The 56989-nt window shown below is 44.9% G+C and carries 59 protein-coding genes, 4 tRNA genes, 1 rRNA gene, 1 other RNA gene and 1 riboswitch (1 of these 66 cut by a window edge); of the genes, 20 read left to right on the forward strand and 45 right to left on the reverse strand.

Features of this window, described 5'->3' with window-relative positions; translation table 11 throughout:
- The 3 genes from D1B31_RS02730 to D1B31_RS02740 all read right to left on the reverse strand — a co-directional run.
- Positions 1-330 (reverse strand): 16S ribosomal RNA (locus D1B31_RS02730); the annotation flags it as partial.
- 586 nt (positions 331-916) lie between these two features.
- Positions 917-1117 carry a hypothetical protein gene (locus D1B31_RS02735; RefSeq protein ID WP_118919231.1) on the reverse strand — a complete coding sequence of 67 codons (201 nt, stop codon included), beginning with the start codon at positions 1115-1117 and terminating at the stop codon, positions 917-919.
- A 48-nt stretch (positions 1118-1165) separates the two neighbouring features.
- On the reverse strand, positions 1166-2065 hold the full coding sequence (locus tag D1B31_RS02740) for a DMT family transporter (protein WP_118919232.1): 900 nt from the start codon (positions 2063-2065) through the stop codon (positions 1166-1168).
- A gap of 122 nt (positions 2066-2187) precedes the next feature.
- Here D1B31_RS02740 and D1B31_RS02745 point away from each other — a divergent pair, with 122 nt between their 5' ends.
- Positions 2188-2880 (forward strand): MgtC/SapB family protein, encoded by a 693-nt coding sequence (locus tag D1B31_RS02745; RefSeq protein WP_118919233.1) that lies wholly within the window; start codon positions 2188-2190, stop codon positions 2878-2880.
- A 29-nt stretch (positions 2881-2909) separates the two neighbouring features.
- Here the strand turns inward: D1B31_RS02745 and D1B31_RS02750 are convergent, their stop codons facing one another.
- On the reverse strand, positions 2910-3122 hold the full coding sequence (locus D1B31_RS02750) for a hypothetical protein (protein ID WP_118919234.1): 213 nt from the start codon (positions 3120-3122) through the stop codon (positions 2910-2912).
- 316 nt (positions 3123-3438) lie between these two features.
- Here D1B31_RS02750 and D1B31_RS02755 point away from each other — a divergent pair.
- A tRNA-Ala gene (locus D1B31_RS02755) sits at positions 3439-3511 on the forward strand.
- A gap of 119 nt (positions 3512-3630) precedes the next feature.
- Positions 3631-3960: a LapA family protein gene (locus D1B31_RS02760; protein ID WP_118919235.1), complete on the forward strand. Its 330-nt coding sequence runs from the start codon at positions 3631-3633 to the stop codon at positions 3958-3960.
- Positions 3961-4048: 88 nt separating this feature from the next.
- Here the strand turns inward: D1B31_RS02760 and D1B31_RS02765 are convergent, their stop codons facing one another.
- The 10 genes from D1B31_RS02765 to D1B31_RS02810 all read right to left on the reverse strand — a co-directional run bounded on the left by D1B31_RS02765 (position 4049) and on the right by D1B31_RS02810 (position 11545).
- Positions 4049-4393 (reverse strand): helix-turn-helix domain-containing protein, encoded by a 345-nt coding sequence (locus tag D1B31_RS02765; RefSeq protein WP_118919236.1) that lies wholly within the window; start codon positions 4391-4393, stop codon positions 4049-4051.
- Between the two features lie 36 nt (positions 4394-4429).
- A complete protein-coding gene (locus tag D1B31_RS02770; RefSeq protein ID WP_118919237.1) occupies positions 4430-5362 on the reverse strand; it encodes a type II secretion system F family protein in 933 nt (310 codons plus the stop codon).
- A 5-nt stretch (positions 5363-5367) separates the two neighbouring features.
- The gene (locus tag D1B31_RS02775) at positions 5368-6339 is read right to left on the reverse strand and encodes a type II secretion system F family protein (RefSeq protein WP_118919238.1); all 972 of its coding nucleotides are present in this window, start codon (positions 6337-6339) and stop codon (positions 5368-5370) included.
- Positions 6336-7685 (reverse strand): TadA family conjugal transfer-associated ATPase, encoded by a 1350-nt coding sequence (locus D1B31_RS02780; RefSeq protein WP_118919239.1) that lies wholly within the window; start codon positions 7683-7685, stop codon positions 6336-6338. Before D1B31_RS02780 ends, D1B31_RS02775 begins: the two co-directional genes overlap by 4 nt.
- A complete protein-coding gene (locus D1B31_RS02785) occupies positions 7685-8875 on the reverse strand; it encodes a CpaE/TadZ family protein (protein ID WP_118919240.1) in 1191 nt (396 codons plus the stop codon). Before D1B31_RS02785 ends, D1B31_RS02780 begins: the two co-directional genes overlap by 1 nt.
- On the reverse strand, positions 8872-9477 hold the full coding sequence (gene cpaB, locus D1B31_RS02790) for a Flp pilus assembly protein CpaB (protein ID WP_158587416.1): 606 nt from the start codon (positions 9475-9477) through the stop codon (positions 8872-8874). Before cpaB ends, D1B31_RS02785 begins: the two co-directional genes overlap by 4 nt.
- A gap of 21 nt (positions 9478-9498) precedes the next feature.
- Positions 9499-10416, reverse strand: coding sequence for a pilus assembly protein TadG-related protein (locus D1B31_RS02795; RefSeq protein ID WP_118919242.1), 918 nt, complete (start codon positions 10414-10416; stop codon positions 9499-9501).
- Position 10417: 1 nt separating this feature from the next.
- Positions 10418-10792 (reverse strand): TadE/TadG family type IV pilus assembly protein, encoded by a 375-nt coding sequence (locus D1B31_RS02800; protein WP_118919243.1) that lies wholly within the window; start codon positions 10790-10792, stop codon positions 10418-10420.
- Complete coding sequence (locus D1B31_RS02805; protein ID WP_118919244.1) at positions 10789-11301, reverse strand: A24 family peptidase; 513 nt, start codon at positions 11299-11301, stop codon at positions 10789-10791. Before D1B31_RS02805 ends, D1B31_RS02800 begins: the two co-directional genes overlap by 4 nt.
- Positions 11302-11380: 79 nt before the next feature.
- Positions 11381-11545, reverse strand: coding sequence for a Flp family type IVb pilin (locus D1B31_RS02810; RefSeq protein WP_118919245.1), 165 nt, complete (start codon positions 11543-11545; stop codon positions 11381-11383).
- 240 nt (positions 11546-11785) lie between these two features.
- Between D1B31_RS02810 and D1B31_RS02815 the strand changes: the two genes are divergently transcribed.
- Both D1B31_RS02815 and D1B31_RS02820 read left to right on the forward strand, forming a co-directional pair.
- Positions 11786-12139, forward strand: coding sequence for a DUF192 domain-containing protein (locus D1B31_RS02815; RefSeq protein ID WP_158587417.1), 354 nt, complete (start codon positions 11786-11788; stop codon positions 12137-12139).
- A 251-nt stretch (positions 12140-12390) separates the two neighbouring features.
- The gene (locus D1B31_RS02820; RefSeq protein ID WP_118919247.1) at positions 12391-12948 is read left to right on the forward strand and encodes an isochorismatase family protein; all 558 of its coding nucleotides are present in this window, start codon (positions 12391-12393) and stop codon (positions 12946-12948) included.
- 47 nt (positions 12949-12995) lie between these two features.
- On the opposite strand, the gene D1B31_RS02825 is transcribed toward D1B31_RS02820, so the two are convergent.
- The gene (locus D1B31_RS02825) at positions 12996-13598 is read right to left on the reverse strand and encodes a DedA family protein (RefSeq protein ID WP_118919248.1); all 603 of its coding nucleotides are present in this window, start codon (positions 13596-13598) and stop codon (positions 12996-12998) included.
- Between the two features lie 43 nt (positions 13599-13641).
- The gene (locus D1B31_RS02830) at positions 13642-15045 is read right to left on the reverse strand and encodes a DEAD/DEAH box helicase (RefSeq protein WP_240035142.1); all 1404 of its coding nucleotides are present in this window, start codon (positions 15043-15045) and stop codon (positions 13642-13644) included.
- A gap of 131 nt (positions 15046-15176) precedes the next feature.
- Here D1B31_RS02830 and D1B31_RS02835 point away from each other — a divergent pair, with 131 nt between their 5' ends.
- From D1B31_RS02835 to D1B31_RS02845, 3 genes are all read left to right on the forward strand, one after another.
- On the forward strand, positions 15177-16919 hold the full coding sequence (locus tag D1B31_RS02835) for a hypothetical protein (RefSeq protein ID WP_158587418.1): 1743 nt from the start codon (positions 15177-15179) through the stop codon (positions 16917-16919).
- Between the two features lie 148 nt (positions 16920-17067).
- Positions 17068-17973 (forward strand): selenium metabolism-associated LysR family transcriptional regulator, encoded by a 906-nt coding sequence (locus tag D1B31_RS02840; RefSeq protein WP_118919251.1) that lies wholly within the window; start codon positions 17068-17070, stop codon positions 17971-17973.
- 35 nt (positions 17974-18008) lie between these two features.
- The gene (locus tag D1B31_RS02845) at positions 18009-18830 is read left to right on the forward strand and encodes a GNAT family N-acetyltransferase (protein ID WP_118919252.1); all 822 of its coding nucleotides are present in this window, start codon (positions 18009-18011) and stop codon (positions 18828-18830) included.
- 249 nt (positions 18831-19079) lie between these two features.
- Here D1B31_RS02845 and D1B31_RS02850 read toward each other — a convergent pair whose 3' ends face one another.
- The 6 genes from D1B31_RS02850 to D1B31_RS02875 form a co-directional block, all read right to left on the reverse strand.
- Positions 19080-19538 (reverse strand): SAM-dependent methyltransferase, encoded by a 459-nt coding sequence (locus D1B31_RS02850; RefSeq protein WP_118919253.1) that lies wholly within the window; start codon positions 19536-19538, stop codon positions 19080-19082.
- A gap of 67 nt (positions 19539-19605) precedes the next feature.
- Positions 19606-19875, reverse strand: coding sequence for a hypothetical protein (locus D1B31_RS23860; protein ID WP_142922556.1), 270 nt, complete (start codon positions 19873-19875; stop codon positions 19606-19608).
- The gene (locus D1B31_RS02855) at positions 19836-20444 is read right to left on the reverse strand and encodes an ABC transporter permease subunit (RefSeq protein ID WP_158587419.1); all 609 of its coding nucleotides are present in this window, start codon (positions 20442-20444) and stop codon (positions 19836-19838) included. The genes D1B31_RS23860 and D1B31_RS02855 overlap by 40 nt, the downstream gene beginning before the upstream one ends.
- Positions 20445-20777: 333 nt before the next feature.
- Positions 20778-22121: an RNA-guided endonuclease InsQ/TnpB family protein gene (locus D1B31_RS02865; RefSeq protein ID WP_118919255.1), complete on the reverse strand. Its 1344-nt coding sequence runs from the start codon at positions 22119-22121 to the stop codon at positions 20778-20780.
- Positions 22122-22183: 62 nt separating this feature from the next.
- The gene (locus tag D1B31_RS02870; RefSeq protein ID WP_118919256.1) at positions 22184-22420 is read right to left on the reverse strand and encodes an ATP-binding cassette domain-containing protein; all 237 of its coding nucleotides are present in this window, start codon (positions 22418-22420) and stop codon (positions 22184-22186) included.
- A gap of 22 nt (positions 22421-22442) precedes the next feature.
- Positions 22443-23060 carry a hypothetical protein gene (locus D1B31_RS02875; protein ID WP_118919257.1) on the reverse strand — a complete coding sequence of 206 codons (618 nt, stop codon included), beginning with the start codon at positions 23058-23060 and terminating at the stop codon, positions 22443-22445.
- 178 nt (positions 23061-23238) lie between these two features.
- On the opposite strand from D1B31_RS02875, the gene D1B31_RS02880 reads away from it, so the two are divergent.
- From D1B31_RS02880 to D1B31_RS02890, 3 genes are all read left to right on the forward strand, one after another.
- Positions 23239-23322: transfer RNA gene (locus tag D1B31_RS02880), tRNA-Leu, on the forward strand.
- A gap of 19 nt (positions 23323-23341) precedes the next feature.
- Positions 23342-23415, forward strand: a tRNA-Gly gene (locus D1B31_RS02885).
- Positions 23416-23422: 7 nt separating this feature from the next.
- Positions 23423-23510, forward strand: a tRNA-Ser gene (locus tag D1B31_RS02890).
- A 96-nt stretch (positions 23511-23606) separates the two neighbouring features.
- On the opposite strand, the gene D1B31_RS02895 is transcribed toward D1B31_RS02890, so the two are convergent.
- Positions 23607-24047, reverse strand: a complete 441-nt coding sequence (locus tag D1B31_RS02895; protein WP_118919258.1) for a Dps family protein — start codon at positions 24045-24047, stop codon at positions 23607-23609.
- Positions 24048-24394: 347 nt separating this feature from the next.
- Between D1B31_RS02895 and D1B31_RS02900 the strand changes: the two genes are divergently transcribed.
- The 3 genes from D1B31_RS02900 (at position 24395) to katA (ending at position 27614) form a co-directional block, all read left to right on the forward strand.
- Positions 24395-24928 carry a YceI family protein gene (locus tag D1B31_RS02900; protein ID WP_118919259.1) on the forward strand — a complete coding sequence of 178 codons (534 nt, stop codon included), beginning with the start codon at positions 24395-24397 and terminating at the stop codon, positions 24926-24928.
- Positions 24929-25130: 202 nt separating this feature from the next.
- Positions 25131-25925: a C39 family peptidase gene (locus tag D1B31_RS02905; RefSeq protein WP_118919559.1), complete on the forward strand. Its 795-nt coding sequence runs from the start codon at positions 25131-25133 to the stop codon at positions 25923-25925.
- A 234-nt stretch (positions 25926-26159) separates the two neighbouring features.
- Positions 26160-27614, forward strand: a complete 1455-nt coding sequence (gene katA / locus D1B31_RS02910) for a catalase (RefSeq protein ID WP_204562982.1) — start codon at positions 26160-26162, stop codon at positions 27612-27614.
- Positions 27615-27704: 90 nt separating this feature from the next.
- Here katA and D1B31_RS02915 read toward each other — a convergent pair whose 3' ends face one another.
- The 4 genes from D1B31_RS02915 to D1B31_RS02930 form a co-directional block, all read right to left on the reverse strand.
- Entirely contained in the window at positions 27705-28943 is a 1239-nt protein-coding gene (locus tag D1B31_RS02915; protein ID WP_192894721.1) for a S1C family serine protease, read from the reverse strand.
- Positions 28944-29265: 322 nt separating this feature from the next.
- A complete protein-coding gene (locus tag D1B31_RS02920; RefSeq protein WP_118919261.1) occupies positions 29266-30690 on the reverse strand; it encodes a sensor histidine kinase in 1425 nt (474 codons plus the stop codon).
- Positions 30680-31387: a response regulator transcription factor gene (locus D1B31_RS02925; protein ID WP_118919262.1), complete on the reverse strand. Its 708-nt coding sequence runs from the start codon at positions 31385-31387 to the stop codon at positions 30680-30682. Before D1B31_RS02925 ends, D1B31_RS02920 begins: the two co-directional genes overlap by 11 nt.
- 187 nt (positions 31388-31574) lie before the next feature.
- Positions 31575-32732, reverse strand: a complete 1158-nt coding sequence (locus D1B31_RS02930; RefSeq protein WP_118919263.1) for a hypothetical protein — start codon at positions 32730-32732, stop codon at positions 31575-31577.
- 379 nt (positions 32733-33111) lie between these two features.
- Between D1B31_RS02930 and D1B31_RS02935 the strand changes: the two genes are divergently transcribed.
- Together D1B31_RS02935 and ssrS are read left to right on the forward strand one after the other, a co-directional pair.
- Positions 33112-33861 carry an SGNH/GDSL hydrolase family protein gene (locus D1B31_RS02935; protein ID WP_118919264.1) on the forward strand — a complete coding sequence of 250 codons (750 nt, stop codon included), beginning with the start codon at positions 33112-33114 and terminating at the stop codon, positions 33859-33861.
- Positions 33862-33893: 32 nt separating this feature from the next.
- Positions 33894-34089, forward strand: a non-coding RNA gene (gene ssrS, locus D1B31_RS02940) — 6S RNA.
- A 354-nt stretch (positions 34090-34443) separates the two neighbouring features.
- On the opposite strand, the gene D1B31_RS02950 is transcribed toward ssrS, so the two are convergent.
- The 3 genes from D1B31_RS02950 to D1B31_RS02960 all read right to left on the reverse strand — a co-directional run bounded on the left by D1B31_RS02950 (position 34444) and on the right by D1B31_RS02960 (position 38242).
- On the reverse strand, positions 34444-36105 hold the full coding sequence (locus D1B31_RS02950) for an ABC1 kinase family protein (protein WP_204562980.1): 1662 nt from the start codon (positions 36103-36105) through the stop codon (positions 34444-34446).
- 29 nt (positions 36106-36134) lie between these two features.
- Positions 36135-36671 (reverse strand): phasin family protein, encoded by a 537-nt coding sequence (locus tag D1B31_RS02955; RefSeq protein WP_118919267.1) that lies wholly within the window; start codon positions 36669-36671, stop codon positions 36135-36137.
- A gap of 788 nt (positions 36672-37459) precedes the next feature.
- Positions 37460-38242, reverse strand: coding sequence for a tyrosine-protein phosphatase (locus tag D1B31_RS02960; protein ID WP_118919268.1), 783 nt, complete (start codon positions 38240-38242; stop codon positions 37460-37462).
- A 164-nt stretch (positions 38243-38406) separates the two neighbouring features.
- Here D1B31_RS02960 and D1B31_RS02965 point away from each other — a divergent pair, with 164 nt between their 5' ends.
- Positions 38407-39021, forward strand: a complete 615-nt coding sequence (locus tag D1B31_RS02965) for a LysE family translocator (RefSeq protein WP_118919269.1) — start codon at positions 38407-38409, stop codon at positions 39019-39021.
- A gap of 44 nt (positions 39022-39065) precedes the next feature.
- Here D1B31_RS02965 and D1B31_RS02970 read toward each other — a convergent pair whose 3' ends face one another.
- The 8 genes from D1B31_RS02970 to D1B31_RS03005 form a co-directional block, all read right to left on the reverse strand.
- Entirely contained in the window at positions 39066-39899 is an 834-nt protein-coding gene (locus tag D1B31_RS02970; RefSeq protein WP_118919270.1) for a formate/nitrite transporter family protein, read from the reverse strand.
- 475 nt (positions 39900-40374) lie between these two features.
- Complete coding sequence (locus tag D1B31_RS02975; protein WP_118919271.1) at positions 40375-41067, reverse strand: ECF transporter S component; 693 nt, start codon at positions 41065-41067, stop codon at positions 40375-40377.
- A gap of 24 nt (positions 41068-41091) precedes the next feature.
- Complete coding sequence (locus D1B31_RS02980) at positions 41092-42717, reverse strand: ABC transporter ATP-binding protein (RefSeq protein WP_118919272.1); 1626 nt, start codon at positions 42715-42717, stop codon at positions 41092-41094.
- Complete coding sequence (locus D1B31_RS02985) at positions 42699-43586, reverse strand: energy-coupling factor transporter transmembrane component T (protein ID WP_240035143.1); 888 nt, start codon at positions 43584-43586, stop codon at positions 42699-42701. Before D1B31_RS02985 ends, D1B31_RS02980 begins: the two co-directional genes overlap by 19 nt.
- Positions 43576-44436: a DUF4430 domain-containing protein gene (locus tag D1B31_RS02990; RefSeq protein ID WP_118919273.1), complete on the reverse strand. Its 861-nt coding sequence runs from the start codon at positions 44434-44436 to the stop codon at positions 43576-43578. The genes D1B31_RS02985 and D1B31_RS02990 overlap by 11 nt, the downstream gene beginning before the upstream one ends.
- Positions 44437-44463: 27 nt before the next feature.
- Positions 44464-46266 (reverse strand): DUF4430 domain-containing protein, encoded by a 1803-nt coding sequence (locus D1B31_RS02995; RefSeq protein ID WP_118919274.1) that lies wholly within the window; start codon positions 46264-46266, stop codon positions 44464-44466.
- A gap of 89 nt (positions 46267-46355) precedes the next feature.
- A riboswitch (cobalamin riboswitch) is annotated at positions 46356-46543 on the reverse strand.
- Between the two features lie 80 nt (positions 46544-46623).
- The gene (locus D1B31_RS03000; protein WP_118919275.1) at positions 46624-47697 is read right to left on the reverse strand and encodes an AbrB family transcriptional regulator; all 1074 of its coding nucleotides are present in this window, start codon (positions 47695-47697) and stop codon (positions 46624-46626) included.
- A gap of 27 nt (positions 47698-47724) precedes the next feature.
- Positions 47725-48930 carry an MFS transporter gene (locus tag D1B31_RS03005; RefSeq protein ID WP_118919276.1) on the reverse strand — a complete coding sequence of 402 codons (1206 nt, stop codon included), beginning with the start codon at positions 48928-48930 and terminating at the stop codon, positions 47725-47727.
- A gap of 87 nt (positions 48931-49017) precedes the next feature.
- Between D1B31_RS03005 and D1B31_RS03010 the strand changes: the two genes are divergently transcribed.
- The 3 genes from D1B31_RS03010 (at position 49018) to D1B31_RS03020 (ending at position 50149) form a co-directional block, all read left to right on the forward strand.
- Positions 49018-49248, forward strand: coding sequence for an excisionase family DNA-binding protein (locus D1B31_RS03010; protein WP_118919277.1), 231 nt, complete (start codon positions 49018-49020; stop codon positions 49246-49248).
- Between the two features lie 96 nt (positions 49249-49344).
- Entirely contained in the window at positions 49345-49779 is a 435-nt protein-coding gene (locus D1B31_RS03015; RefSeq protein ID WP_118919278.1) for a CotD family spore coat protein, read from the forward strand.
- Between the two features lie 130 nt (positions 49780-49909).
- Positions 49910-50149 carry a hypothetical protein gene (locus tag D1B31_RS03020; protein WP_142922557.1) on the forward strand — a complete coding sequence of 80 codons (240 nt, stop codon included), beginning with the start codon at positions 49910-49912 and terminating at the stop codon, positions 50147-50149.
- A 122-nt stretch (positions 50150-50271) separates the two neighbouring features.
- Here D1B31_RS03020 and D1B31_RS03025 read toward each other — a convergent pair whose 3' ends face one another.
- From D1B31_RS03025 to D1B31_RS03055, 7 genes are all read right to left on the reverse strand, one after another.
- Positions 50272-51390 carry an SH3 domain-containing protein gene (locus tag D1B31_RS03025; RefSeq protein ID WP_118919280.1) on the reverse strand — a complete coding sequence of 373 codons (1119 nt, stop codon included), beginning with the start codon at positions 51388-51390 and terminating at the stop codon, positions 50272-50274.
- A 228-nt stretch (positions 51391-51618) separates the two neighbouring features.
- Entirely contained in the window at positions 51619-52116 is a 498-nt protein-coding gene (locus tag D1B31_RS03030; protein WP_118919281.1) for a spore coat protein, read from the reverse strand.
- Positions 52117-52262: 146 nt separating this feature from the next.
- A complete protein-coding gene (locus D1B31_RS03035; protein WP_118919282.1) occupies positions 52263-53426 on the reverse strand; it encodes a trans-sulfuration enzyme family protein in 1164 nt (387 codons plus the stop codon).
- Positions 53427-53555: 129 nt separating this feature from the next.
- Positions 53556-53756: a cold-shock protein gene (locus tag D1B31_RS03040; RefSeq protein WP_043932249.1), complete on the reverse strand. Its 201-nt coding sequence runs from the start codon at positions 53754-53756 to the stop codon at positions 53556-53558.
- 255 nt (positions 53757-54011) lie between these two features.
- Entirely contained in the window at positions 54012-54947 is a 936-nt protein-coding gene (gene rbsB / locus D1B31_RS03045; RefSeq protein WP_118919283.1) for a ribose ABC transporter substrate-binding protein RbsB, read from the reverse strand.
- A gap of 29 nt (positions 54948-54976) precedes the next feature.
- Complete coding sequence (locus D1B31_RS03050) at positions 54977-55921, reverse strand: ABC transporter permease (protein WP_118919284.1); 945 nt, start codon at positions 55919-55921, stop codon at positions 54977-54979.
- Between the two features lies 1 nt (position 55922).
- Positions 55923-56989 carry the 3' portion of a sugar ABC transporter ATP-binding protein gene (locus tag D1B31_RS03055; RefSeq protein ID WP_118919285.1) on the reverse strand. It continues 430 nt past the right edge of the window, so the window shows 1067 of its 1497 coding nt (coding positions 431-1497); its start codon lies beyond the right edge, outside the window; the stop codon is at positions 55923-55925.

The raw sequence follows: 56989 nt of genomic DNA on the forward strand, positions 1-56989 counted from the left end.
GTCCCAGTGTGGCCGATCACCCTCTCAGGTCGGCTACGCATCGTCGCCTTGGTGGGCCATTACCCCACCAACTAGCTAATGCGCCGCGGGCCCATCTGTAAGTGACAGCCGAAACCGTCTTTCAGCTTTTCCCTATGCAGGGAAAAGGATTATCCGGTATTAGCCCCGGTTTCCCGGAGTTATCCCAGTCTTACAGGCAGGTTGCCCACGTGTTACTCACCCGTCCGCCGCTAAAGTTTCAAAAGCAAGCTTTTGAAACTTTCGCTCGACTTGCATGTATTAGGCACGCCGCCAGCGTTCGTCCTGAGCCAGGATCAAACTCTCCAAGAAAGAGTATGAGTTTAGCTCATAAAGTTACGTTGGCTAGTGATCCGAAGATCACTATATTATTGTTTGTTGACGCTTGTTTGTTTAGTTTTCAAAGAGCAAGTATCCTACATCGGCATAAATCATTATTGTTAAAGTTTGAGGATTTTGCATCTCAAAACAAAACAATATTTAAGAAAATTTACTGCCGTAGAAATTTAACATGTCGCCGTAGCGACTTAGTTACTATATCACATTCGTTCCGGCGTTGTCAACCGCATTTTTTAAAGTAACAGTGACTTCATTTCCAACCGCTCCGAAGCGACGATTTATACTATATCACGCATTTAAAATGTTTGCAATATAATTTTTAAAACTTTTTTATTTCCCAAAAAGGAAGTTGAATCTCTTATTTACTTCTTCTATAACATGTACTGATTTTTTATAGTTGCTCTTTAAGTTGGTTCAGCAACGTCGGAAGGTCATTCCATTGAAATGCGATTACGGAATATATGCTCAAATCCGCAAGATCTGCAATCACAAGCCTGGTTCCCGCTTTTTTCCGGAGAGCTTCTGGCCAGAGATAAATGGCATAAAGCTCACCCACTCCTCATTGCTGATCCTGCCTTTCTGGGCCGAAGGAGGCACAGCCGATAATCCGGCCTTCCTCCGTTTCCTCAATATACACAGGGGAATCTCCAATTGGATTGGAGAGGGTTTCCTTCCATAAAGAAAGCCTTTCGTCTATTTTCAACCCATCCAGAACTTCCTGGTCGACCATTCCTTTGTATGCTGCCTGCCAGTTTTTCACATGTCTTTCATTTCCGCTTTCCGGATCAACAATGCTCCTCCCCCGCTTTTAATGCTGGGCTGCTATTTGTTTAAGCTTCAGCCTTCGCTCATTAATAATAAATAGAGATAATCCCGCAATAACAACTCCGCCGCCAACAATCTGAGACCAGATGACCGATTCACCAAGCAAAATGTATGCGAGAATCGCCGCACCGATTGGTTCAAATAGTATGGCCATGGAGATCATTGACGTACTGATCCATTTGACAACCCAATTAAAAAGGCTGTGGCCAAGAAGGGTAGGAAGCAGCGCCAGCAAGATGAAGTGGATCCAATCGCTTTGCTGTACCGGTATGAATGAATCGCCTATGGCAACGATATATATAAATAATGTAACGGTGCTGATAAGGTATACTAAAAATGTATAAGTAATCAGCGACACTCTCTGCCTTACTGTCTGGCCGAATAACAAGTACCCAGTTATGAAAGCGCAAGCTACAAGGGCAAGAAAGTCACCGAAGAGAGCGGAACCGCTAATCCGGAAATCCCCCCAACTGATAATAAAGCTTCCAATGATAGCAATGATCCCACTCGCTATTGCCCCAAACGTCATTTTTTCCTTAAAGAACAAATATGTTCCTATGAAGGCAAACAGCGGCTGGAGTGTAACAAGTACTGTTGAGCTGGCAACAGATGTGTAGTTTAACGATTCGAACCAGAGGATAAAATGAAATGCTAGTAATACACCGGCTACAATAGTAAAAATCCAGTCCTTTTTTGAAATTCCTCTTAATTCTGGGGTGTATTTTGCCAAAAAAAGCGGCAGCATGAAAAGAACAGAAAAAAACAATCGATAAAAAGCGATGACGCCAGATGGTGATGCTGAGAATTTCACAAATATAGCTGAAGCGGACACGGTAATAACACCGATTGCTAAAGCCATATATGGATTAAGAATAGGTTTCATAAAAGCTCCTTTGGTGTAAATGATTAATTATGTAGTGCCATGTATTTTACATGGATTACTCGTATTTTTCTATTATATTATAATTTTTTGCTAAATAAAGAGGAAATAGGTGGGGAGCGGACATGTCGGCTTTTGAAACAGAAATCTTTTTAAAATTGGGAATTTCTGCGGTCCTTGGGTTGGTTATTGGGCTTGAAAGGGAACTGAAGCGAAAGCCAGTCGGGCTGAAGACTAGTCTCGTTATCTGCATCGTCAGCTGCCTTCTCACAATTGTATCCATGAAGTCAGCATATAATGCGGTTCCGGGCGCGGTCAATATCACAATGGATCCGCTGAGGCTTGCTGCGCAAATTGTTTCAGGCATCGGTTTTCTAGGCGCTGGGGTTATTTTGCGAAGAGAGAATGACAGCATTTCAGGTCTTACAACAGCGGCAATCATTTGGGGAGCCGCCGGAATTGGAATTGCGGTTGGCGCTGGATTCTATTTAGAGTCTTTCGCCGGCGTTGCACTGCTCATTTTCAGCGTGGAGTTCCTGCCATTTATTATAAAAATGATTGGGCCAAAACAATTAAGGGAAAAAGAAATTCTTCTTCAGCTTCATGTAGCGGAACGGGAGAAGATTGATTCTTTAATTGATTTTATTTCTGAGCAAAAATATATTTTAAGAAAGGTTCGGATTAAAGATCTAAGAGATGGTGACCATCACGTCCATTTACAAATCGGAGTAGATTCAAGATTGAAGACAACAGAGGTTTATAATTTGATTTCTGACCTTCCAGGAGTCCAGCGTGTGGAAATTGAGAGCATCAGTTAAATGGCAGGGCGGCTTTGGCCGCCCTTTTTTTATTTTCGCCTCTGTTTTCTATCTACATAGTCGTCGTACCACTGCTTGTACGTATAGTCCCGGTTTTTCATTGAATAAAACACGCCGACCGCCAAGGCAAAGCCTGCAAAAATGAAGCCGACCGTAAAGCCGAAGCTGTGGTAGCCAAGAACGATGCTGATAATTGTGGTCAGCATTAATGCAATTAATATATAAAACAGGATATTTCTCAAAAGGAAGCCCCCTTCATAACCGGTTTTGTTCGGTAACCCGCAAACAGGATTTTTAACAGCCTGTCCGCCGAGAAAATTATATCACAAAGTGAATCTTCAATCAGTGGGGTTTTTCTACTGAATTGTTAGTTGAACCAATCGGACCTAAGGGGCAGTGCCTCCTAGGAAGCTTACTGACCCTTAAGGTGTCGAATTTTTAATTTTCCCCTTGCAATATTTTGCAAGGGTGATATAATGTTTTTTGTAGTCGTTTTTGAGGAAACATTTATAGTCAGTTTTCGAGAAAACTTTATAAGGGAACACCCAAATTCCACACGGGGGCTTAGCTCAGCTGGGAGAGCGCTTGCATGGCATGCAAGAGGTCGTCGGTTCGATCCCGATAGTCTCCATACTAAAGAACTTTTGCTAATTGGCAGAAGTTCTTTTTTCTGTTTTTTTGCCTTGTTTTTTCTTTCCTCCCATTGGGTATCTTTAGAATAAGGGACACGATACAAAGGGAGGCTACGTGATGAAAACGCAATGGAGTTTGCTGCTGGGCATCGTTTTTGCGTTACTGGTTGCTATTTTTGCTGTTATGAATGTTGAACCGGTTGAAGTCGATTATTACTTTGGCTCTGCGCATTGGCCGCTTATCCTAGTTGTCCTCGGCTCGGTATTGGCTGGGGTAATCATTATGGGGGCAGTCGGTACCACCAGGATTGTCGCCCTAAAAAGGGAATTACGAAAGGCACGGAAAGAACGGGATGAGTTTCAAGTAAAAGCCGACCTTGCCGCAAAGGATGCCGTTCAGCCTGATGAAAGAAGAAATTCTTATGACAGCCTGGAGGCGCAGAATTAAGCATCAAAGTCAAAACCCTTGCTCTGCAAGGGTTTTTTGTGTGCTATTTAAGTTGGTCTTAGTATATACTGTGATATCAAAAAAGTGGTTACTTAGACGGGCCGTTGCTCCCCGGTTCATTCAAGATTTCCAGCAGTTCCTTGACCCTTTTTATCTTTTCCGGCTCCATATCTTTCTCTGATAGTTCAACATGCAACTTCAAGATGCCTGTTCCTCCGTTTACAGCCTTTGCATCCTTTTCCTTATTAATGAATACATCCACGCTCACCTGGAGTGCCGCAGCAAGCTTTTCCAAAACGTCAATACTGGGGTTCCGCTGTATTCCCCTTTCCAAAAAACTTAAATAAGATTTAGAAATACCGGTCAGTTCGCTTAATTTATTCAGCGACATCCCTTTTTCTGTACGCAACTTTCTTATCCGTCTTCCTTCCATATGTTGACCTCCCCTGGTCTGACGGGACAAAAGCTATTAACCTCCCAGTCCATTTTGCAAAAGATAGATGATTAGCGGACCCAATAAAATAATAAATATTGCCGGAAAAATAAACAGAACCATCGGGAAAAGCATTTTTATCGGTGCTTTCATCGCTTTTTCACGGGCGAGCTGGCGTTGGTGCTCCCTTATCCTATCCGTTAAGGCACGGAGGACCTTCGACATTCCGATTCCAAGTTGGTCTGCCTGGATTAACGAAGTCATTATGCTCTGAAAGGCATCGAGGCTGACCCGGGCCCGGAGGTTAATAAAAGCATCTCTTCTTGATTTTCCGAGCCTCATTTCCTCTATCGCCCGCAAAAACTCTTCTGACAAAGGTCCCTCTTTATTTTTACAGACACGCATGATTGCGGCGTCGAGCCCCATCCCCGCTTCCACCGATAGATTCACCATATCGAAAAAATCGGCGAGAGACTTCTGGATTTTTGCAAGGCGCTGAGTTTTTCTTGCTCCCAGATAAAAAATTGGATAATAAAAGCCAAGCCCACCAAGAGCGCTCGACAGTAAAAATAAACTCATCGTTTTTCCGGTAGTCCTCCCAAACAGGAGAAAACCGAGGAAGAAAAGAAGAAGTCCTGCTAGCAGCTGGAGCAGCCTGAAGTCGACCGCTGTCCACTTCACCACCCCTGCATCCAAGAGCTTTTTCTCGAGATCGCTTTTCGCTTCTGCGGAAAGTTTCTTCGACAAAAACACCTTCATTTTCTCCGCGAGGGTTGAAATTTTTTCTTCTGCAAAAAATTGCCCCCTGTTTTTCATTTCCACAGGTTTGGGAGCCTGGCGCTCAGTGCCGAGAAAGTTTTCGACCCTGCTGTGAATCGTAAGTTCACTCCTGTAAAGAAATTGCAGAAAAGCCCGGTATACAAGTGTGAGTGACAAAAACGCCATGAAATATAGAGCTGCGATCAGCATTTTGCCTACACCTCAATCCGGACAATTTTTCGAATAAAGAACCAGCCCATCAAAATGCCCATTCCGCCTGCTGACAGCATCACCCATCCAAGCGGATGCTCGAGGAGAAGGTTGAAATATTCTGGATTAACGAGCTTAAGGTAAAGAGCCAAAGCAACGGGCAGCCCGGTAATAATCCAGGTTGAAAGCTTCCCCTGGGCAGTCAGCGTTCTGATCTCTTCTTTAATTTGGATCCTTCCTGTTACCGTTTCTTGAATCGTTTCGAGGAGGACAGCGAGATTCCCCCCACTTGCCCGTTGGATCAACATCGATTTGACAGCCATTTCGAGTTCCTTGTCGGGAAGCCTTTGGAGCATTTTCATGAACGCTTCCTCCACCGGCACCCCTAAATTTATATCCTTCAAGGTCTTGTCAAACTCAGTGCCAATCGGGTCGGGAAACTCCTCGGAGATCAGCTTCATCGCCTGCATAAAACTGAAACCGGCCCTCATCGAGTTGGCCATTGTTCCAAGCGCTTCTGACAGCTGATAGGCGCTGCGGGTTAAGCGCTTGTTGATTTTTTTGTTAAGCTGAAGGACAGGAAGCCAGAAACCGACGATGCCGATTGGGATAAAAAACAAAAAATGAATGTTCAGCATATAGGCAATTAATACAGGACAAACGAGCGACAGCATCCGGAAAATAAAGAACTCCCCAGGTGAAAGAGCAGACCTGCCCTGGACCAGCTTTTTCTCCCACTTTGAGATAGCCGGTGAAATGCCATTCAAGCGTGAGCCCGCCTCTTGAATAAGCGATACATGCTTGCTTTTGGCGGGCTTCTTCTTTTCTATTTCTTTCTCTTCCTTTTCCAAAACAAAATAACTGTCCAGCCGCTTTTTCATCTTCATTCTCCGGCCGATTATTGAAAAAACTAGATAAGCGACAACGCTTAAACCAATTACAGACAAAGCAAGTTGCACTGGAAGGTTCACATTCATACCCGCCACTCCTCCAAATACCAGGAAGTAGGAATTGTAAATCCTGACAATTCAAGCCTGTCGGCGCAGGCGGGACGGATTCCGGTCGACATGAATCTTCCCTTTATCCTCCCTTCTTCAGTCATACCCGTTTCTTTAAAAATAAAAATATCCTGGGTAACGATCGTATCTCCTTCAAGTCCAAGCACCTCGGAGATATGGGTTATTTTCCTTGTTCCGTCCTTCATCCTTGTCTGGTGTATGATAATATCGAGCGCGCTTGAAATCTGTTCCCTGATCGCACGGACAGGAAGATCAAAACCAGCCATCAATACCATTGTCTCAAGTCTGGCAAGTAAATCCCTTGGTGAGTTCGCATGCCCCGTTCCAAGGCTTCCTTCATGTCCAGTGTTCATTGCCTGCAACATATCGAGCGCCTCGGCGCTTCGCACTTCCCCGACAATAATCCTGTCTGGGCGCATCCTGAGCGAATTCCTGACAAGGTCACGGATTGAGACAGCTCCCTGTCCCTCAATATTCGGCGGCCTTGATTCAAGTGCGACAACATGCTCTTGCGACAGCTTCAGCTCGGCAGCGTCCTCAATTGTGACAATCCGCTCGCTTTCCGGTATGAATGACGACAGCACGTTCAAGGTTGAGGTTTTCCCTGACCCCGTCCCGCCGCTGATGAAAATATTTAGCTGTGAAACAACGCACGCTTCAATGAATTCCGCCATTTCCGTACTTAACGTTTGGAATTGGATAAGGTTCTTAATTGTAAATGGCGTATCCGAGAACTTCCTGATTGTCAAAACGGGGCCATAAAGCGCCAGCGGCGGAATGATCGCATTTACCCTTGATCCGTCCGGGAGACGGGCATCCACCATCGGCGAACTTTCGTCAATCCGGCGCCCGAGCGGGTGGACAATCTTTTCAATAATCCTCAACACATGGTCGTCATCCTTGAAATGGACAGAGGTCTTTTTGATTTTCCCTTTTGTTTCCATATAAATGTCCTTTGGCCCGTTTACCATCACTTCAGTAATATCCGGGTCTTCGAGGAGCGGAGTGATCGGCCCGTACCCGACCAATTCATTTTTTGCCCCTTGGAAGATGGCCTGCTTATCTTCAAACGACAGATGAGAGGCTTCTTTTTGCAAAAATTCGTCTGATTTTTTTTCGATAATGTCATCATAATTGATATCCTGCTCGTTTCCTGCTTTTTTCATTTCTTCCACAAGGAAGTTATGCAGTTTGCTCTCCAGCCCGTCTTCAGGGACGCTTTTGTTATGATGAAAAACCGAGGAAGCGGCAGGCTTTTTCGTTACAATCAGCCCTTCCTTGCCAAGCCTTTTTAACAAGGACATTAAACAAGCCTCCCCTCATTTACGACTTTTTTTGCAAAAAGTGACCTTTTCTGTTTTTTAACGGGGTTCCCGAAAAAGTCCTGGGCCAAGGAATACATTACCTTCGATATTTTCGCCCTTGGGTAGGAATAGACATACGGGTTTCCTTCATTTACAGAGGTTACGACTACCTTTTCAACGTCTGGAATTCGGGTATGAATCTTCATTCCTAGAACTTCTTCAGCGTTTTCCTTGTTCAATCCCCTTTTTTTCGAATCCCGGTTCAGGACTATTTTCGTTTTTTTAACGAGACCCAGCGAATGAAGTGTGTCAATGAAGATTTTGCAGTTTTTCAATGTCGGCAAATCAAGGAAAGTGACAAGGAAGATATCGTCCGATTTTTCGAGTGCGGTCAGAATATTCCCTTCGACATAAGGAGCTGTATCAATTAAAACCACATCGTAGTCAGGCCTTAAATAGTCCGTCAGCTTCTGGATATGCTCTTCGAGGATGACTTCCGAAAACTCCGGCCTGATTGGTGCGGCCATGATGTCAATGTACTCATTGACGGCATACATATAGCCGCTCAGCTTTTCAGGCTGGCCGTAATATTCCTCTTTCACCCATTCGTAAATCGTCTTATTCGGCTTGCAGTCAAAGAACATCGAAACGTCCCCAAACTGTAAGTCGAGGTCAACGACCGCCACTTTTTTAAACTGCTTTGCAAACGCTGCTGCGAGATTGACAGTAAAAGTGGTTTTCCCAACCCCGCCTTTTGTACTGCAAACAGTGATGATTTTTGCATCTTTTTCAGGGGAATCTTTTTTTACCGGAGCTTTTTCAGACTCCACCTTCACTTGCAAAAGGATTTTCTCTGCCTCTTTTACCGTTTCCCGAATCGTCTCCGGGGGAACAGGGAACGGCAAAACATCAAAGGCTCCCGCCCTGATCGCCTTCCTGATATCGACTTGATCTTCAATATCTATTAATATAGGAATCCCTTGATTCGAACCGGAAAACGCTATTAGTTCTTCATACAAATCCTCAATGATGTCGTCATTGGAGACAGTCAGGAAAACAAGCCCCTTTTCAATGTTATCCGCCAAATCCTCTTTCGACTTCAGCCATCTCACTTTGGATTTCAGAGTAAGGGCATGTTTTTCCAATTCCTCGTATACCTCTTCATGCTTCGCTACAACAAACCATGTCATTTCAAAAACACCCCTTCGTGGAGTTCATCTTCATGGACGTGTGTATGCTTCTTCTCGAGCTTATCGTCTCCATCTTTGCGGAGCATTAAATAGAGCTCATATTTTGTAGAAAATCCAAGTGCCAGACCTTCTCTTGGATTTACCTCAAGCGTCACCATTTGATATTTTTTTCTCGTTTCTTCATCATCGGCGGCATGCCCGATTGCCAGCACCTTTGCGTTTTGGACAATCAGTGTGCCTGCATCATGCTGGCCTGCTTTCGCATCTTCTGGAACAATCAGTTTTACAACAACATCAACATGTGAACCAGCTTTAATAAATCCCGCGATCCCCTGGACATCGGTTACCTGGATGGTCATAGCCCTTTTTCCATCACTTATTGGGAGCAGTTCATTGCCCTCTGCACCCTTTTCAGCAGCGGCCGCCGTCTTGGTAGATGCTGTTTTGGTTTCTTCTTGCTCCTCTGCTTTTGTGGTTACTGGTTTAGTGGATGAAGGTGCCGAAGTTTGAACATTGGCCCTTGAATTAATAAGAATATATAGAAATGAAGTGGCAACCAGCCCGAAAATTAAGGACCAGATCCATAGTTTTTTAGATTTCATGACTTCCTCCATAAACGTGTCTTATTCAACTAGAGAAGCCTTATATATGCCATAATCCTCTTCTCCGCCGAATTCACCAACTGTATAAGTCTTGATAAATTTCCCTTCAACAATTTTATCGCCTTTATCATTTTCAACACGCGTAATATAAAATGCAGCAAACCCTACAATTTCAACTTGGGTTTTTCCCGATAATACAACCTCTTTAACCAGTGGGACAATAATTACCCTTTGGCATGAATCATCTGCAGTTTCATAGCTTTGGCACTTTTCAATACCATTATCATTACTTATTCTACTTTCAAAGCCTTGCGTAACTTGACCCCATTTTTCACCTGGATTTGTCCAAGCAAATTTTTGTGAAACTTCGAGTTCCGCTCCCCCTATAATTTGTTCTTTTAGATTCCTTGTATCTCCAACAAGATCTAAGTACCCAAAATTCCCCTTAACAGACTCTGAGGACTTAAGGGGATAATTCACCCCTTCTTTATACTGGTCTTCTTTAATACCGAGTGGAACCACTCCCTTTTTCTTTTTAAGCCCTCCTTTCAGCTGTGCTTTCGAAGAAGCATTAACTTTTGCGTTATTGATTCCAAGTACTTTTGCAAAAAAAAGAGTCTTATCTCTTGTCTTTGTTGCCTTGATATGGTTAGGCCCAGTATCAAAATCATCATTAATAAGAGTAACTCCGTTTTTTAAAGCTATATCAATAGCAGTCGCCTTTGCATTGGTCTCTCCCTTAAGAAGGTCCTGCGCTCCTGCTAAAACAGCTGCATCAAGCGCTTTCTGTAAATTACTTTTTTCAAAATAAAGCCTTCCTCCATCAATGGCAAGGGCAGTAAAGCCAAGAAGCATAACTAAAGAAACAGCCACCATAACCAGGACGTTTCCATCTTCCTTTTTTAATTTTTTGCCTATATTCCCCAAAACATTTTTCATTCTATTCCACCCTCATTACAGTAGAATTTTCTATTGAATAATCTTTTAGACCATTAATAAAGGAAACAAGCGGTGTGATAAATTTAAAGTTGTGGGTGATTATGACCGTTACCGGTTTTCCACTTTCTATTTTTGTTTCTTTGATCTTAACAATTGCATCTATATTTTTATTTTTCAGTGAGTTTTTGGTGGTGGCTAAAACCGTCGGAGGATCTTCTTGAATGCTAATTGCTCTAGCCGCTTCTCTCCCCGCATGATCAAGAGCGAGATAAGCATGAAGAAGTCTACCGAAATCGACGATTCCAAAAAGCATAATAACCAGGATAGGTAGAATAAGGGCCGTTTCCACCATTGACTGCCCTTTCTCAGATTTCATATCCTTCCCTCCATGAACATCATCGCCACCGTTCCAATTGCAATCGCAACTCCATACGGAAAGGACGGTGCAAGGTCTCTATTACTGACTTGGACTGATTCTTTCCTTTTATTTAAAGACAGCAGAAGAACTGAATTGGTTATCCTCGCAAAAAAACCCTTTACATCTTTTCTTCGGATTATAATAAATAAAGCAATTAAGCCGCCGACTATTGCAGCATACAAAAAAGCATAAAAAACAAAAAAAGCTCCCTTCATTGTTCCAATTGCAGCCATTAGTTTAACATCTCCCGCTCCAATCCCCCCCATAACAAAGGGAATAAAAAGGACCCCCAGTCCAACCAAGAAACCTTTTCCACTAAACAAGAAGCCGTCGAAGCCATTGATCAGTAAATAATAGAGGAAGCCTAGCAGAATTGCGGGGAATGTCACTATATTCAGGATTTTCCTAGATTTAATATCTGTTATCGTACAAATAATTAGTACGATAAGAAGAAGTATATTTTCCACGAAAAGCCCCCTTTCTTTAAAAAACCCCGCTTCTCATGCTTGAAAAGCAGGGCCTACTTTATAATAATTGAGCAATTGCTTATGGATTTAATTCTGCCTTAATATCATCAAATACAGCAGCTATCGAATCCTTTAAAATACCTAAAGCCAAGATAAGACCAACCGAAACTAACCCAATAATCAACCCATACTCCGTAAGTGCCTGGCCTTCTTCTTCTTTGACAATTCTGCTAAGTAAATTCACTTCTCCGCCTCCTGTTTTCTAAGTATTTTTGGGTTCTTTATTTAGAACTTAAACGAATTATATTACGAACAAGGTATATTTGAAAAGTCTGATAATTGTTTGTTTTAACGGATATTTATGGGCTTATCTTACTTTTTCTCTGTTTTTCTTTCATTTACTAACTTTTTAGTTCTTTCTAAAGAACTGTATATTTATTATAATGAACACGTTGCCTGTTTATCTAAGAAGGAGGTCGGGTTTATGCGTAATAAACTAGTTAACATTCCCTTTCCAATAAAAAAAGCGGATTCTTTTTTTGCCCGATTTAAGGGCCTTATGTTTAAAAAGGCGCCGATCAGGAACGAGGGTTTATGGATTATTCCTTGCAATGCTGTTCATATGTTTTTTATGTCGTTCGCTATTGATGTTGTTCTTATTAATGAACGAATGGAAGTTGTCTGCCTTTATCCCGATCTTCAACCATGGACGGCAACAAAGCCGGAGAAGAAAGCTTATTCCACCTTGGAGCTGCCCTCAGGTACGATCGCCAGTTTAGGGATTGAAATCGGAGACATGATTACATTCAATACAACAATAGGAAAACTAGCTAAGTAAGAAAGTTTTAGTAGTGAAGAATTTTCAGGCAGGGCCAAAAGACTGCTCCAATCGAACTAAATCATTGCGGTGTGATTGTTTTCTAGTAAAATAAGAGGTAGGACAAACCGCCAGCCAACACGGTAGGGCAACTTGTTATCTCTGAATCATATGTTACATTTATGAAAACGAATGCTCCTATATAACTAAGTCTTAAGAAGGGAAAGATAAGCTGAAATGTGAATTTAATCTTGCCAAAGGGAGGGAAGCGGATGGGGAATACGGCTTTATTGGTGATTGATGCCCAAGTAGGGATTATTGAGGGGCCAAAATATGGACCAGTTTATGAAAAGGAACGACTTCTTGAATCAATGAAAAAGGTGATTGACGAGGCGAGAGAGAAGGAGGTTCCGATTATCTTTATATTGGACACTGATGTGGCCGAACCGGATTCGATGGAGTATCAGGTCCACCCGCACATCGCTCCTTTAAAGGACGATACGATCCTGACGAAGCGGGCCACCGATGCATTTCATCATACTAACCTGCATGAATACCTGCACACCCTGGAGGTCAACCATCTTGTCATAATGGGCTGCAAGACCGAATACTGTGTCGATACGACATGCCGAAAGGCCACGACACTTGACTATGACGTCACCCTTGTCGCCGATGGTCATTCGACGACAGACAACAGTGTCTTGAGCGCAAAAGATATTATTGCCCATCATAACTGCAATCTCCATCGGCTTGAAAATATTGACTATTTCATTCTAGTTCGCAACTCTGATGAAAATATTTTCAAACATAAACATCTTGATTATAAATAATTGAAAAGGCCTTTGCTGCTGTTTTAGCGCAAAGGCCTTTGTTTAATTTATATACGCTTTTTCACAAACTTTGCTCCAAAGTACAGCGCAGCTCCTGCCAGCAATACATAAACGACATTTGAGAAAACATCCATATAGCGGGCAATATCATTCCACGAAGAGCCTAGCAGGGCTCCCGCGTTGACAAGGATCGTATTCCAGATGAGCGTTCCTGCCGTTGTCAACAGGATGAAGAGCGGGAATTTCATCCTCGACATGCCTGCCGGAATTGAAATGAGGCTTCTTACTAAAGGGACTAGCCTGCAGAAGAACACAGTCCAAACGCCATATTTATCAAACCAGGCATCCGCCTTGTGCAGGTCCTTTTTTGACAATCGTAGAAACCGGCCCCAGCGATCAACAATCCTCTCAAGCCTTTCAACATCCAAAAGCCTGCCGACTCCATACAAAGCAGCCGCGCCCGCTACCGAGCCGAGCGTGGAAACGGCAATCGCTCCTGAAATCGTCAGTTTAGAAGTTGTCGTCATGAAGCCCGCGAATGTTAGGATAACTTCCGATGGAATCGGCGGAAAAATATTTTCCAGGGCAATCAACAGGAAGATTCCAATGTACCCATAGTCATTCATAAATGATAAAATCCAGTTTTCCATTTTTCACTCCAATATAAGAATGCGTATTGGTTTCAGAACGCTTTTATTTTCTCCTGCCACGCCCTGAAGGTTGATTTTGTTTTGGACGGGATGCTGAAGATTTTCGACCACCAGTATTTGCAAGTGATTTCCGGCCTGGCGAAGCTGACTCTTTTCTTTTAGTCTTTGCTTCAGCTTGTTTTCGGCTATTTATTAGAGGTTTTTTATCTCTATTTGAATCAGACCGGCGCGGCCCCGCTGCTGATTTTTTGCGAGGTCTGCCTTCATTACCCGCTTGAGGTGAACGCCTTGAGTTTTGCCGGCCTCCATCGGTTTTGCCAGCCGATCTCCGCCCTGATGGTTCAGTATCTTTAAATCCTTCGGCGTTCTCCTTTTTTATCCGGATGTTCAGTTCCTTTTCAATCGCCATTAGCTGCTGCCTGTCAGCAGCTGTAAACAGAGTGATGGCAAGTCCTTTCGTCCCCGCCCGACCTGTTCTACCGATTCGATGTACATAGCTTTCCGCGTCCTCAGGCATATCATAGTTGAAAACATGGGTGACGCCTTCAACATCCAGCCCGCGCGCTGCGACATCAGTGGCGATCAGCAGCTGGAACTCAACATTTCTGAACCGTTTCATCACCTGTTCCCGTTTTGCCTGAGAAAGATCACCATGCAGTTCTTCACAGGAAAATCCGTTTGCTTTCAATACTTCAAACAGCCGTCCCACCCGCCGTTTCGTCCGGCAAAAAACGACCGCCATGAACGGTCTATGAGTATTAACTAGTTCCATCAATGCGCCTTGCTTGCCACGGTCTGTTGTTTGCACAGCAAGCTGGTTCACCGTTTCAGCCGGACCTTGCGTTTTCTCAACCTGCATATAGTCAGGATTTCGCATATGTTTTTTTGCAAGCGCGCGAACATCCTCAGGTATCGTGGCTGAAAACAGCATTGTCTGCCTGCTGGAAGGCGTTTCCCGGATGATTGCTTCCACCTCATTTAGGAAACCGATGTGCAGCATTTGGTCCGCTTCATCGAGAACAAGAGTAGCTATATTCCCGAGCTGGACTGTTTCCCTCCGAATATGGTCAAGCAGCCTGCCCGGCGTTCCAACAACAACCTGCACCCCTTTTTCCAGCTTCTTCAGCTGCTTTTCGACATCCTGGCCGCCGTAAACCGCCAGAACATTCACGTCACTGCCTGAAACCAGCTTGTTCAGTTCTGCTGTTATTTGAAGCGCAAGCTCCCTTGTCGGCGTTACGATCAGCGCCTGGACATGGGGTGCATCTCCATCAATTCTTTCCAATATAGGCAAAATAAACGCCAACGTCTTTCCTGTCCCTGTCTGCGCCTGGGCGATAAGATCCTTTCCGTCCAGAGCGGCCGGAATGGCCATGGTCTGGATCGGGGTCGGCACAGCGATCCCATTCTCTTTCAAAATGCCTGCCAGCTTCGTTGATATTCCCATTTCTATAAAATCGGGCAATGCAATCCCTGCTTTCTTTTCGATTCAAAGTTTTATTTTCCCTGTTTTCGGACAAAAATGCAAATTGGGCATCTGAACCAATTCCTTATTTTATAATTGCCGCAAAAACAGAAATGAAATATGATAATGAAAATGGAAAAGAAACCAGAACAGGTGGGGAGAAAGTGTACGAGTTAAAGCTGCGAAATATCCTGAGGCAGGTAAAGAGCCCTGATCCGCATAAACGGTATGAGGGACTTGATAAGCTATTCGAATATAAACAAATTCAGAATCTTGAAGTTCAAATCGATGTACTGCGCGACATCATTGTCACTGCGGCCGGATCTTTTCCCGATCCAGTCGACAATTGGGACAACCCTTCCTACTATTTAATCGACTTTGTTTGTGACTTTCCGATGGAAGAAGTCGTTGTCACGTTGATTACGAATTTTGACGGGCTAAGCCTCCAGGCAAAAGAAAGGGCGATTGAGTTCCTACTCGGTACCGAGGACGAGGAAATTTTCTATTTCCTCGAAGAAAAAATTGTCGGATTAATAAACGGCACGGAAAACTTCCAGATCCCGATCGGAGAACTCACTTCCTATCCGGTCCTTACTAGGGACATCCTGAACCAAACACTAGACACGATTCATTCGCCACATTACAAATTTATGCTGTATGACTTGATTCTCGGCATCAACTCCTCCGAGCTTGAAAAAGGCTATAGGAAGGAAAAAGTCCTTCCACTTTTGCTTGAGGATTACAGGAAGACAAAAGAACAATACATGAAATTTAACGGCGATTACACAACGAAATATGCCTACACCGCCTGGAAGGAAAACTATTTTTATATCCGAAGCAGAATGAGACTGTTTATCGGCTTAATGAACTATTATTTTGCCGAAGAAACAGAACGCGAGCTTCTGGAGGCATTGACATTTAAGGATCCACTCATAAAAACAGAAGCCTTTCTTGTGTGCTTATCTAAAAACTTGCCGTTTGATCATGCAGTGATAGAAGAGTGTGCGCGGCACATCGAAAGTGCCGAAATGGTTTATTGGGAACTGAAGGATATGGACCTTGAGCATCTGTATCCAATGAAGGACGGAAAACAGCAGCACCTTGCTAGGACGAGACTGTTCAGCACAATCATCAACCTTCCCGAGGACGAGGACGGCACGGCCCATTATCCGGAGAAAATTGAGGTTGTCGACAAGGTTGATACAGAAAATGTTTATAGCCAGCCAGTCCGTTATTATTTAATGAAATTTACCGAACTGGACCATGCCTATGCCGGCTGGGCAGGAGGTTATGCGCTTGAGGAAGGCAATGACACAGCCTTTCTTTGGGATGGAACGTATACGGATTTCACTGATTTTGATTCCTTGACGATTGAGGAGCACAAGCAAGCCTTTTTTACAAAACGCCAGGACGAACAAACGGTTCATGAGCATAGCATTTATTTTGAAAGCAGCCCGCGGGTAAGCAAGGGAATGTGGTTTTTTTATGGATTACTGATTGTCCATTGGCTGCGGATGGCACTTGAAGGATTCCCAGAACCTGTATGGCCATCCTTCCTCTTTACCCTGCTCGGCGCCGGACTGACTGTTCTTGAATGGAGAAAAATCAAGACGAAAAGCGTCTCGATTATTGGCCAAAAACTCGTGATAAAGGACGGTCAGAAACAACAGGCAATTCTGCTCCATGAAATTGGAAAGGTTGAACATACGAAAAAGCATATTCTCATTTATGAAACTGATAATAAACAACCCGCTATGACGTTTCCGCTGGCCTGGGCCAGATATGAAGTGTTTTATCACCATTTAAGAGAACATACGGATCACCTAAAACAGCCGCCATACATCCAACCATACTAGAATTCAAGTTTCATAGTTCTGACATCCGCCCGCTTAAGCCGGCGGATTTTTCATTCCATTCTTCCATTGGCAAAAAATTCATGCTACCCTATATCTATCTACATATCCAATACTAGAAATCGCTTTTATAAATAAAGGAGGAAAGCCAATGGACTTCCACCAATTGTTTGTTTTTACGAAAGTCGTCGAGCATAAAAGTTTTTCAAAAGCAGCAGAGGATATTTTTTTAAGCCAATCAACCGTTTCATCCCATATCCAATCACTCGAAAAGATGCTGAATGTCAGTCTATTCGACCGGGTCGGAAGGGAAATTATACTTACGCCTTACGGGGAACGGCTCTACCAATGGGCGCAAAAACTTTTGCTTATGAAAGATGAGGCGCTTCTCGACCTGAACAAAGGGATGGCTGAGTTCCGCGGCATTATCCGTGTGGCGGCAAGCTCGGTTCCCGGCCAGTTCATCATGCCGAAAATGGTCAAACAGTTTCGGAAGGAATACCCTGCGGCGGGCTTTAATATTTCTCAGTTTCCATCCAAAGCCGTAGCCGATAAAGTACTCAGCGGAACCGTCGATGTCGGGCTTCTTGGCGCAAAATACGAGAACGAAAAACTGGAGTATATCCCCCTATTGAAGGAGAGATTGGTGCTCGTCACCTCTAAAGAAATCGAGCTTAAAGGGCCAGTAAGCATCCATTCTGTTAAAAACTATCCCTTTGTCATGCGGCATTCTGACTCCGGAACGAATACAATGCTCGAACAATTACTTAAAAAAGCCGGCATTCAAAAAGACCAGTTGAATATCATTGCCTATACCGACTCCGGCCAAAGCCTGATCCAATTTGTCAGGCAGGACATTGGCATTTCAATCATGTCGGAAATAGCCGCCAGGGATTATGCTGAGCACAATATGGTGAACGTGTATGAAATTGACGGCTTTAACGATGAGCGCTATTTCTATCTCGTCTACAATGTGTTCAAGACACTCCCGCTCATTTCAAAACTTTTCGTTGACTTTGCTTCGAAAGAAGGTTTCACGTTCGGAAATGGCGAATAGGTAATTGTCCAATTTTGCAAAAATGGAGGTTTTATATGCTGACAAGAAAGCAGCTTGAAGAAATAAAAGGATTGCAGGCCGTTTGTGAAGAAGCAGGCGGCTTCAAGCTAAAATTAAACTGGGATATGCTCGCTTCACGCCCGCAAGGCAGGAAAGACGACTTTCTCCATTATGAAGAAGGAAGGCTGATTGGCTTCATTGGCCTATACGGCTTCGGGAATAAAGTCGAGCTGTGCGGGATGGTCGATCCTGCATTCCGCAGGAAAGGAATTTTCTCGCGGTTGCTGAATGAGGCGGTTGCGGTTGCGGAAAAACGCGGTGCCAGGCAGATTCTCCTTAACGCTCCGGCGGGATCCGAGTCAGCGAGGGCATTCTTGAATCATGTGCCGAACCGGTACTTTATGACGGAATACCAGATGAAGTGGAATGGAACTTCTTCGCCCGCCAGTGAAGGGGTGACACTCCGCCCATCAACCGACGGCGACCATGAGCTTGAAGCCCGACTAGAAGTGGAATGCTTTGGCTTTACGGAAGAAGAAGCCGATTCATTTAACAAGGAGTTAAGGGCTATTAGCAACGAGGACTTCTACATCATTGAATCGGAAGGGAAGCCTGTCGGGAAAATGCGGGTCGACCATCTGGATGGCGAGGCGTGGATTTACGGTTTTGCGGTACTTCCCCACTACCAGGGACGAGGGATTGGCAGGAAGGCACTCTCGGCTATCATCGCTAAAGAAGACCAGAAAGGTTATCCGCTTTTCCTTGAAGTTGAAGCAAAGAATGCTCATGCGCTAAGGCTTTATGAGTCGGTCGGTTTTAAATCATACCATGCCCAGGATTATTATGAATATATATAACAAAAGCGCAAGCGCCTTGGTCATCGCCGTACAAACTGGAAGGGCTTCGACTGAGATAAAGGAATCACGAAGAGCGTTAGCGATTCGATGATGACTTATCGTAGGGAGGAGACCTGAAGTTTGCTAGGCGATAGGCGCTGAAGCTAGAGGAAGTCATGCTTGATAAATGAGTTATCCAAAGTCACTAAATCTGTATTTTTCTAACAATAAGCAAATTAAGGCGGCCCTTTAAGACCGCCTTTTCTGAGTCTATTTCCAATAGTCTTCCATCAATTCAGTTGCCCACTGTGGCTGCTTGACTTCCTCTTTTGGCAAAAATTCTTTCATGACTGGTTTGATGTCAATAACCGGTGTCCCGTCGACGGCATCGAGACCTGCCACTGTAAGCTTTGTTCCATCCCGCTTTAGCAGTTTGACAATCGTGGCGCCGATTCGATTCGGCCGGTTTTTGCCGCGTTGGGCAAAAATCCCGGTTACCGGCCAGTCGGGGTTATTTCTCGGCCTTCTTGCACCAAATAGAATCTTATCATCAGGAGTCAGGTGGAACAGAAAGATGATTTCCAGATGGGAAAATTCTTCGATTCCTTCCAGACAGCTTCCATCGAGAATTTCATTCATCTCTATTTCAGAAATCACTTCACCCCAAAAGTCGTCCTCAACTTCCTTGCGGCTATTGCAAACCCTTCCGACCGGTTTAACAGTAAACATCCAGACTCCTCCGTTCAGGATTTATTAAAAACAGCTTTCCCATCTTTTTAGAATCCTAATGAAACGACTAATGGATTTGGCTTTCGAACAGAGCGTTGCGCTGATTGAACTTTGTTATGACTTTCAGCAAAACAGCATTGGCAGCGAGCAACAAGACTCCTATCATTACAAGGATTAATGGGCTTAGGAAAAACAACCCGGTAGCTTGGCTAATCAATATGCCGACGACTGGCAGAACGAGAAGTCCGCCAAACTGCGCTTCCTGGAACGTTTTTACCTTTGCCGAAACTAGGACATTTAGGATGATCGTAAATAAAACGAGTGCTGGAGTGACCAAAAAATGAGCAATAGCCAGACACTTTTCACAAACAGCAGCTCTCCAAAATACGGATATGCAATGATATTTATGACAATCAGATCCAGAAGGTAGACTGCGATGGTAATTCCCAGTGCCGGAATCAGTGAAGCAAGTACCTTGCCTATGAATAAGTCCGTAATTGAGATTGGTGCGAACAGCAGGGTCTCAAGTGTTTTCCGCTCCTTTTCTCCTACAAAACTATTAGAGGCCGTTACGAGCGAGTTGATAATCACGACAATCAGGAAAAAGGGAATCATCATGAATGACATGAAAAAGTACACGAACTTTGTTCCGAGATCCGGCAGTGATGCTAGTTTTTCTCCCATCTCCTCATCAGGGAACTTTTCGATGAATGCCTGGATTGGTTTTTCAATGTCCTGGGCCTCCCCGGCGAGCATATTCGTATGCAAGCCGAGTACAGCAAACACTGATGGAAGAACCGTACAAATTAGTACTGCAATAATGACCATCGGGACCCATACCTTTTTGGATGAAAAAGTCGCCTTTAAATCCTTCCAGGCAATCGCCATGATAATCGACTTATTCATCCGAATCATCCCCTTTTATTTTAAAGTCAACTACCCCTACTGAGATAAAGCACTTCAGTGGGGGCTTGAGTTTGAAGTCTAGGTCTTCTCGTCTATTGCTAGACAGTTTGACGCTCTAGAATTCATGCCACCTTACGGTGACACCCCAAGAGATTTTTAGGTCGGTACTGGTGACGAACGGTCGTTTTCCCACTTGCACTCTCCCTCGCGAAGAGTTAAAGTTCCCCATATGAATACGGCGAAGTCATAGCCTTACGAACTATGTACTACAAGCCCCGACACAAATGTGTCGAATACACTTGGATGGTTGACACACCCAATATATGCCATGCACTAGGCAACAGCTTTACGTTTTTGTACTTTCAACAGAATTGGCGTTTTAACTTTGAGCCTTTCATCCAATTCCGCCACTTTTGATTTTCTTAATGTATTTAATGCTCCATTAATATCGGCATGAATACATTGACCTGTTTTACTTTGATATAGACCGCGAGTTATGCGTTTACCATTGAAATGATAGGTCTTTTTATCACCTTTTGACCAAACAGGAATCTCGTCTCGTTCTAGAAAACTAGCCTTAGATGTATAACTTTCCTCCTGTTTTACAAAACGAATGCCTTCTTTGGAACATTTGTTTTCAATGGCGGAAATCAGTCTTGCGAAAGGAATTTGTACAAAGTGTTGGTTGTTCTTTTTGCCCATATCAGATTCTTGCTTCCAACCGACATTGTAACCGACAACGAAGGTGTCGATCCCTAATTCTTTTCCCTTTTTGAAAAGCAAACCTACGGCTTGCGAGATATACCCTTTTATTTGCCGTTCACGTTTCATCCAAAGCTTCGCTTGATTATTTGTAACGACACGTTTTGAAATCCCATTCTCTCTATTTTTTTCTTGGAGTTTGCTGAGTTCTTTATTGAAATACCGATTTAGCGATTTTAAAGCTAAACCGTCAAGTAAAAACGTTTCCCCATTATTTGTTGCACAACTCATAAGAACATCTACACCTAAATCGATACTTAAAGCGTTTTTAGTTGTCGTGGGTTGTTTCTTCATTTGAGCTACTTGCACCTCATACGTGTAATGTACCTCAAAGAACCGACCTTTTTGCTTTGGTACAATTTCGATATAGGTAATCTTTTTGTTCAACAAATTCTTAGGCATACGAATTTTTATGGAACCAAATTTCTTTTTGAAGTTTGTATTCATCGGAATAGTCCAGTATCCGTTTTTATCTACCTTTGGTATTTGGTAAATTTCGATCACACGTTTCGCTTCTTTATGTAGATATTTTGGAAACTTCGGACGACCTGTAAACTTTTCAGGATTATCTTTCCAAGATTTGAGCGATTTAAAAAAGCTATTCACCTCTTCTAGTAACGAACGGCGAATGGCTTGAACAGAATTAGACTGAGCACCCCAATAGTTAACATCTGCTTGCATTGCTTCATCAATTTCCTTGGTGGTGGCATTTCTATTATTTTCGCGAAAGCTTTTCTTAATTGTGTAAAGACCAACATTTCGCAGCGCTTTCGTGCTGTGCGTCATCCTTTTTAGTATTTTGAACTCTTTAGCTGTAAGGCTTTTTCCTCCGAGATTTTGAACCTGAGTGAAACGTTGAATATTTTCCGTTTTCTTTTTCTTACGAAGTACCTTAACTGGCTTTTTCCGAAGCATTGTTTTCACCACCTTTTTTCTTCAGTTCATTTAAAACTTCTATATACTATTATAATATATAACTAAAAAATAGGCGAATGTTTGTTCGTATTAAAGTGAAAAAATTTGAATTTATTAGGAAACTTCAGCCTGACGGCATCAATAACGCCATTTAATAACCGCAGCATTATCGTCTTCCCTGCACCATTCGGACCAAGAAGGCCTATGACACTTCCCGCCTTCACAGAAAACGAAATATCATGCAAAATCGTTTTTCCAGCAATCACCTTTGAAACGTTTTCCACCCGGATTATCTCCATCCATTCTCCCCCAGTATTAAATCTATTTGATATTTTGATTAGTTTTTGATTTTGCTCTTTTTATCCCTGCAAAAGCCACTGTACCAGCCAAAAGGATAAACACAATCGGAAGTAAATATGGACCGATGCCAGTGACGACTTTCTTTTCTTCCAGTTTTACTGGTTTAACAGGGATCGTTGTCCCGGTAAGTTCCTGTGTTTTCAGATAGTCTCCAAAAAACTTTAGTCGCTCGGAGTCTTCTGAATATACGTTACCGTTTTTCAGTTGAATCATTCCGTTTGGACCGCCGACAGGCACCAGATACTCCTGCTTGCCTTCCTCAAGAAAGAGGAGAAAAGATCCACCCTGTTGCTGAAACTCTTTTGCCCAGCTGACATCAAACATGTCAATACCGACTAGCATGGTGGCTTTTATATCATCGCCTTTATAAGCCTTTTGGACAATGAAGTTATAGCCATTATTTAAGGGTGGCTCTCCTTTTACAGGCTCACCGGAAAAATCATACTTTCCAACAATAACAATTTCAGCCCTGTCGGCCACTTCCTGCGGGCTGAGCCTTACCCAGCTCGTGGCATTCACAGCTAGCCCAAAAGAAAAAAAGATAACACAAAGTAGAATGAAAGTTTTATCAAATTTCATCGGCACACTCCCCAACTGTTTAAGCCGCTAAAAGCCGCGGGTCACTTCCATTTTATTACCTTATTTCCATATCTGGCAATCTTTAATTAAAAGGAATTTCTATGGAAGGTTAGGGAAAAATTTCACTTTAATTTCCTTTGATAATATGATATATTACTTTTGCCGTTTTTTTATTTTTGCGGGTGTGGCGGAATCGGCAGACGCGCTAGATTCAGGTTCTAGTGGGGGCAACCCCGTGGAGGTTCAAGTCCTCTCATCCGCATTCAAATCTTATTTTATTTGCGGGTGTAGTTTAATGGTAGAATTCCAGCTTCCCAAGCTGACGGCGGGGGTTCGATTCCCCTCACCCGCTCCAATTTCGTGGAGAAGTACCCAAGTGGTTCAAGGGGGCGCACTCGAAATGCGCTAGGGCGGGCAACCGTCGCGTGAGTTCGAATCTCATCTTCTCCTTACCCGAAAAACATGCAGGCAGGTTGCCTGTATGTTTTGTTTTTGAATATGAAAACAGGACCGGCGCATGCCGATCCTGTTTTTTTGTTACTCATATTATTTCCCTAGGTAAGAGTTCAGCATCCAGACATGCTTTTCAAGACTTGCGTGGATGGCCAACAACATGTCGCCCGTTGTTTCGTCGCCGGTTTCAGTGGCAAGATCCATTCCTTCCTTTAGCTCTCCAATGAGAGTTGAAAAATCGTCCACGATGGATTTCACCATTTCATTGGCGCTTTCACCGCCATCCGCTTCTTTGACAGATGCCTTTTCCAGGCCTTCCTTCATCGTTGCTACAGGCTTGTCCCCAAGGGCAAGAAGCCTTTCAGCAAGTTCATCAATGTGGATTGCTGCTTCATTGTACAACTCTTCGAATTTGGCATGGAGGGTAAAAAACTCCGGCCCAGTTACATACCAATGGTAGTTGTGAAGCTTAATAAATAAAACACTCCAGTTTGCTACTTGTTTGTTGACAACTGTTGTTAAATTTCCGCTCATTTAGATTCCTCCTATGTCTTATCTTTCCATCCTCTATTATAGAACCAACATTTTTGTAAAACGAATGTTAAGGGGTGGGTTCACAAAAATGTCGGAATCACCCGCTGTTAATATACCCCTTTCATGGCCTTTCAATCATGTTTAGATGTGTGCAGGACATTTAAGAAAAAATAAACTGAACTTTTCAATAGCATTACTGCTGCCTCTCTCACTTAGCTCAACAAAAACATCTCAGTTTAAAAATATTTCAATTGACAAAGTGTTCGCCAGCTTTTATAATTTACCTTGAAGTTGATTATCTCAAGCTAAAAATACTTTAGGGGAAAACAAATTAGGAGGAATTTGAAATGGCAAAAACAAAATGGGCAATTGATCCTGTACACAGCAGTGTTGACTTTTCAGTAAGGCATATGATGATCGCGAATGTTAAGGGTACTTTCCAGAGTTTTGACGCGACAGTGGTTGCAGATCCATCTGATTTGACCAATGCTGAAATTTCATTTACTATCGATGCGGCAAGTATTGACACCCGCAATGAAGACAGGGACAATCATCTCCGTTCCGCTGACTTCTTTGATGCCGAGCAACATCCAAAGATCACTTTCAACGCTACCGACATCAAAAAAACGGATGAAGGCGAGTATGACGTGACTGGTGGCCTTACAATCCGCGGCGTTACACGTCCGCAAACCTTCGTTGTTGTTTATGAAGGCAGCGGCAAAGATCCTTGGGGCAATGAAAAGGCTGGTTTCAGTGGAACCGGTTCAATCAACCGTGCTGACTACGGTCTAACCTGGAATGCTGCACTTGAAACCGGCGGCGTTCTTGTCGGTGACAAAATTAAAATATCATTTGAAATCCAGGCAGCAAAAGCAGAATAAGTTTCAATTTGAAAAAGTGTGGGCAAATCGCCTGCACTTTTTTTTGCTATAAACAGTGACAATCCTCCAGAAAGGGATAAAACTGGTTCAAAAGGCATATTTTCTTTATTTTGCTCTGGATTATTCACCTTTGTTTGTTAAACTTAATGAAAGGGGTAGTAAAAATAAAGAAAAAGGTTTTTCAGTCGGAGGAAAGGACAAAATGAAGAAGTTTTTTGGTTATGCAATTGTGTTGTTAGGCATCATCGTTCTAACAGGATTTTTTCTGCTGCCAAAGCAGGAAATTGCATCTGTTTCGCAAAATAAAGAAAATGTCCTATCGGCGGCGGAGCAAGAAACACCTATTGCTATTCAAGAAGCACCCAAATCAGAAATTAAGCTTCCGCAAAAGGCTGTTCCTGAAAAGCCAATGACAGAAATCTTGCTTGATGTGCCGTTTTTAAACCAAATGGCGACACCGAGGCTTTATAATGGCTGTGAGGTGACCAGTCTTGCGATGATTCTCAAATACAAGGGAATTGAAGTCACAAAAAATGAACTTGCTAAAAAAGTAAATCGCGTTCCGCTTCGCTATCAGAATGGCCAGTACGGCAACCCATATACTGGGTTTGTCGGCAACATGGAGGATGGCCCTGGCCTCGGCGTTTATCACGGACCTATTTTCACTCTTGCAAAAGAGTATGCTGGTTCGAAGGCGGAAGACCTGACCGGTAAACCTTTCGATACAGTTATTGAAAAACTGGCTGAAGGAACTCCGGTGTGGGTAATCATTAACACCGCCTATGCACCGCTTGGTCCCAGCCATTTTAAAACATGGAATACGCCGGAAGGCCAAGTGAAAATAACGTTTACTATGCACAGTGTCGCACTGACTGGTTTTGATGAAAAGCACATTTTCCTGAATGATCCATACGGAACGAAGGACAGGAAGGTAAACAGGGCGAACTTTATAAAAGCCTGGGAGCAAATGGGAAGCCAGGCGGTTGTCATCAATTAAATAAGAGAGCCCAAAAGCAGTGTGCCAAATCAGGCGCACTGCTTTTTCCTTTGTTCAAAAAGCTCTATGGACTGTCAACCATCGGAAGACAGAAGACCTTTTTTGCAAAAAACAGGATATCTTTATAAAAGTTTGACTATTTAACATCTATTAAATTATAATAATTATAATATGATATTCATTTTCAATTAATATCATTTCTACAATGCTAATATTGTTATAGGAGGCTGAATGATGGAAAATCAAAAAAGATTGACGACCAGTTGGGGTGCTCCTGTGGGTGATAACCAAAATTCAATTATAGCGGGACAGCGCGGACCTACCCTTATTCAAGATGTCCATTTGCTTGAAAAACTGGCCCATTTTAATCGCGAGCGTGTGCCAGAGCGTGTCGTCCATGCCAAAGGAGCAGGCGCGCACGGTTATTTCGAGGTAACACAGGATGTCAGCCAATTTACGAAGGCAAATTTCCTTTCCGAAGTAGGAAAGCGGACGCCAATGTTCATCCGTTTCTCGACAGTTGCCGGTGAACTCGGTTCTGCCGACACTGTCCGTGACCCGCGAGGATTCGCTGTTAAATTCTACACCGAAGAAGGCAATTATGATCTTGTCGGGAATAATACCCCTGTCTTCTTCATTCGTGATGCAATCAAGTTCCCTGATTTCATCCATACACAAAAGCGTGATCCAAAGACTCATCTCAAAAATCCTACTGCAGTATGGGATTTCTGGTCCCTATCGCCTGAGTCGCTCCACCAGGTAACCATCCTGTTCTCTGATCGGGGCATCCCGGCGACATTCCGCCATATGCACGGCTTTGGCAGCCATACATTCAAATGGGTGAATGCAAAGGGTGAAGCCTATTGGGTGAAATACCATTTCAAAACGGAACAAGGGATTGCAAATCTTGCTGTTGAAACAGCGGCGAAAATGGCCGGCACCAACCCGGAGTACCATATCGAAGACCTTCATAACGCAATTGAGAAAGGCGATTATCCTGCCTGGAGATTGTATGTTCAGATCATGCCTCTCGCTGATGCGGATACATACCGCTGGGATCCGTTCGATGTCACTAAAGTATGGTCGCAAAAAGACTATCCGCTCCAAGAAGTTGGCCGGATGGTCCTGAATAAGAATCCTGAGAACTACTTCGCGGAAGTTGAGCAGGCAACCTTCTCGCCTGGAAGCTTTGTTCCGGGAATTGAAGCATCACCTGACAAAATGCTGCAGGGGCGCCTGTTTGCTTATTCCGATGCACATCGCTATCGTGTTGGAGCGAACCACAACCTGCTGCCAATCAACCGGCCGCGCGTGGAGGTAAATAACTATCAGCGTGATGGACAGATGCGATTTGACAATAACGGGGGCGGATCGGTTTATTATGAACCGAACAGCTTCAGCGGCCCAAAGGAAGCGCCGGAAACGAAGATCTCCCCATACGAAGTTTCGGGCTTTGCTGCCAGCGCTGCTTATGACCAAGATGACCATTACACCCAGGCTGGTGACCTGTACCGCCTGATGAACGAAGAAGAACGGGCCCGCCTAGTTGCGAATATCGTAGCCGCAATGAAACCGGTTGAGCACGAAGAAATAAAGCTCCGCCAAATCCAGCATTTCTTGAAAGCCGATAAGGAGTATGGCACACGAGTGGCAGAAGGACTTGGCCTTCCATTACCGGTCGAAGCCTAATAAACTACTCACAGAGACTGCTTCCATTTGCAGTCTCTGTTTTTTTACAAAAAACAGGCAACCTTATAATTAAAGGCTGCCTCTCATCAATTAGTTCGTCACGCTGTCCCCCGACACGGTCACTTCAACTGTTTTTTCCTTGCCGCTTCGGTAAATTTTCAGTTTAACTTTTTCGCCTGCTTTTACATTGGAATACATAAACTTTCGCAAATCACCCGAGTTGCTTACCTTTTCCCCATTGATGGCAACAATGACATCCTGTTTTTGCAGGCCTGCTTTGTCCGCCCCTGAACCAGGCTGAACGGAAGTGACCATCGTACCTGAGTCAACGTTCTTTGGCAGATCCTGAAGGAATGCCGGGTGAATTTCTTCAAAGTCCGCGAGGCTAACCCCGAGATAAGGGCGCTCCACTTTGCCTTTTTCAATCATTTCATTCACAATCGGCACAACATTATTACTTGGAATCGCAAAGCCGAGACCTTCAACACCTCTATCGGATATCTTCAGTGAATTGATGCCAATGACCTGTCCAGCCGTATTGATCAAGGCGCCGCCGGAGTTGCCAGGGTTAATCGCGGCGTCGGTCTGAATGACGTCCAGTTTCCATTCACCAGCAGAAGTGGAAACATCAATGCTGCGGTCAATCGCGCTGACAATTCCCCTCGTGACTGTCCTCGACAAATCAAGGCCAAGCGGGTTTCCGATTGCAAAAACTTCGTCACCAGGCCTTAAGCTGGATGAATCGGCGAAATCAATCGCATCGGGAGCGAATTTGGCATCCACCTTTATCACTGCCAGGTCCGTCAATGCATCCGCTCCCACCACCTTTGCTTCTGCCTTTTCCCCATTATCGAAGGACACTTCAAGCTTTTGCGCATTTTCGATTACGTGGTTGTTTGTCACAATATAGGCACTGCCTCCGGATTTTTTAAAAATAACCCCAGAGCCTGAACCTTTCTCGACAACGCCTTGGCTGTTGCTGAACGGATTATTCTGTTCCTGGTAATTCACAATGCCGACAATTGCCTTTGATGCTTTCTCGACCATATCCGCTACTGAACCGCCTTGGGATTTAGACGCAGTTGAAGCCGGGACTAAGTTGGCAGTCGGACTGCTTGAGTTTTCAGTCTGGGCTGGCTGTTGTTCATGATTAATCAGAGAATTCAAATCTGTATAGTTCACGGCTGCAAGGGTCAAGGCAGATCCAATGACGCCCGCGCCAATTGTTGAAAGAAAGCTTTTCATTTTACCCGATTTGGCCGGCTTTTGTTCTCTTCTTTGTTCCGGCTCACGGTTTATTTGTCCATAGTCTTGGTAATAATCACTCATCGTGTTACCCTCCTATTAAATTCCTTTCCTATCTGTCTCTATCTTAACCGGAATTTATGAACAAATTATTAACAATCTGCGGCAAGGCTTTTAAATATGTGCTCTGCTGATTTCCACTCCCCTTCGCTTCAATCATCGTAGAATAAAACATTATCATTTTAAAAACCACTAAAAAGGACAACACCCGGGATTTTTTAACCAAACTGTTCCGAGATGTCTTTTGTTGCGACAGCTAACCGGGTTGCCTGGCACCAACTGTCCCAAGATGCCTTGTTTCAGGCAAAATAGAGATAAAGGCTGCGGGGACAAGTCCCTGCAGCCTTTAATTCGCATGATTAGGTATAAGAATGGTGAATTTCGTCCCTTTCCCTTTCTCACTTGAAACGCTGATTTTGCCATCATGCAGCTGAACTAGCTGTTTGACAATTGACAAGCCGAGGCCAAAAGCGCCGAAGGGATTGCCGGTTCTTGAAAGATCCGCTTTATAGAAACGGCGCCAGATTTTCTCGACTTCTTCCGGTTCAATACCGATGCCCGTATCTACAATTTCAATCACCGTATTGCCATCCTCTGTATAGCCCTTCAGAGAAATGGTTCCACCCTCTGTAAACTGGATGCTGTTTTTCGTAATATTAATCAGGATTTGCAATAGCCGATCATAGTCCGCATAAATCATTGTCTCATCATCAACGCAGATGATAATTTCATTTCCGCGCCCAACAGCCTGCATGTCGAGCTGATCTTTAATAATCTCAAAGGCTTCGCTAAGATGGATATCTTCTTTTTGCAAAACAACCTGGTTAGAGCGGATTTTTTCATAATCAAGGTTTTCGTTTACGAGCCGGATCAGACGCTTTGTTTCTTTACTGACAAGGTCGATGCCTTTTTCTTTTTCGGCTTCTGGAATCATGTTGTTGCGCAGCCCTTCAATAACGCCGCTAATGGTCGTAAGCGGTGTCCGCATTTCATGGGAAACATCCGCCATGAACTGCCGGCGCCTGTTTTCAAGGTTTTCAATTTCCTCCATGGACTGGTTTATTTTGTTGACCATCTGATTAAAGTCGCTCGAAAGCTCGCCAATTTCATCGAAATTAGAAGAAGGCACATGGACTGTATAATCTCCGGAAGCTACTACTGAAGCCGCTTTCTGAATCCGTTTTATGCGTATCACATGAATCCTTGAAAGGAGCCAGCTTAGCAAAAACGATACCCCCAAAGAAATCAGGACAGTGAAAAGTAAATATTCATTAATTCCGCTAATCATTTCTCTCGGCCCTTTAACCGGGGAAATTAACAGGACACCGCCGATAAATTCCCCTCCTGCATTGTATGGGACCGTTACAATCGAAACATTTTGATTGTAACGCTTGAGATCGGATTTAATCACCACCGGCTCACCGAAGCGCAGCTTTTGCCAGTCGTTTTCTTTCAGGACAATCGCCGGTCCCCGCCAGTCAATCGGGTTCATCAAGGTGACGTTCCGCCCGTTCACCGCAAAGACGCTGAACTGAATGTCACGTCCGAACAGGACCCGGGCATATTGATTGATGACCGAATCCGCCTCCCTCGGATTACTCCATTCAAGGTCACTGAGAATATTCTCCCCATACTCAAGGAGCTCGTCTGTTTTGCTTTGGTAAACGAGGTTCTCAACATAGTGTGTAAACAAAAGGCTCAAGACGAGAAAGGCGATAATCAAAACGCCGATATGGCTGAATAGTTGCTGGTAGAAATATTTAATCCTCATGTGCCTCTACCGATTCATCAAATTTATAGCCCACTCCCCATACTGTATGAAAAAAAGGCTGAGCCTGGGTGCCTACTTTCTTCCGGAGCCGCTTAATATGGACATCCACCGTCCGCTCGTCCCCGTAAAACTGGTAGCCCCATACTCTTTCAAGCAGTTGGTCGCGCGTAAAAACCTGGCGGGGGTTTGATGCCATGAAAGACAGTAGGTCGAACTCCTTCGGGGTCAGGTTCGGAATGGCCGTTCCATCGAGGAACACTTCCCTTGTGTCTTTATTTATGGCAAAATGCTTCGTTACAATCATATGCTTCTGTTCATTACCACTCTCCCCGGTTTTCTGGTACCTCCTTGCAACCGCTTTGATGCGGGCCATCAAGGCGAGAGGACTGAACGGTTTTGTTACATAGTCATCCGCACCCATCTCGAGTCCAAGCACCTGATCCGATTCGCTGTCCTTTGCTGTAAGCATAATAATCGGAACTTGACTCTTTTCTTCGCGGATTTTCCGGCAAAGCGTCACCCCGTCCATTCCTGGCAGCATCCAGTCGACTATTAAAAGGTCCCAGCCGCCTTCCTTGTAGCGTTTATAGCCTTCAAGGCCATTGTGGACGAATTCGCCTTGAATGCCTTCTTTCAAAAAAAACATCCCGATCATTTCACAAACACTTTCGTTATCTTCAATTACTAGTATTCTCATGAAATCTACCTCCAAAACGGAATCCGGTTACTTTAAAAGTAAAACTTATTTGTTTGGGAATCAACTTGCATGTTCGTTTTTCAATAGTAATTTATGTTTAGGTACTAGTTTGTTCAAAAGTGGCAGGCGGAACCGAAAAAAAAAGAGAGCACCTCCGTCAAATGAAGACAGGGTGCTCTCATAAGTATCACCAGGTTTCAGCAATCAGCTTCTTTCCTTCACGGTAAACCCGGAACATTTCCTTTTCCTTTTCAAAAGGGGTGCCCGATTGAATGACATTGTTCATTTCTTTTTGCGTAATTTTATAGCCGCGGGCCGTTAGCAGGTCCGCGAGAATATTCCCATGGTTTAAATCCGTGCCTATAAATCCGGCGCTCATTGTCAGTATGCGGCTATTGTCCTTAACGAAGATCATAACATCGGAATCGGGCATAAAGTAAAGCCTTGCGCCATGCTTTTTGGCCACCGACCAAGCAGGATCAAAGGATGGGCCTTCCCCAAGTTCATACATTTCGCCCTCGGGACCAGTGAATGTTTTTGCTTCATCCTCTTCCTTCTTTTTCGCTTCCTCATCCCGCTTTTTATCCGCATTTGCAAAGGCTTTTGCAGCGGTTTCCATTTCAGCGGTCAACTCATTTTTCGCCGATTCATTCGACAATTCCTCGACGAGTTTTTTTGCTTCCTCATATTTCTTGTCAAAATCGGCTTTTATTGTTTTCTCGGATTCCGACATGTCGATAAGTGTTTGGACAGCCTGCTCGGCAGTCACAAATAAGTTCATAATCCCTTCGAGTTTTTCAACCTCCAGAATATATCTGTCCGCGAAAAGGTCGTGGAATGGTGGTTTCAGCTTTTTAAATTCTTTATTTCCCTCAAGTACATCGGCTTTCAGCAGTGGAAGCTCCTCTAGTAAATCCGGTGAAAGTGGATTTTCAGCGGCGAGTTTTTCGGCTGCATAGATCCGTTCATAAAGCGGTTCGGCAATAGCGGCACCTTTATTATACTCCCGCAGTTGTCCAATCATCGATTCCACTTCATCCTGGAGGATTTCCTTGTATTCACGGCTCGTTTTATTGGTAGCCTCTTTTAAATCTGCTTTGGCGATTGAGACAAGTGCTTCGGCTTTCAAGATCTTTTCTCTGTCTACTTTTGCAAAATGGCCTGTTTCTTTACCAGTATCAATTTTCTCTTCCATTTCTTTATATAAGTCAGACGCCGAGGACTTCGCCTCGTTCACCGAGTTCTCAGCTTTTTTATCTTTCGTAGCGCCATACACAACATAACTGCCGACAGTTACTACAAGGATTAATACGGCAATTATGATGAACCCTAATTTCCTGTTCAAAACTCCCCCTCCTTACTAAGCTATTGTTACATAGAATGGTGACGAATTCTAGATACAAAATATCCAAATTTGGCATTAACGGTAACAAAATACGACAAAAGTTGCTACTTTTTTCACAAAAACGAGCAAAAGATTTCTAAATATACCTTTGAAAAGACACTAAAGTTTTCACTATACTGCCATTGTTTACTAGCTTTTTTTGCAAAAATTCCTTGTATAATGAGTGTAGGCTTTTTACGATCCGACAGTTGGAGGGTTTTAGGAGGCAGTTAGTACGGAAGGGAGAACGAAAGTCATCAAGTATCTGCTTATTGTTGCTGTTCTTGTTGCCGCTGGAATAACAGGTTGGCTTTATTATCCACAATATCAAATCAGCCAAATGAAGAAGCAGTCGAAGGAAACGATGAATGCTAGTCTGCCGTCATATATTGATTATTACCGCCACTCAGAAAAGGAAGCTCTTTACCATCTTGCACTTGGCGACTCGATTATCCGTGGGGTCGGAGCAGGCCAGGACCAAAATCTTGTTAGCCAGTTCTCTATTGAACTCGGCAGGTTAACTAAGAAAAAAGTGGAATTCAGGAATGAAGGCATTAATGGGATGACGAGCAGCGAATTACGTCAGCTTGTTGATGATCAAATATATGATGATGAAATTAAACAAGCTGATATAATTACGGTGAATATTGGCGGAAATGATGTGCTGAGAGCCGCTAATAAGACGGATTTCCAATCAGTCTTCAAAGCTTTTGATTCTTTGCAATCGGCATTCAAGGAGAATCTCCAGGATATCGCTGCGAGAATAACACAATTAAATCCAGATGCTACAATTGTCTTTTTGGAATTATATAATCCGCTTAATCCGGAAACAGCTTATTACACTGTCGCGGATAAGCTTTTGCCAAAATGGAACGTCAATATTTATAAGACCGCCGAGAGGATTCCAACCGCTATGGTTGTAGAAACATCACACATCATTAACGGGAAAAATCTCCAAAACCTGTCTCCTGATGGGGTTCATCCGAATTCGGATGGCTATAAAGCGATGGCCTTGCAAATGATTGAACATTTTAGGACAAGCCCGAAAAATGGCGGCACTTTAACACTATCTGGGACATATTTACATTGAATAGTTCAGGGAAATATTGTACGATACTACTATAGAAGCTGCGTTGTTCGTACTCATAATAAAGTTTTAACCTTTAAGCTGTAATAGGGAGTTTTTGAACGAAGCCGAAATGACATGCCTTCGCCTACACGGCAAGGAGGACAGGCAGGAACGCTTCTAAGAACACCCACTTTGAGGAGTGGTGGTTTAAAACTTTCTTATATTACCTACGGCAAAGGCGGCTTTTCCTCTGCGTATATGAACCGGTTCCGGATGGAGCCGGTTTTTTTGTTTATATTTGATTTCCGCTCCACAAAGGAAAGCTTCTGAGAATAATCATCGCAGGGACAGGCGTTTTTTGCCTGTCACGAGGCGCGCTTTCCGCGGGCGGTCTGGGAGCCTCCTCGGCGCAAGCGCCTGCGGGGTCTCCCACTGACCTTTTATCCCGCAGGACAAACAGCATCCTCGAATAAGCTTTGCACGAAGGAAATGCGATAGCATTTTCGAGGAGTCTTCGCGCCTTCCGCTCCAATCAACCAATAGTAAATAAACAAAAAGATCCGGCACCAGGTCCGAATCTTTTTTTACATATGGTTTTGCTTTTCAAAACCGTCCTGAACGGATAATGGAATAGAGAATCCAGAGGAACATGAGGAAGGCTACGGCAAAGCCGATTTCCAGTGCATGGATGCTTGTCAGGAACGTGTCTGTTCCAAATGTCGCCCCGATGATTAGCCCAAGGACGACGATGCTGAAAGCAAGCAATGTCAAACTGAACGAGACCTTGTTTGAAATGCGGTCGATTTTATTAAAGATTGAATCGATTTGTGATAAGCTGATTTTCAGTTTCAAATCGCCTTCTGCGGCCTGGCCGAGCACTTCATCCACACGGCCTGGAATTTTAGCAACCGTTTCGGTCATTTCCTCCGCATCCTTTAGCAGTCGTTTCCCAATTTTGATAGGATCGTACCGCTCAATAACGAGCTCTTCGGCATATGGTTTTGCCAGTTGGAGCAAATTCAATTTAGGGTCAATGCCGGATATGATTCCTTCGACTGTAATCAGCGTTTTTCCAAGCATCGTTAACTCAGTCGGCACGATAATCCGGTGCTCCTGAGCGGTTGACAGCAACTCCTGGACAGTATTGCCAAGATCGAGTTCACCGAACGGAACATGGCTGACCATCTTGCTGATCCGGTCGACATCATCGTAAAATTTATTTTCATTCACATCCGCCGGCACATCTGAGAGCCGGTACAGCGCTTTTACAATCATATCAGTATCTTCGCGCATCAGTCCTATCATCATCGAAGCCGTTTCATCCCTCATTCTGCTTGACAGTCTGCCAATCTGGCCAAAATCTATGAAAGCCAGCTGGCCGGTTTCCGGCATATAAAGGATATTACCAGGATGGGGATCGCCGTGGAAGAAGCCTTTTCGCAATACCTGGGTTACAAAAGACTGAACTAGCAGATCTGCGATTTCATGCTTTTTTTCCTGGTCTCCAACTTGTGAAGGCACTTCGGAAATTTTTATTCCATCAATCTTCTCCATCGTCAGAATATGTGAAGTTGTGAAATCCCAATAAATCTTCGGGAGTTTAATTCTCTCGTTGTTTTCAAATTGGAACGCAATTGTTTCCGTGTTCCGGGCTTCCTCCAGATAATCCAGTTCTTTTTTAATCGAACTGCCTAGTTCATCGGCTATCTCCGCCACTTTATGCTGCTCAGCCCAGTCATAATTTTGCTCAAGCAGCCTCGATAAGTCCATCAAAATCTCTAGGTCTGTATAAATCGTTTTTCTTATTCCCGGCCGCTGGACCTTCACCATTACCTTCTCTCCGGTCCAAAGGACTGCCTCATAAACCTGGCCAATTGAAGCAGCCGCGACATAGTCCTCATTAAAAGTATGGAAAATTTCTTCAGGCGGCTTACCCAGCTCTTGCATTATCTTTTCCCTTATTTCTTCAAGCGGTACTGCAGGGACATTGTCCTGAAGCCTTTCCAGTTCCTTCATCATATCGAACGGCAGGAAATCACTCCTGATGCTAAGCAACTGTCCCAGCTTAATAAAGGTTGGGCCAAGTTCCTCAAGAAGCCCCCTAAGCCGGACGCCCATCTCCAGCGTATTTTCCCTCTCAAAATCGGCTTTGATCCTGTCTTTAAATGAAAGAAGCTCGGTCAGGCCTACCTCTTCCACTAAATAACCGAAGCCATATTTTCCAAGCAGGGAAATGATTTCTTTATATCTGTTCAACCGACGCATTTTGTCCGTCAACATTCCATCACCAACTATTAATCAAGCACATTGTCTGTATTAGGAGGGATTTTTTTGTCCCCTGAATCAGTAAAGTTCCCCGTGTAGCCGGCTTGCTGCTGCCCGTCCGCATCATCAAGTATAATTTCATCCGCCGCTTGGGACTGGCTGGTTAATGCAGACTCACTGGTACCTGTTCCTGTTGAGCTCAGGCCTGTTGAAAATTCGGTTTGGTTAGAAGAAGGACCTTTAGCCTTTGAACCCTGATCGGCTCGGTAGCCCGCTAGTTCCTGCTGCAAAAGCACGATTTGCGCCTGAAGCGTCTCTAACTCACTTCTTGTTACAAATCCAAGCTCTCTAAGCTGTGCGGTAATCGAGTCGCGGATATCCTTGTTCCAGTTCTCACTTTTTTGAGCGCCTTTTTTGACAAGGTCACTGAAAAGGGAATCCGCTTCCTTTTTTGACATCATTCCCTGGTCTGCCATCTTCATAATCGTCTCTTCAAGCTTTTCCTTGCCTGCCACAGCAGCGCCAAGGCCAAGCAGAATACCTTTGCTGAATAAATCATTGATCACTTTTTTCAGCCTCCTCTTGGGTATATCACTTCTTAATACCCTCATTTCAGGGATTTTACCCCTTGGAGGCAAAAAAATGGTGAAATTTGCGGGAACTTACTTGAACGAGCACGTATGTGGTTGGGCATCAGGGATTTCCGGGACAACTTCGAGGAAATAGGCAGGATTGTTGTCACGCATCCATGCTTTGAGTGACAACCAAAACGGTTTTTCACTGATTGTTGTCACGCATCCGAGATTTGAGTGACAACCAAAACGGTTTTTCACTGATTGTTGTCACGCATCCGAGATTTGAGTGACAACCAAAACGATATTTTACTGATTGTTGTCACGCATCCGAGATCTGAGTGACAACCAAAACGGTTTTTCACTGATTGTTGTCACGCATCCGAGATTTGAGTGACAACCAAAACGGTTTTTTACTGATTGTTGTCACGCATCCGAGATTTGAGTGACAACCAAAACGATTTTTTACTGATTGTAGTCACGCATCCATGCTTTATGTGACAACCAAAACGATTTTTTACTGATTGTTGTCACGCACCCGAGCTTTGAGTGACAAGCAAAACGGTTTTTCACTGATTGTTGTCACGCATCCATGCTTTGAGTGACAACCAAAACGGTTTTTTACTGATTGTTGTCACGCATCCGAGATTTGAGTGACAATGAAAACGGTTTTTTACTGATTGTTGTCACGCATAAGGGTACGATCGTGGAATTGAAAACTATTCAAAAAAGAGCTATCACATTTGACGGCTCCTTTTTGGGTGTTCTTCAACAACAAAGCATTACTCCACAAGCATATTTTTTAATTTACTAATGGACTCCTGTTTAATCCCGCAGCCCTCATGCAAGTAAGCTTCAACACTTCCGTATTCATCAAGGATATAGCCAAACGCATACTCAAGATGCTTTCGGTCAACTGCAAGCATCGGCTGGATCTTTTCTAGCGGAATTCTATAAAGGCTCATTAGCCTGATGAAGTTTCCTGTTTTCTTCATTTTTGCTCCAACCCGCTCATTTGAGAGGAGGTACTGCCTTACGATGATTTCTTGCGGCACTCCGGCCAGTAGCTGAAACAAGGCGGATATAAAGCCGGTCCTGTCCTTGCCGCCGGTACAATGAATAAGCGCCGGCAAATTCTCTGCTTCTGCTGTCAACTCGAACAGTTTCCTGATTTCCCCTGTCCGTTCCTTGACAAGGCATACATAAAAATCTTTGATGATATCGGCAAAATCAATAGTCTTAGGATTGGTGTTCAAAAATTTCACAAACTCGAAATGAGTGAAATCCTGACTACCATGGTAGATGGGAATATGAACCTCTTTAAGATTCCAGTGCCCGGGAATCCTGTCTGGGCGTGACTTTTGCTCATTGACTGTTCTTAAGTCGCAAATCAGCTTCAGCCCAAGTGCCTCTAGTTTTGCAAGATCATGATTGCTTAACCGGGAAAGCTCATCGGACCTATAAAGGAGGCCAGACTTCATTCTCCGCCCATCCTCGGTTGGCAGCCCGCCAATATCCCGGAAATTATGTACTTTTTGAAAAACAAGTTCCGCAGTTGTACTCATTTTTCGGCTCCTTCCCCTTTTTGACTGTTTGTCAATTAATCTATGGGCTCTTATGATACCAGGGTGTTTATTTTGCCGCGTTAAAGTGTTAAAATAATCTAGTACTTTTACTTTTTAGTATAAACTATTTTCCATTTTTTTGTTGTTTTTAAGGAGGATGAAAGTTGCTGACCTTTATTTTTGTTGTCCTGATCCTGTTTCTAACTCCCGGCCCTGCGGTATTTTTGACCGTATCACAAACATTAAAGGGCGGGATAAAAGGCGGAATGATTACTGGAGTAGGCATTGCCGTCGGGGACTTAATCCATACGATCGCTGCTGTTGCGGGGCTGTCGGCTATTTTAATGACCTCTTCACTTGCATTTGAAATTGTTAAATATCTAGGTGCCGCATACTTGGTTTATCTAGGCATCATGTCGTTCATTGAAAGAGCGAAGAATAAGGAGAAACCTAAGAAAAAGCTTGGTCATTCCAACCCGTCGTTCCGGCAGGCTTTGCTAATTGAACTGCTCAATCCGAAAACGGCCTTGTTCTTCCTTGCTTTCCTGCCTCAGTTCGTACAGAAGGACGGGCTTCCTGTCACCATCCAGCTGCTGATTCTCGGCTTGACCTTCGTCGTGATGAGCATCCTTTACACAACATCGCTTGTGTTTTTGACAAGTTCAATCGGGAGGAGAGTTCTTGCAAAATCAAGGCAGAGCTCAAAATGGATGGGAAAAGCGGTCGGTCTTGTGTATATTGGACTCGGTCTGAGACTTGCTTTGCAAACACAGGAATAAGACGAAAAAATCGCCACCAACAGTTGTTGAGGGCGATTTTTTTGTTAACCTTTACTTCTCTTCAGCATAATGACGGATGGGGCCGGTTCAAGTTTTGGTTTTTGCTGGAGTTTATTGTAGGCGAACCAGTAGGCCATCGCGACAAAGACGGCGCCGCCGGTCGCATTCCCAAGAAAAACGGGAACGAAATTCGCAAAGTATTGGCTCCAAGTAAAATGCCCCTCAAAAATTGCAGCCGGGATGACGAACATATTGGCAACTACGTGCTGAAACCCAATCGCGACGAATGTCATCGTTGGGAACCAGATACCGGCTATTTTGCCGATAATGTCCTTTGCTCCGTATGAAAGCCAGACCGCCGCGGCGACTAGCCAGTTGCAGCCGATTCCAGATACAAATGCCTGAAGGAAAGTATCATCAAGTTTATGCTCGGCAATGCTGATGGTTTTCGCGAGATAAATTCCGTCCGCGGTGAGGCCGGCCACATGCCCGAAAGCATAAGCGACAAAAAGGGCGCCCATAAAATTGGCAACCGTGATGATGGCCCAATTTTGCAAAATGCCACGGAGCGAGACTTTCCGGGCAAGCCCTGCGAGAGGCACTGCCATCATGTTTCCCGTTAACAGCTCACCGCCGGCAATCAGCGTAAGGATTAACCCGATCGGGAAAACAGTAGCGCCGAGAATGGAACCAAGCCCTGCTATATCACCTGTTAACGGAGCCGTGATCCGGATTGACAGCAAATAGCCGAGCGCGATGAAAGCGCCCGCCTGAAAGCCAAGAATGGCCGAGGTCCTAACCGGGAGTGCTGCTTTTTTAGCGCCATTTTCAACTGTTATATTCATAATTTCTTCAGGTTTATTATAGGAAGAAGACATGTGTGCTCATCCCTTCTACTTTTGTCTGTGACAGACTTCACAAACTATGTTACCTACATTGTACACTATTTTTCATGCCGGACGTTGTGAACAATTTTCATCAATTTGTGAATGGAAGAGGCAATTTGCATTATTAGATAGGGATGAATAGTAATTTTGTGCAAAAGGATCTAGCTGCTTAAGAATAATAGTACTTTTTTGCAAAAAGGCTAGTAAATTTGAGGAGTGTAAAAGATCAAATACTAGTAATGATGCGGTTTTCTGTAGTCAAGTTAGGCTAGTTATTTTTACAAAAACCAAAGTCTTATAGTGAAAATTCACTAGACTGCCCTCTATACCCAACAGTAATAATTCACTAGTCGCATCCTTACAGGATAACTATTAACCGCCTAACAATAAACAGGCTATCTACTATAGTAATAATTAACTAGTCAACCCCAGCAAAAAACGGAAAGCCGTGGAACATAATCCCCGGCTACTCCAGCAAACCATATTTTCGTTTAAATCTCGCGAGGCTTTTGAGCCAGCTTCCACTGAACACAAGCAGAAAGAAGACGTTCGAGGCGGCGTGCAGGAAATCGAACAGAGAGCTAGCGGCAAAATACGTTCCAAGCGTGGCAAGGCTGACTTCGCCTCCGGTTTGGATGAACGCGAGATAGCCCCATAAATTCATTATCCAGCCAAAAAGGAAGCCCCAGCAAAAGCCGAACGCAATCTTGCCCCACATCGTTTTCATGAGTCCTGTTTTGCTCATCAGGCCGGCAGTCAAACCGACCAGCCCCCAGGCCGCCATCTGCCACGGCGTCCACGGGCCTTGGCCAAGAATCATATTTGAGGCTAGAGCGGCAACCGCTCCTACCAAAAAGCCACTCTCCGCTCCAAAGACAATGCCTGCCATGATAATGACAAAGGTTGTCGGCTGGACTCCCGGAATGCTTGCAAACGGAATTCTCCCGACGGCCGCAATCGAAGCGAGGACGGCGAGCAGGACCAGTTCCCGCGGCTCCACCTTCCGTTTCTCAAAGCGGACAAGTAAATACAGAAAGGCTAAACCGCCAAAGCCTAAGCTCACCCACATAAAGCTGTCCGCATTGATTGCCGTATAGAGAAGGAGGCCGATGATCGCGGCAGGCAGTACAATCATAGCGATTATTTTTTTCATATGCATGCCCCGGTCTCCTCCGTTCTTCCACTAAAATTTATTTGATATCGCTGTTTTGCCCAAGTTTCTGTACAGGCGCTGCAGGATGGGTGTATAAAAAAAGTTCCCGTTAAAAAAGCTGTCCGGACTGCCCTCGGAGGTGATGTTCCCTTGGAAGAGCATCCCGCATCGGTCTGCATACTTTGCCGCAAATTCAATATCATGGGTGGAAATCAGAATGGCTGCACCATTGCCCTTCCATTCGCGCAAAATTGCAGCGAGGTTCTCTTTGGACACCGGGTCAAGTCCCTTTGTCGGCTCATCAAGCAGAAGGATGTCCGGTTTCTTGAGAAGCAGGCATACAAACGCGGCTTTCTGGAGCTCACCGCCGCTCAAATCATAAGGATGCTGATCCAAGAGCCTATCAATCCCGAACTCCTCAGCTAGCCTGTCCGCTTCTGACATCTTCGTACCCCAAGCGCGGCAGGCGGCTTCCATTTCTCCCCTCACAGTGTCATGGAGGAAAAACAACTTAGGATTTTGCGGCAGATAGGCAATTCGCGCGGCTACTTCTGTTGTTTTCCATTTCTTTAAAGGCTTCTCATTCAGCATGATGTTTCCCGCTTCCGGCTTCAAGACGCCGCACAGCAGTTTCAGCAATGTCGATTTTCCTGATCCATTCCCGCCAAGCAAGGCGTAGAGTTCCCCGCTTCCAAGCGAAAAGTGAAGATCCTCAATGACTGTCCCGTTTTTTCTATCGTATCGGAAGCTCGCGTTTTTTGCGGTAAGGATGGTATTTCTTCCGATTGCTGCTGAATTGGTTCGTATTCTCGTTTCATCGGGATACAATTCCGGCCATTCTTGTTCATTTTTTTGTAAAATCGCCCCTAGCATGCCCCGCCCCTCCTTGATTGAAAGAGGCAATCGGGAAGTGGCTTCAGAAGAATTCTTTTGCAAAAAAAGAGCCGGAATGTCCGGGACAAAAGCTCTTGAACCTGTTTTCCAAAGTTCCTTCATCACCTCGCGGGGCGGATCGTCATAAATAATTCGCCCATTTTCCATCATCACTACCTGATCTGCGAGCGTGATTATTTCTTCCAACCTGTGCTCGGCAAGGACGATGGTCATCCCGAATTCTTCATTCAGCCGCTTTAGCATATCGAGCAGTTCCCTCGTGCTGACAGGGTCTAGCTGGGAAGCGGGCTCGTCCAGCAGGAGAACATCCGGCTGCATTAACAGGACGGAGGCAAGGTTCATTTGCTGCTTCTTGCCGCCAGAAAGTTCATGCATTTTCTTGTGCAAAATTGGTTCCGCGCCAAAAAAGCTGACGATTTCCGCTACTCGGCTTCTCATTTCACTTGTCGCTAGCCCGCGGTTCTCGAGGCCGAAGACCATCTCGTGGAGCGGGTCGTCCGCAACAATTTGGTTTTCTGGGTCCTGAAAGACAAAGCCCATTTCAGATGAGGTTGTACCTGAGATGTCAATTGTGCCTTCCAACCTGCCATGCGGCCTGATTTCCTCCTTTAGCAGCCGAAGAAGCGTGCTTTTGCCAGAACCGGAAGAACCTAACAGAACAACGAACTGCCCCCGTTCGATAGAGAGGTTGACGGATGAAAGCGCCGGTGCCGGAGCATCTGGATAGGTGAAGGTTACGTTTTTCAGTTCGATTTGCGCCATCCGAATGCCCCTTTCAGCTCAATGATTACTGGATATGCAAGAAAAAATACAAATGATAGAAGAATACCTAGTAGTTCCTGTTTCGGCAAGCCGATTTCCTCCATGACGGGGTAAACCGTGAGCACCCCAAAGCCCATGGACCGGCCGTAGATGGCAAAAAGGATAGAAGGAACCAACAGTCCGAGTGAAAGCCAGTCTATTCTTCTGAACCGAAAATGATGGTAGGAAGACCGTTTTCCGCTGCCATATCCCCGTGCCTTCATGGAATCTGCGGTTTGGATGGCTTCTTCGAGCGAAAAAACTAGCAGCGCCTGGATATAAAGCATCCCGTTTTTTGCCCGTTCCCGAAGTTTCCCTGATCCGGCCAAAATCCCTTTGCTGGCCTGAACCGCCGCAATTTCCCCGAGGCGGATGCGCATCAGTGGAATGAACCTGAGTGTCAGCATAAGCAGGACGGCAAATTGCGGCATTACTTTTGCAAAAAGGAATAATAGCTTGTTCGGCGTCATGATTTCATTGTAAGAGACAAACAAGGCGATGATTCCCATAATTGACAGTGCTGACATTCCGCCAAGCGTGACTGCCTCCAGCGTAATACGATGGTCCCAAACTTCTAAAAGAACATGTCTGCCCCTTTCGTTAAAAAGAGGATTCACGAGAAAAATCAGCAGTCCGCTCGTCGCTAGGAAAAAAAACCATCGCTGCAGTCCCCTGCAGCGATCTTGAACAAAATTCACGAGCAGGACGAAAGTAAACCCCGCCAAAAGAAAGACCGGATGCTGAAAGAGAATCAGCATTGCGAGTGCGCCGGCATAGTAGAAAAAAGCAGTAAACGGGTGGAGCCTGTTCATTTGCATGTCAGCCTTCAATATAGATCCACTCGATCCTGTCGCCCTTGGCTACTTTTACAAGCCCTGCGCTCCTGTCAATGGTAGTGCCATTCTTTTTGCACGTCCAGCCGCTTTTTGCCCCATAATCAAATTCATAATAATTGTCTATTCCCTCGACATAGGCAGTCGCGCCACTGCCCCTGTGTTCAACATGAATTTTTTTGCCCGTCGCGCGAAGCAGTACGTTGAGAACCGTGTCGCCTTCCTTCACTTCAACGGCAGTCGCGCCGAGAATTGTCCCGACATCTTTCGGTCCTTTAATTGAAATGGTTGCTGTTGCGGCCGATTCGGGTTTAGGTGACGGTTTCGAAACTGGTTTTGGCGCGGGCTTCGCGGCCGGCTGGCTTGGTTTGCTCGTCGCACCGGAAGTTGCCGAACCAGTTCCAGCTGAGCCGGCGGAAGCGCTGGCCGCCCCGCTACCCTTGCTTGATCCGCTGCTGTTGGATGAAGTCCCGTTCCCTGAACCAGCAGCGCCCCCAGACGCAGTTCCCGCTTTAGGCTTGTCAGCTGGCGGACTGCTTGGAGTGGAAGATGCCGGCTGTTCAACCTTCTTTTTGGCATCTGAGTCCCCGGGATCCTTGGAAGAACCGGAAGCCGGTGCCTCATTGGAAAAAGAAGTATCAGGGTCTGCTTCTCCTTCTCCGTCCCCGGCAATGGAATCGGACGCCCCATCTTCATCTTGGCCGTTCTCATGATCAAGGGCAATGTCATGCTGTCCCTGTTCTGCCGCATTTTTTTTAGACTCAGGAGCTGTCCCGCAGCCTGCAAGCGCAAACGCTGCCAGCAATGAAAAAACTAGCAGCAGCCGCAATAGGATTTTCCGATTCATTGCTTTTCCTCCTGTCAGAAGTGATGGTTAAGCCTGCTGTTTTCTTCTAAGCAAGTAAACGGTACCCCCGCCCGTTGCCAAAATAAATCCTAAGGCCAGCCATGTATAGCTGTCAGTAGCCGTATCCGGCAGTCGGTGGCCTTCTTTCTCTGTACTAGCTTGCTTATCCGGAGCTGCCGGCTGAACCGGTTGTCCAGATGGAGCTGGCTTAATTACAGGGTCGACAGGTACGTCAGCTAGGTTAAGGCTATACAAGGAACCTTTACCGTTCTTATATAGATGATAGGCAACCAGAGCCTGTACGCCTTGTTGAGTAGACAGAGCATCTGCTTCTTGGCCAGCCTTCCATGCAAAACCGCCTCCAGGCTGAATGAATGAAGCAAGGAAGCCGAGCAGTGTTTTACCGTCTGCTGCAATGATATTACTGTTTGCATCAAGCCCAAGTGCCGACATTGCAATAACCGCTTGGGCTGTTGCCGTACTGCTGTCAACTGCTGAAGAAGCAAAAAGGTTTTTCAGGTATTCAATACCTTTTTCAATTGCAGGTTTAGGTGCGCCATCTTCTTTATACGGCGCCAACGCAGTGAGGACCATCGCAGTTGTATCCGGATCACTTCCGGCTCCCTGATTCAGGCCCCAGCCGCCATTGCTGTTTTGATTTTCAAGTAAATAGTCTACAAGCTTTTCCCGCGTCCATTTCGCGTTCGCAGGCACTTTAAAGTTTGCGCTATCAAGGGCGATCAGGGCATAAGCGACTCCATTAAGCCCCTGTTTTAAAACGTCCCCATTGTAGATGGGTTCGACTAAATTATAGCCCGCAAAATTTTCAGGATTTCCTCCCGCTGCCAAGATTCCAAGTGTGTAGCGTTCATAATCAGTAATACTCCTAAACTGTCCGTTTCTCTCGGTTACACGTTTTGCAACTTCCTCAAGGTAGCTGGCAGGAATAGGCTTACCTGCCTGTTTCAAGGCAATTGCTTCCCATTCACCTAATTGGCCGCTAGTTTGAATATTCTCCAATACTTCATGGAGATTTTTTTGAAAGCTATCCTTAGGGTATTTTTCCGCTTCCAGCCCTGGCTGCTCTGTTTCAGGCTCTTCAGCCGGCGGTGTAAATGTTTCATAGACAAATGAGACTGTTTTTCCAGGTTCCAGCGTATAGTCTTCAGCACCAATCATTTGGGGTTCATCATTCACATAAAAGCTCCAATATGTATTTTCTGTGGAGGCTAGACCATTTATCGAAGTGACCATTTTGCCAAAATCATATTGATCGAATTTCAGATTTTCCGGCCCAACGACAGTCTGAAGCAATTGAAAGGCGTTCGGCTCCCCTAAATAATATACGTCTTTATAGTCCTGGCTTTTGCCAGCTTTTCCGACTATTTTTAAATTGACCTTGTCCTTTGGCGCTTCCGATTGGTATCGGAAAAGATATGTATCTCCGGGTTGTGCTTTATAGGAGTCTGCTCCTGTCATAGCTGAAACGCCATTCGCGTAAAATGCCCAGTAGATTTTATCTGTACCGGCCAGGCCTTGAATCTCTTTAATCATCTTCCCAAAATCAAATTCTTCAATTTTCACATTTTCTTCACCGACAGATTTCACCAAGGCGTCAAAGGCTGTTTTATTGTCAGCCAAGGCCACTTGTTTTTCAGTCAGTACTTCATCCTGCTCGCCCAACACTTTTACTGTCACCGTGCTGGAAGCCGCCGCAGCCTTTTGCCCAAATCCACCGGCAAAAAGAGCGAAAACTAGCATAAATGCCATCAGAAACTTTAAATTTCGGTTACTTACCATTTCTACTACTCTCCCTAATTGTTTTTTCATAAAAAAATCCCCCTGTTAAAGGAGGAGGTTTGTCGTTAAGAAGGCATGAAAAAACGGCCTTCTTAACACCCTCCTATCCGCGTAGGCAATATGGTGCGTGTAAACAGGCAGGTCTCCTGGCTCATGGTCATCGCTTCCTATGCCTTCCCGCCCGAATCAGGCAGTGGCTTTGTATAGGTTGCTCGCATTTACAGTGGCGGGACCGCGTTGGATTTTCACCAACTTCCCTTTTAAGCTGACAGTATGAACGATCAGCACCTGTTTAGAAGAGTATTTTTTATGTCTATCTAATTATACATTTGGTTCGAAAGTTTGTATAGCGATGATCTTCCTGACCTCGGTTCGGAAGCACTCTTTTTATGAATGTTGTTTTGCCATCAGCCTGAACATTGCCCTTAGCAAATATGGTACCGCGAAAACGATGAAGAAAATCCGGAACAGCTGGTACCCGGCCACAATGGAAAGGTCTGCTCCCGCTTCATGGGCAATGATGGTCATCTGATCCATTCCGCCCGGCGCCATGCTTAAATAACCAGTAATAGTAGAGATAGGATTGGTCTCCGACAGTAATATCCCCATGACTGCCGCCCCTGCAAGCAGCATCATGCTAGAGAAGACTGCCCAGATAAGAAGTTGTTTTCCTTGTTTTATCAATTTGCTTAGATTGAACATAAGCCCGATATAAGCACCCATTAACAACTGGGATATATCCATCACCGCATCCGGCAAAACAGGCCCCTGAATCCCTGCAACGGTGAGAGCTGCGGTAATGAGAATCGGCCCGGTCAGGAATGGAGTGGGCATCTTGATTTTTTTGCCTAGGATAGCAAATAAAATAGCTAATGGCGCGAATAAAAAAATCTCAGGCACCAGCACTGTATTTTCAGCGGTTTTTCCTAGGTTTGCCGCTTCAGTCCCCCTCAAGAAAGCAGATAGCGCAAAAAAAGGAACGATAAAAATAATCAACAATAGCCGGGACACTTGAAATACTGTTACCGCGGCACTGTCTGTTCCATCCACTTCCTCGGAAAGGGCAATCATTTGCGATAAGCCGCCTGGAATGCTTCCAATTAGCACCGTCCTATAATCAAGACCGGAAACTTTCGCAATCCCGAAGGCAATGATGGTACAATAGCCAATCAAGAGCAATGTCATCAAAATAATCGATGGAAAGTGGCTGATAATTTGCGAGAGCGCCTCCTTTGTGAAGGATAGGCCGATTGAGTAGCCAAGGATTATAAGTGCTGTGTCTCGTACCCAGGAAGGCCAAAAAAGCTGGAACTTCCCGTATGCAGAGCAGGCAAGAACTGCCGTCATGGGGCCGAGCAGCCATGGAACCGGCAGGCCTGGCAACCGAAAGATGAGGCCGCCAACCAGTGCGGCAAGGAATGTTAGGATGAATGATTTTAGCTTTTCGGAAGACGAATTCATATTAATCCATTCCTTTCCTCACATGACTTACACGGTTCGTTTCCGAGATGTTTCTTTCCGCAATAGGAACAGATAATATAGAATCGATAGTAAGATTGATACTGCCGATGCTTTATAAATACCGTCATATCCAAAATGATGGCCAATGAGGCCAAACAAGATCGCCCCCACGCCAACTCCCAAATCAAAGAAGGAAAAGAAGGTTGCGTTTGCCATCCCCCTTCTATTGCGGGGCGACTGTTCAATGGCCCATGCCTGAAGGCCTGGCTGTACTGTCCCAAAACCGAATCCGTATAATGCAGCGGCGATAAATAACACCGTCGTGCTTGGGAGCCACGCAAGCAACAGCATAGCTGCAAACACAAGCATGGCACCGGGGATGAACACAGCCCTATGGCCCTTTTTGTCATAAAGCTGCCCTGCGAATGCCCGTGTCAACATGAGCGACAACGCATAAACCAGAAAATACCATTGAATTCCGGCTATCCCTTTTTGAGCGGTGTAGAGCGGCAGGAAGGACGCAATTCCTCCAAATGTGACCGTCATAAAAAAGAGGAGGATGGACGGCTGCAGTGCGCTTTTTTCGTAAAAATCCCATTTCACGGTGACTGTTTGTTGGGCATGCTCTACTTTCTTGTAACGAATGAGCGAAGCCAACAATAAAGAAGCCAGCCCAAGCGCCGAACAAATTAAAAACAGGTTATCGAATGTCAGCACGCCGGCTAAAATCAATCCGAGCGATGGGCCTGCTGCCAGGGCAACATTTCCGGATAGCCCATAATACCCCATTCCTTCGCCTCGTCTGGCCGGCGGGATAAGGTCAGTAGCAATCGTTCCGGACGCAGTCGTTGAAAAGCCCCATCCAAGCCCCTGGAAAAACCGCATTAGGAATAAAAAGGCCATACCACTCGCAAAACCAAATGACCCGACTGCCAGGACAAAAATGGCCAGGCCTGTTAAAAAAACAAACTTCCTTCCCTTTGATTCCAACGCCTGCCCAGCATATGGGCGGATAATCAGTGCTGAAAATGTGAATGCGCCGACGACGTACCCGATCATCTGGTCATTTCCGCCAAGCTGTTCAACAAAAAGCGGGATCGTAGGCAATGTCATTTGAAAACCGAGAAAAATAAAAAAGTTGGCGAAGCAAATCAGGATAAAATCACGCGTCCATATTCTCCCGCTATGGGCGGCACCAGTTTCTGCGCCTTTTTTGGCCTCTCCTATTTCCATGTCAGGCCTCCTTTCTTTCAGTCTATCCATTTGTGTTTATTTCCAGTATAATGAACATTTCAAGTCCTGGACAATGGAGGCACCCTAATGTATTTGACGATTAAAGAAACGGCAGACTTCCTTTCGATGCCGGAATCCCATGTAAAAGCCCTGATCGGACAGAAGAAAATCCGGGCCCTTTTTGACGGTGAGCAATACCTTATTAATAAAGAACAATTCAACAGGCACTTCGACCATGTTGAAGAGGTCAAGCGGATGATTGAGGAATGGCGCAATGAACCAATCCCCGAAGATCCCGATATTAAAGATGAAGATTAACAGCGTTTTGAAAAATAGGTACTTGCCTCAGTACAAGTGCATATCTCCCCTCATACCTTATTAATGTAACAATATTACTGAGAGAGGGGAATTTATATGTTTTGTCCAAGACCAACACAAGTATTGCCGGCCATTTGCCATCCGACACAATGCTGTGTGACTCAATCGTTTGAAAATGTCATTCAGCCGCATGTCCATCCTTCACATACCACCCATGTTCATCATACGAACATTGAACACACTCATCATTTTACAAACACACAATCCTTTGTCAATGAGGCTTCTGTGACGGATTTGGGACCTGTTCCGGGGCCGCCGCCTGCTCCAACTGTGGCAGGCGCTTTTGCACCCGGGCCTGGCGTAGCGCCTGGCATGATGGGGCCTGGTATGATGGGGCCTGGCATGATGGGACCTGGCATGATGGGACCTGGCATGATGGGACCTGGCATGATGGGGCCTGGCACAAATGTCGCCGGCGCTTTTTCCGGTATGCCAATGGGCGGCTATAAGAAAGGCTGCGGCTACCGCTAGGATGCAGCAAAATGGGGCAGGAGACCTGCCCCTTTTTATTTACACGATCAATAGGTGTGGCCTTCGTTTTCCTGTGCAGTTTATTTTTCCTTTTAAGGGGGAATATGGAGAGCAGGAGGAGACAGGAATTATGAGATTCTCTATCTATAAAGCTTCATCCGGCAACAGTTCCAACCGTTTTTTTGGAACAATCGAAGCATCCTGTATTGAGGTAGCGGGTGATTTGCTTTATAAAGTGCTTCGCCGGACGAAAGGGCGAAAGGACGGGGATGTGTTTATTATCGTCCCCTATGCAGAAACACCCTCTATTGATAGCCTCCTGGAGGAAGGAACACCCTTTCACATTGTCCAATATCGTGAAGTCGAATGAAATCCCATCCATTTATTCTGGATGGGATTTTTTGTTTACGGTTAAATGGCTGAGTTTTCGATCGAACGATAAGCACATACAGAAGACGGCTCCCCAATTGAGAGAGCCGCCGATATCTTTTTCTACTTTACGACAAGCGCCCGCTTGCCCATCGCATTATAAACACTCATAAACTTCGACTTTGGCACTTTTACATTTTTCTTAGCCGCATCGCTGTCGTTGAAGTACACATAGTTAGCGTCCACCCCGGTCACAACAACACAATGGAGCGGCCTTGGAGCGGAAATCGTTTTGCCGGAAGCCGTTTTCCAACTCCTGGCGGAAGGCATTTCATAATCGAGCGTAATCCAGACGAGAACCGGAGCTCCATTTTTCACATGCGCTTCAACCTCGGAAAAATTCTTCCCGGTAAGATTGATGCCGCCAGGCCGATACTGGTCAAGGAGCTTCTTCAGCGGCCCCGGATTAATCGTATACCCGTTCCCAAATGGGTTGCCGATAAAGCCGACATTCGGGTCTCCCCAAATTCTTATCGAACCATTTGAATTTCGGACTAGTTTCGTAGAATCATAAGGCATCTTTTTTGCCAGCGTGCCCTTGCTCACTTTTACACCGTAATAATTCAGCGCCATCGCCAATGAAGTCACCTCACAGCCGGTCGGAAGTTCAGGCTTCTGCGCGATGAGCGGAACATTTAACAATTTCGCCGCAGAAGTGGATGATGTACTAACATACGGGCCGCTCACATAGCCGGTCTTGCCGTTGAAATGAATTTTGTACCAGCCATTGGTTTCCTTCCTGATAACATTAACGGCTTCTCCATTCTTCAAGAGGCCGATTTTTTTATAGTTCGTCCCAGGCCCGGTCCGGACATTCAACGCAGAAGCTGTTACACGATATGTAGGTTTTGCCGCAGTTGAAGACTTTACATACTGACCGGATACATAGGCTGTTTTCCCTTTATACGAAATTTTGTACCAGCCATTTTTCATCTTTTGAATCACCTGGACTGAGCTCCCTCTAGGCAACCCACCAATCCTTGCAAAATTTGTTCCAGGACCTGTGCGGACATTCAGACTGGATGCGGTAACCGTATAGGATTGCGAAGCCGCTTCGGCTATAGCCGGCTTTCCAAACAGGGAAGGATTCTCTGTCGCAAAAAGGGAACTTGCCAGAATAGCAGAGGCAACTACCCCTTTCGAAACGGTTTTTAACAATGGACTTTTCTTCTTGTTCTCCAAGGCTAGTCTCTCCTCTCAATTTCTTATGTAAGCAGTCTGCCAATTCGACAAACTACAACAAAAATATAAAGAATTTTCGAGAAAGTCTAACCTTACCACTAGAAAAACAGAAAAATGATTACAAAGACATAGCTATCTTACCGAGACCGGGAAGTTTGGCATACCTCGTTAACAGCAAAAGCCCGGCTTTTTTTGCCAGGCTGAATCGGATTATAAGGTTTTTCTCGTTCATTCCTCGCGCATGCTGATTGCCCTGCGAGCCAAATTGACATCATTTTGCAAAAGCTTGCCAAGATCATAAGATGGGTAAAGCCCATTACTGTGCATATAGTTGTAGATTCGTTCATGACCCCGGATCGCCTTCGTAAGGTGATTCGTAAACGTCCTTCTTAACTGAGGCGTAGCTGTTTCTGTGACTGCAATCCCATAGTTCCGGACAAGCGATTTCGACATAGCCAGCAAATCGCCCGCATAAAAGGCATTGTCCTCCCTGAAATCATCATCGTCACGGCCTCCCTGCCCCGGGGCGGAAGGATAAAATTGTAGAAGTTCAGTCAGGTTTTCCTCAAGATCGCGGATGGTCCGCTGGTAAATTTCCCTTAATTGCGAATCAGTAACCCTTCTCATACCCGTTTTCGTTTTCATCAGCCCTATAGACTGAAAAGCAGTCAATTCATGCATTTCAAGCGTTTCATGCCAAGCGAGCGTTCTGCGTTCTTCATTCATTTAGGTTCCCTCCATTTTTCTGCAACATCACTTTAACGTATTCAGGAGGGATGGAAATGGTTATTCGTCCAATGAAACTTTCCCCAGAGGTAACTGCCAGGTGTGAAACAACATCCGTTTCAAGAATCGGCCCTGCCATTGCTCAATCAATCCAGCGCCTGATCCAAGTCCCGGATAATCCTTTCACTGTCCCCAAGGCCAACCGCCAGCCGGATTGTTCCCGGATGAATGTTTTCGGATAAAAGCTGCTGATCATTGTTTCCCGTGTTCGGAGACAATGCGAGACTTTCAAAAGAACCCCATGAAACACCAATCTTGATATGCCTCAGCCGATCAAGCACTCTCTTTACCTCCTTGTAACCGCCATCCACTGTAAACCCCATTAAGCCCGTATAGCCCGTTAGCAGCTTTTTGCCAAGCTCATAGTCCGGATGAGGCGGCAGCCCCGGATACAGCACCTCCAGCACCCGTAGATGCCCCTCCAGGAAAGCCGCAACCTTCAACGCGTTCTCCTGGTGCCCCTTTATCCTGTAAGGCAAGGACCGAAGCCCCCTCAACAGTAAAGAAGCCTCATAAGGCGAAAACGCCGCGCCCATCAATAAAAACTCTTTTGTGAAAAGCGTTCCCATTATCTGCTTTCCGGCAATGACCGCCCCGCCAACAAGGTCTGAGTGCCCGCCAAGATATTTTGATAACGAATGGACAACAATATCGACTCCGTGAAGGAGCGGCTTTTGAAAAAGGGGAGTTGCCCACGTGTTGTCCATGATTGTTCTGATGCCACGCTTTTTTGCCATGGATGTGATGGCATTTAGATTTGTAAGACGAAAAGTCATGTATGAAGGGCTTTCGATGAAAATCACCGTTGTGTTCGGCTGGATGTATGTTTCCACTTCGGCGGCATCTGTTTCGTAGCAAACAGAATGGCTGATTCCAAATTTATTAAGGTATTTTAAGAGTTCCATCGTAGAAAAGTATAAATTGCTGATGCAAAGGACGTGGTCACCGGTTTTCACAGAGTTAAAAAGTGCTGCAGTGATCGCTGCCATACCCGAAGAAAAACAGCGGCACTGCTCACCGCGTTCGAGGGCGGAAAGCTTCATTTCCGCCGTTTCAATCGTCGGATTGGTGCCCCTTGTGTACACGTAGTTCCCCTGCTCATTCATGACCGCCTTTGTCAGTTTGTCTGTTGAATCAAAAACGAACAAGGAGCCGCCAAATGTCGGTGGAATGACCGATCCGCCAAACTCCATCCGCCGATCCCCGTACTCAAGACAAATTTCCAAATCCTGTTCCCAATCCTGATTCATTTATGTCGCTCTCCCTTTTTCACTGTTTGGGTTAGTTTTTGCAAAAGAAGTTGGGAATATAAAATTTTAGGAACAAAAAAAGAACAGGCTCCCCTAAGGGAACCTGTTCTGTATGGGCAAAACCTAAAATTAGTTTTTGCGAACGTTAGCAGCTTGTGGTCCACGAGCTCCTTGCTCAACGTCGAAAGTTACTTCTTGGCCTTCTTCAAGAGTTTTGAAGCCTTCGCCTTGGATAGCTGAGAAGTGTACGAATACGTCGTCTCCACCTTCGCGCTCGATGAATCCGAAACCTTTTTCTGCATTAAACCATTTTACTTTACCGTTTTCCATTTTTGTTGCCTCCTAGTGTGTTTTCCACACAATTGTATTACTATTCTTGCTCAAACGTATCCAGGCGATGTCGCTTGTTACCGAACAAAAATAATTCTTGTTTAGATTAACACGAATAGAAATAAAAGGCAAGTAACCTGAGCAAAAACATCTGACCTTTTTTTCCCAGACAGCTATTTCCCAACTTTAATTTATAGAAGAAACAGTGAAAAACACAAAGTTGGACCGGAAAATCCGGTCCAACTAAAAGAAACTTTATTTCTTAATTAACTCCAATTCAACTGGAATGAATTCTTCAGTTTTTTCGCCTTTCGCTACTTTTATGGCTGTTCCGATGCCATACTCGCCAATCAAAGCTGGCTTTTGGGCGACAGTGGCTGCCATTTTCCCTTCTTCCACTGCTTTAACAGCGTCATCTGTCGCATCGAAGCCGACAACAAGGACATCTTTCAGGCCTGCTGCTTCAAGCGCTTGCAGGGCTCCCAGGGCCATTTCGTCGTTATGGGCAAATACAGCCTGGACATCTTTATTCGCCTGCAGGATGTTTTCCATAACAGACAACCCTTTGGCGCGGTCAAAGTCTGCGGATTGTTTTGCAACCACTTCAATGGCGCTTTCTGGATCAACAGACTTATGGAAGCCTTCGCCGCGTTCGCGGGCCGCAGAAGATCCCGGAATTCCTTCTAGTTCAACAACTTTTCCTTTTTTGCCAAGCTTCTCAAGAATGAAGTCACCAGCCATTTGCCCTCCTGCTACGTTATCGGATGCAATATGGGAAACGACTTCCCCGCCCTCCGCACTGCGGTCAACTGTAATAACCGGAACATCGGCTTTATTTGCAGATTCAATTGCAGCTGCTACTGCGGATGAGTCAGTTGGATTTACAACCAACACGTCTACGCCCTGCTGAATCAAATCTTCAATGTCACTAACTTGTTTTGCGGAATCATTTTGCGCATCAACAACAATCAATTCAACATCTTGATTCTTCGCTTCTTTCTCCGCACCTTCTTTAAGAGTGACAAAGAAAGGATTATTTAAAGTAGAAACAGACAGGCCGATTTTCAATTTTTCATTCACTTTCTTTTCACCTGATGATTTTTCAGACGATCCTGGTGCTTTTGTTGAACACCCTGCCAAAACGAGTATGGCCATTGCAAAAAACAAAAATCCTTTTAAAGCCTTTTTCATTCTTTTCCTCTCCCTTTTTAAGAAATTCATTATGCTGCCTTTTTACGGTCAAGCAAGACGGCCAGTAGGATGACACCTCCTTTAACAACTTGCTGGTAAAAGGAGCTGACATTCATTAAGTTCAACCCATTATTTAAAACCCCAATGATGAGGGCTCCTACCAAAGTGCCAAAAATCCATCCTCTTCCGCCAGACAGGCTTGTTCCGCCAAGGACAACAGCAGCAATCGCATCAAGCTCATAGGTTGCCCCTGCTGTTGGCTGAGCTGAATTCAAGCGTGAAGCGAGGATAATCCCTGCCAAAGCGGAAAGTGTGCCCGTAATGGAATAAACCCAGAATTTAATCCGATCAGCCCTGATTCCGGACAGAATAGACGCCTCTTCATTTCCGCCAATCGCATAAACCCTTCGCCCGAATGTCGTCTTTTTCAAAATAAAATACAAAATACAATAGGTTACCAACATCCAAATGACAGGTACAGGAATCCAGCCAAGGTATCCCCTTCCCATCAATTCAAACAGAGTACTATCCGACAAACCCGTAATTGGGCGGCCGTCGGTATACACGAGCGTAAGACCTCTGAAAATCGTCATCGTTGCCAAGGTTGCAATAAACGGGGCAACCTTGCCTTTTGTAATAATAAGTCCGTTCAGGGCACCCATGGCAGCCCCTGCGAGGAGGCCGATTAAGACGGCGAGAACCGGATCCATTCCACTTGCCAGCATCCCAGCAGTCAACGCCGAAGAGAGGGCAAGAATAGACCCTACCGATAGGTCGATTCCCCCCGTCAAAATGACAAAGGTCATACCGAAAGCAATGAGCGCATTGATTGAAACCTGACGCAGAACATTAAAAACGTTATTTAGCGTTAAGAAGCTTGGACTTACAACAGCCAATATGAGTATGAGGATGACAAGCCCAATCAGCGGGCCGAGTTTTGAGATTTGCTTTGTGACTAAATTTGAGGACTTCATTTTATTCCCCTCCTGTTGCTGCTTGCATAATTTTTTCCTGGTCCGCTTCTGGTCCGTTAAGAATGGCGGCTGCTTTTCCCTCGTGAATGACAAGGATTCTGTCGCTCATACCGAGAATTTCGGGCAATTCGGATGAGACCATGATGATCGCCACCCCCTGTTTAGAAAGTTCGTTCATCAAATGGTAAATTTCTTTTTTTGCACCCACATCAACTCCGCGGGTTGGCTCGTCAAGAATGAGGATTTTAGGATGAATGCCAAGCCACTTGCCGATAACGATTTTTTGCTGATTCCCTCCGCTCAGGGATTTAACAGCCTGCTCGCCGCCGGACGTTTTCACATGCAGTTTTTTGATCATGTCACCAATAAAATCTGCTTCCTTTTTATCGGAAATAATACCGTTCTTAGAAATACGATTTAGGTTTGTAAGCGAAAAGTTTTCCCTTACAGACAGGTCGAGAACTAAGCCCTGGCTCTTCCTGTCTTCTGTAATAAAACCGATTCCGGCTTTTATCGCATCGTAGGGAGACTTGAAAGCAGTCTCCTTGCCATCGATATACAGTTTCCCGGCATCAGGTTTCCTGTAGCCGAAGATGGCCTCCATCACTTCTGTCCGCCCTGCGCCCATCAACCCCGCAACTCCGAGAATTTCTCCCTGGTGGACGGAAAAGCTTATCCCTTCGAAAACCCCTTTGATTGCCAGTCCCTCTGCTCTAAGTCTTTCTGGACCGGGTAACGTATCCCGCGTTGGAAAACGCTCACCAAGCTGGCGGCCAACCATCATGCGTACAATGTCATCGAAGCTTGTATCCTTTACTGCTTTTACACCAATGAACTGGCCATCACGCAAGACTGATATCCGGTCGCAAATCTGGAAGATTTCCTCCATTCGGTGAGAAATATAAACAATTCCAACCCCATGCTTTTTTAAGGAAGCGATTACGTGAAACAGTGCTTCAATTTCACGGTCTGTCAATGCGGCTGTCGGCTCATCCATAATCAGGACCTCGGTATTCGCCGCCACCGCCCGGGCGATTTCAATCATCTGCTGCTGTCCGACAGAAAGCT

The organism is Neobacillus notoginsengisoli (assembly GCF_003515685.1).
Taxonomy (GTDB): domain Bacteria; phylum Bacillota; class Bacilli; order Bacillales; family Cytobacillaceae; genus Bacillus_D; species Bacillus_D notoginsengisoli.

Coding starts and splice junctions, on each gene's coding strand:
- cpaB (WP_158587416.1), bottom strand. CDS start 9,477: ATGAAATCTAAAAAACTATGGATCTGGTCCTTAATTTTCGGGCTGGTT.
- D1B31_RS02925 (WP_118919262.1), bottom strand. CDS start 31,387: ATGAGAATACTAGTAATTGAAGATAACGAAAGTGTTTGTGAAATGATC.
- D1B31_RS03035 (WP_118919282.1), bottom strand. CDS start 53,426: ATGAATCAGGATTGGGAACAGGATTTGGAAATTTGTCTTGAGTACGGG.
- D1B31_RS02840 (WP_118919251.1), top strand. CDS start 17,068: ATGGACTTCCACCAATTGTTTGTTTTTACGAAAGTCGTCGAGCATAAA.
- D1B31_RS02765 (WP_118919236.1), bottom strand. CDS start 4,393: ATGGAAGGAAGACGGATAAGAAAGTTGCGTACAGAAAAAGGGATGTCG.
- D1B31_RS02770 (WP_118919237.1), bottom strand. CDS start 5,362: ATGCTGATCGCAGCTCTATATTTCATGGCGTTTTTGTCACTCACACTT.
- rbsB (WP_118919283.1), bottom strand. CDS start 54,947: ATGAAAAAGGCTTTAAAAGGATTTTTGTTTTTTGCAATGGCCATACTC.
- D1B31_RS02795 (WP_118919242.1), bottom strand. CDS start 10,416: ATGAAAAATGTTTTGGGGAATATAGGCAAAAAATTAAAAAAGGAAGAT.
- D1B31_RS03010 (WP_118919277.1), top strand. CDS start 49,018: ATGTATTTGACGATTAAAGAAACGGCAGACTTCCTTTCGATGCCGGAA.
- D1B31_RS02820 (WP_118919247.1), top strand. CDS start 12,391: ATGGGGAATACGGCTTTATTGGTGATTGATGCCCAAGTAGGGATTATT.
- D1B31_RS02825 (WP_118919248.1), bottom strand. CDS start 13,598: ATGGAAAACTGGATTTTATCATTTATGAATGACTATGGGTACATTGGA.
- D1B31_RS02865 (WP_118919255.1), bottom strand. CDS start 22,121: ATGCTTCGGAAAAAGCCAGTTAAGGTACTTCGTAAGAAAAAGAAAACG.
- D1B31_RS02760 (WP_118919235.1), top strand. CDS start 3,631: ATGAAAACGCAATGGAGTTTGCTGCTGGGCATCGTTTTTGCGTTACTG.
- D1B31_RS02740 (WP_118919232.1), bottom strand. CDS start 2,065: ATGAAACCTATTCTTAATCCATATATGGCTTTAGCAATCGGTGTTATT.
- D1B31_RS02915 (WP_192894721.1), bottom strand. CDS start 28,943: ATGAGTGATTATTACCAAGACTATGGACAAATAAACCGTGAGCCGGAA.
- D1B31_RS02780 (WP_118919239.1), bottom strand. CDS start 7,685: ATGTCCTTGTTAAAAAGGCTTGGCAAGGAAGGGCTGATTGTAACGAAA.
- D1B31_RS02785 (WP_118919240.1), bottom strand. CDS start 8,875: ATGACATGGTTTGTTGTAGCGAAGCATGAAGAGGTATACGAGGAATTG.
- D1B31_RS02845 (WP_118919252.1), top strand. CDS start 18,009: ATGCTGACAAGAAAGCAGCTTGAAGAAATAAAAGGATTGCAGGCCGTT.
- D1B31_RS02850 (WP_118919253.1), bottom strand. CDS start 19,538: ATGTTTACTGTTAAACCGGTCGGAAGGGTTTGCAATAGCCGCAAGGAA.
- D1B31_RS02950 (WP_204562980.1), bottom strand. CDS start 36,105: ATGCGTCGGTTGAACAGATATAAAGAAATCATTTCCCTGCTTGGAAAA.
- D1B31_RS03030 (WP_118919281.1), bottom strand. CDS start 52,116: ATGAATGAAGAACGCAGAACGCTCGCTTGGCATGAAACGCTTGAAATG.
- D1B31_RS03020 (WP_142922557.1), top strand. CDS start 49,910: ATGAGATTCTCTATCTATAAAGCTTCATCCGGCAACAGTTCCAACCGT.
- D1B31_RS02835 (WP_158587418.1), top strand. CDS start 15,177: ATGAAATATGATAATGAAAATGGAAAAGAAACCAGAACAGGTGGGGAG.
- D1B31_RS02900 (WP_118919259.1), top strand. CDS start 24,395: ATGGCAAAAACAAAATGGGCAATTGATCCTGTACACAGCAGTGTTGAC.
- D1B31_RS02830 (WP_240035142.1), bottom strand. CDS start 15,045: ATGGGAATATCAACGAAGCTGGCAGGCATTTTGAAAGAGAATGGGATC.
- D1B31_RS03005 (WP_118919276.1), bottom strand. CDS start 48,930: ATGGAAATAGGAGAGGCCAAAAAAGGCGCAGAAACTGGTGCCGCCCAT.
- D1B31_RS02775 (WP_118919238.1), bottom strand. CDS start 6,339: ATGAATGTGAACCTTCCAGTGCAACTTGCTTTGTCTGTAATTGGTTTA.
- D1B31_RS02975 (WP_118919271.1), bottom strand. CDS start 41,067: ATGCATATGAAAAAAATAATCGCTATGATTGTACTGCCTGCCGCGATC.
- D1B31_RS02895 (WP_118919258.1), bottom strand. CDS start 24,047: ATGAGCGGAAATTTAACAACAGTTGTCAACAAACAAGTAGCAAACTGG.
- D1B31_RS02855 (WP_158587419.1), bottom strand. CDS start 20,444: ATGAATAAGTCGATTATCATGGCGATTGCCTGGAAGGATTTAAAGGCG.
- D1B31_RS02800 (WP_118919243.1), bottom strand. CDS start 10,792: ATGAAATCTGAGAAAGGGCAGTCAATGGTGGAAACGGCCCTTATTCTA.
- D1B31_RS02875 (WP_118919257.1), bottom strand. CDS start 23,060: ATGAAATTTGATAAAACTTTCATTCTACTTTGTGTTATCTTTTTTTCT.
- D1B31_RS02905 (WP_118919559.1), top strand. CDS start 25,131: ATGAAGAAGTTTTTTGGTTATGCAATTGTGTTGTTAGGCATCATCGTT.
- D1B31_RS02970 (WP_118919270.1), bottom strand. CDS start 39,899: ATGTCTTCTTCCTATAATAAACCTGAAGAAATTATGAATATAACAGTT.
- D1B31_RS03050 (WP_118919284.1), bottom strand. CDS start 55,921: ATGAAGTCCTCAAATTTAGTCACAAAGCAAATCTCAAAACTCGGCCCG.
- D1B31_RS03040 (WP_043932249.1), bottom strand. CDS start 53,756: ATGGAAAACGGTAAAGTAAAATGGTTTAATGCAGAAAAAGGTTTCGGA.
- D1B31_RS03000 (WP_118919275.1), bottom strand. CDS start 47,697: ATGAATTCGTCTTCCGAAAAGCTAAAATCATTCATCCTAACATTCCTT.
- D1B31_RS02935 (WP_118919264.1), top strand. CDS start 33,112: ATGAAGAAGCAGTCGAAGGAAACGATGAATGCTAGTCTGCCGTCATAT.
- D1B31_RS02870 (WP_118919256.1), bottom strand. CDS start 22,420: ATGGAGATAATCCGGGTGGAAAACGTTTCAAAGGTGATTGCTGGAAAA.
- katA (WP_204562982.1), top strand. CDS start 26,160: ATGGAAAATCAAAAAAGATTGACGACCAGTTGGGGTGCTCCTGTGGGT.
- D1B31_RS02995 (WP_118919274.1), bottom strand. CDS start 46,266: ATGAAAAAACAATTAGGGAGAGTAGTAGAAATGGTAAGTAACCGAAAT.
- D1B31_RS02920 (WP_118919261.1), bottom strand. CDS start 30,690: ATGAGGATTAAATATTTCTACCAGCAACTATTCAGCCATATCGGCGTT.
- D1B31_RS02990 (WP_118919273.1), bottom strand. CDS start 44,436: ATGAATCGGAAAATCCTATTGCGGCTGCTGCTAGTTTTTTCATTGCTG.
- D1B31_RS02745 (WP_118919233.1), top strand. CDS start 2,188: ATGTCGGCTTTTGAAACAGAAATCTTTTTAAAATTGGGAATTTCTGCG.
- D1B31_RS02960 (WP_118919268.1), bottom strand. CDS start 38,242: ATGAGTACAACTGCGGAACTTGTTTTTCAAAAAGTACATAATTTCCGG.
- D1B31_RS02815 (WP_158587417.1), top strand. CDS start 11,786: ATGCGTAATAAACTAGTTAACATTCCCTTTCCAATAAAAAAAGCGGAT.
- D1B31_RS03015 (WP_118919278.1), top strand. CDS start 49,345: ATGTTTTGTCCAAGACCAACACAAGTATTGCCGGCCATTTGCCATCCG.
- D1B31_RS02980 (WP_118919272.1), bottom strand. CDS start 42,717: ATGGCGCAAATCGAACTGAAAAACGTAACCTTCACCTATCCAGATGCT.